The sequence below is a fragment of the Serratia sp. NA_13 genome (assembly GCF_052691735.1).
Map to the genome: position 1 here is coordinate 1 of NZ_JBQZFV010000010.1, position 56,877 is coordinate 56,877.

The 56,877-nt window shown below is 56.4% G+C and carries 53 protein-coding genes, 1 other RNA gene and 2 pseudogenes (1 of these 56 only partly in view); 33 read left to right on the top strand and 23 right to left on the bottom strand.

What is annotated here, in order from left to right:
- Positions 1-73 precede the first annotated feature (73 nt).
- The 13 genes and pseudogenes from ACUTSU_RS14515 to ACUTSU_RS14575 form a co-directional block, all read right to left on the bottom strand.
- Positions 74-1,423 (bottom strand): MFS transporter, encoded by a 1,350-nt coding sequence (locus ACUTSU_RS14515; protein ID WP_445654319.1) that lies wholly within the window; start codon positions 1,421-1,423, stop codon positions 74-76.
- Between the two features lie 41 nt (positions 1,424-1,464).
- On the bottom strand, positions 1,465-2,163 hold the full coding sequence (locus ACUTSU_RS14520; protein WP_445652008.1) for an RluA family pseudouridine synthase: 699 nt from the start codon (positions 2,161-2,163) through the stop codon (positions 1,465-1,467).
- Positions 2,164-2,589: 426 nt separating this feature from the next.
- Positions 2,590-3,291 carry an L-ribulose-5-phosphate 4-epimerase gene (gene araD, locus ACUTSU_RS14525; protein ID WP_445652007.1) on the bottom strand — a complete coding sequence of 234 codons (702 nt, stop codon included), beginning with the start codon at positions 3,289-3,291 and terminating at the stop codon, positions 2,590-2,592.
- On the bottom strand, positions 3,285-4,145 hold the full coding sequence (locus ACUTSU_RS14530) for an L-ribulose-5-phosphate 3-epimerase (protein ID WP_445652006.1): 861 nt from the start codon (positions 4,143-4,145) through the stop codon (positions 3,285-3,287). Before ACUTSU_RS14530 ends, araD begins: the two co-directional genes overlap by 7 nt.
- A 1-nt stretch (position 4,146) precedes the next feature.
- The gene (gene ulaD / locus ACUTSU_RS14535; protein ID WP_445654320.1) at positions 4,147-4,803 is read right to left on the bottom strand and encodes a 3-keto-L-gulonate-6-phosphate decarboxylase UlaD; all 657 of its coding nucleotides are present in this window, start codon (positions 4,801-4,803) and stop codon (positions 4,147-4,149) included.
- Entirely contained in the window at positions 4,800-6,281 is a 1,482-nt protein-coding gene (locus tag ACUTSU_RS14540; RefSeq protein ID WP_445654321.1) for an FGGY-family carbohydrate kinase, read from the bottom strand. Before ACUTSU_RS14540 ends, ulaD begins: the two co-directional genes overlap by 4 nt.
- Before the next feature lie 35 nt (positions 6,282-6,316).
- A pseudogene (locus ACUTSU_RS14545) lies at positions 6,317-6,445 on the bottom strand (MFS transporter); the annotation flags it as partial.
- 138 nt (positions 6,446-6,583) lie between these two features.
- Positions 6,584-7,054 carry a YhcH/YjgK/YiaL family protein gene (locus ACUTSU_RS14550; protein WP_445652003.1) on the bottom strand — a complete coding sequence of 157 codons (471 nt, stop codon included), beginning with the start codon at positions 7,052-7,054 and terminating at the stop codon, positions 6,584-6,586.
- Positions 7,055-7,067: 13 nt separating this feature from the next.
- Positions 7,068-8,066, bottom strand: a complete 999-nt coding sequence (gene yiaK, locus ACUTSU_RS14555) for a 3-dehydro-L-gulonate 2-dehydrogenase (protein ID WP_445654322.1) — start codon at positions 8,064-8,066, stop codon at positions 7,068-7,070.
- A gap of 256 nt (positions 8,067-8,322) precedes the next feature.
- Positions 8,323-9,183, bottom strand: coding sequence for an SMP-30/gluconolactonase/LRE family protein (locus ACUTSU_RS14560; RefSeq protein WP_445652001.1), 861 nt, complete (start codon positions 9,181-9,183; stop codon positions 8,323-8,325).
- Between the two features lie 11 nt (positions 9,184-9,194).
- Complete coding sequence (locus tag ACUTSU_RS14565) at positions 9,195-10,295, bottom strand: ABC transporter substrate-binding protein (RefSeq protein ID WP_445652000.1); 1,101 nt, start codon at positions 10,293-10,295, stop codon at positions 9,195-9,197.
- 15 nt (positions 10,296-10,310) lie between these two features.
- The gene (locus ACUTSU_RS14570) at positions 10,311-11,393 is read right to left on the bottom strand and encodes an ABC transporter permease (protein ID WP_445654323.1); all 1,083 of its coding nucleotides are present in this window, start codon (positions 11,391-11,393) and stop codon (positions 10,311-10,313) included.
- Positions 11,386-12,939, bottom strand: coding sequence for a sugar ABC transporter ATP-binding protein (locus tag ACUTSU_RS14575; RefSeq protein ID WP_445654324.1), 1,554 nt, complete (start codon positions 12,937-12,939; stop codon positions 11,386-11,388). Before ACUTSU_RS14575 ends, ACUTSU_RS14570 begins: the two co-directional genes overlap by 8 nt.
- Positions 12,940-13,301: 362 nt before the next feature.
- Between ACUTSU_RS14575 and ACUTSU_RS14580 the strand changes: the two genes are divergently transcribed.
- From ACUTSU_RS14580 to ACUTSU_RS14590, 3 genes are all read left to right on the top strand, one after another.
- The gene (locus ACUTSU_RS14580) at positions 13,302-14,120 is read left to right on the top strand and encodes an IclR family transcriptional regulator (RefSeq protein ID WP_445651997.1); all 819 of its coding nucleotides are present in this window, start codon (positions 13,302-13,304) and stop codon (positions 14,118-14,120) included.
- A 123-nt stretch (positions 14,121-14,243) separates the two neighbouring features.
- Entirely contained in the window at positions 14,244-14,861 is a 618-nt protein-coding gene (gene argO, locus ACUTSU_RS14585) for an arginine exporter ArgO (RefSeq protein ID WP_445651996.1), read from the top strand.
- Between the two features lie 111 nt (positions 14,862-14,972).
- A complete protein-coding gene (locus ACUTSU_RS14590; protein ID WP_012146628.1) occupies positions 14,973-15,704 on the top strand; it encodes an oxidative stress defense protein in 732 nt (243 codons plus the stop codon).
- Positions 15,705-15,980: 276 nt separating this feature from the next.
- Here ACUTSU_RS14590 and ACUTSU_RS14595 read toward each other — a convergent pair whose 3' ends face one another.
- Positions 15,981-16,874 carry a LysR family transcriptional regulator ArgP gene (locus tag ACUTSU_RS14595; protein WP_012146627.1) on the bottom strand — a complete coding sequence of 298 codons (894 nt, stop codon included), beginning with the start codon at positions 16,872-16,874 and terminating at the stop codon, positions 15,981-15,983.
- A gap of 203 nt (positions 16,875-17,077) precedes the next feature.
- Here ACUTSU_RS14595 and rpiA point away from each other — a divergent pair, with 203 nt between their 5' ends.
- Both rpiA and serA read left to right on the top strand, forming a co-directional pair.
- Positions 17,078-17,734 (top strand): ribose-5-phosphate isomerase RpiA, encoded by a 657-nt coding sequence (rpiA, locus tag ACUTSU_RS14600; RefSeq protein ID WP_445651995.1) that lies wholly within the window; start codon positions 17,078-17,080, stop codon positions 17,732-17,734.
- Positions 17,735-18,035: 301 nt separating this feature from the next.
- Positions 18,036-19,274 carry a phosphoglycerate dehydrogenase gene (gene serA / locus ACUTSU_RS14605; RefSeq protein WP_153859193.1) on the top strand — a complete coding sequence of 413 codons (1,239 nt, stop codon included), beginning with the start codon at positions 18,036-18,038 and terminating at the stop codon, positions 19,272-19,274.
- 205 nt (positions 19,275-19,479) lie between these two features.
- Here serA and ACUTSU_RS14610 read toward each other — a convergent pair whose 3' ends face one another.
- The 3 genes from ACUTSU_RS14610 to zapA form a co-directional block, all read right to left on the bottom strand.
- Positions 19,480-20,088 carry a 5-formyltetrahydrofolate cyclo-ligase gene (locus ACUTSU_RS14610; protein ID WP_445651994.1) on the bottom strand — a complete coding sequence of 203 codons (609 nt, stop codon included), beginning with the start codon at positions 20,086-20,088 and terminating at the stop codon, positions 19,480-19,482.
- A 28-nt stretch (positions 20,089-20,116) separates the two neighbouring features.
- Positions 20,117-20,299, bottom strand: a non-coding RNA gene (ssrS, locus tag ACUTSU_RS14615) — 6S RNA.
- Positions 20,300-20,340: 41 nt separating this feature from the next.
- Positions 20,341-20,670, bottom strand: coding sequence for a cell division protein ZapA (gene zapA / locus ACUTSU_RS14620; protein ID WP_012146623.1), 330 nt, complete (start codon positions 20,668-20,670; stop codon positions 20,341-20,343).
- Between the two features lie 321 nt (positions 20,671-20,991).
- Between zapA and ACUTSU_RS14625 the strand changes: the two genes are divergently transcribed.
- From ACUTSU_RS14625 to ACUTSU_RS14665, 9 genes are all read left to right on the top strand, one after another.
- A complete protein-coding gene (locus ACUTSU_RS14625) occupies positions 20,992-21,570 on the top strand; it encodes a YecA/YgfB family protein (protein WP_445651993.1) in 579 nt (192 codons plus the stop codon).
- 60 nt (positions 21,571-21,630) lie between these two features.
- Positions 21,631-22,944, top strand: a complete 1,314-nt coding sequence (gene pepP, locus ACUTSU_RS14630) for a Xaa-Pro aminopeptidase (RefSeq protein WP_445651992.1) — start codon at positions 21,631-21,633, stop codon at positions 22,942-22,944.
- A 4-nt stretch (positions 22,945-22,948) separates the two neighbouring features.
- A complete protein-coding gene (ubiH, locus tag ACUTSU_RS14635) occupies positions 22,949-24,127 on the top strand; it encodes a 2-octaprenyl-6-methoxyphenyl hydroxylase (RefSeq protein ID WP_445654325.1) in 1,179 nt (392 codons plus the stop codon).
- Between the two features lie 83 nt (positions 24,128-24,210).
- A complete protein-coding gene (gene ubiI, locus ACUTSU_RS14640) occupies positions 24,211-25,413 on the top strand; it encodes an FAD-dependent 2-octaprenylphenol hydroxylase (protein ID WP_445651990.1) in 1,203 nt (400 codons plus the stop codon).
- A 544-nt stretch (positions 25,414-25,957) separates the two neighbouring features.
- Complete coding sequence (gene gcvT / locus ACUTSU_RS14645) at positions 25,958-27,055, top strand: glycine cleavage system aminomethyltransferase GcvT (protein ID WP_445651989.1); 1,098 nt, start codon at positions 25,958-25,960, stop codon at positions 27,053-27,055.
- 45 nt (positions 27,056-27,100) lie between these two features.
- On the top strand, positions 27,101-27,487 hold the full coding sequence (gcvH, locus tag ACUTSU_RS14650) for a glycine cleavage system protein GcvH (RefSeq protein WP_445651988.1): 387 nt from the start codon (positions 27,101-27,103) through the stop codon (positions 27,485-27,487).
- A 92-nt stretch (positions 27,488-27,579) separates the two neighbouring features.
- Complete coding sequence (gcvP, locus tag ACUTSU_RS14655; protein ID WP_445651987.1) at positions 27,580-30,459, top strand: aminomethyl-transferring glycine dehydrogenase; 2,880 nt, start codon at positions 27,580-27,582, stop codon at positions 30,457-30,459.
- Between the two features lie 248 nt (positions 30,460-30,707).
- Entirely contained in the window at positions 30,708-33,971 is a 3,264-nt protein-coding gene (locus ACUTSU_RS14660) for an autotransporter outer membrane beta-barrel domain-containing protein (RefSeq protein ID WP_445654326.1), read from the top strand.
- Between the two features lie 134 nt (positions 33,972-34,105).
- Entirely contained in the window at positions 34,106-35,071 is a 966-nt protein-coding gene (locus ACUTSU_RS14665) for a quinone oxidoreductase family protein (RefSeq protein ID WP_445652029.1), read from the top strand.
- 248 nt (positions 35,072-35,319) lie between these two features.
- On the opposite strand, the pseudogene ACUTSU_RS14670 reads toward ACUTSU_RS14665, so the two are convergent.
- A pseudogene (locus ACUTSU_RS14670) lies at positions 35,320-35,948 on the bottom strand (two-component sensor histidine kinase); the annotation flags it as partial.
- Positions 35,945-36,613 (bottom strand): response regulator, encoded by a 669-nt coding sequence (locus ACUTSU_RS14675; protein ID WP_445651985.1) that lies wholly within the window; start codon positions 36,611-36,613, stop codon positions 35,945-35,947. The gene ACUTSU_RS14675 and the pseudogene ACUTSU_RS14670, both read right to left, overlap by 4 nt.
- A gap of 187 nt (positions 36,614-36,800) precedes the next feature.
- On the opposite strand from ACUTSU_RS14675, the gene ACUTSU_RS14680 reads away from it, so the two are divergent.
- The 3 genes from ACUTSU_RS14680 (at position 36,801) to ACUTSU_RS14690 (ending at position 38,289) form a co-directional block, all read left to right on the top strand.
- Positions 36,801-37,019, top strand: coding sequence for a hypothetical protein (locus ACUTSU_RS14680; protein ID WP_445651984.1), 219 nt, complete (start codon positions 36,801-36,803; stop codon positions 37,017-37,019).
- Between the two features lie 145 nt (positions 37,020-37,164).
- Positions 37,165-37,911, top strand: a complete 747-nt coding sequence (locus tag ACUTSU_RS14685; RefSeq protein ID WP_445651983.1) for an SDR family oxidoreductase — start codon at positions 37,165-37,167, stop codon at positions 37,909-37,911.
- A gap of 60 nt (positions 37,912-37,971) precedes the next feature.
- Positions 37,972-38,289 (top strand): BrnA antitoxin family protein, encoded by a 318-nt coding sequence (locus tag ACUTSU_RS14690; protein ID WP_445651982.1) that lies wholly within the window; start codon positions 37,972-37,974, stop codon positions 38,287-38,289.
- Between the two features lie 89 nt (positions 38,290-38,378).
- Here ACUTSU_RS14690 and ACUTSU_RS14695 read toward each other — a convergent pair whose 3' ends face one another.
- Positions 38,379-39,056, bottom strand: coding sequence for a GntR family transcriptional regulator (locus tag ACUTSU_RS14695; protein ID WP_445654360.1), 678 nt, complete (start codon positions 39,054-39,056; stop codon positions 38,379-38,381).
- 129 nt (positions 39,057-39,185) lie between these two features.
- Between ACUTSU_RS14695 and ACUTSU_RS14700 the strand changes: the two genes are divergently transcribed.
- From ACUTSU_RS14700 to ACUTSU_RS14715, 4 genes are read left to right on the top strand one after another with little or no spacing between them, the layout of a single operon-like run.
- The gene (locus ACUTSU_RS14700; protein WP_445654327.1) at positions 39,186-39,899 is read left to right on the top strand and encodes a DUF2848 domain-containing protein; all 714 of its coding nucleotides are present in this window, start codon (positions 39,186-39,188) and stop codon (positions 39,897-39,899) included.
- Positions 39,899-41,248, top strand: a complete 1,350-nt coding sequence (locus ACUTSU_RS14705; RefSeq protein WP_445654328.1) for an amidase — start codon at positions 39,899-39,901, stop codon at positions 41,246-41,248. The genes ACUTSU_RS14700 and ACUTSU_RS14705 overlap by 1 nt, the downstream gene beginning before the upstream one ends.
- Before the next feature lie 52 nt (positions 41,249-41,300).
- Positions 41,301-41,954 (top strand): antibiotic biosynthesis monooxygenase family protein, encoded by a 654-nt coding sequence (locus ACUTSU_RS14710; protein ID WP_445651979.1) that lies wholly within the window; start codon positions 41,301-41,303, stop codon positions 41,952-41,954.
- Positions 41,951-43,276 (top strand): MFS transporter, encoded by a 1,326-nt coding sequence (locus ACUTSU_RS14715; RefSeq protein WP_445651978.1) that lies wholly within the window; start codon positions 41,951-41,953, stop codon positions 43,274-43,276. The genes ACUTSU_RS14710 and ACUTSU_RS14715 overlap by 4 nt, the downstream gene beginning before the upstream one ends.
- A gap of 50 nt (positions 43,277-43,326) precedes the next feature.
- Here ACUTSU_RS14715 and ACUTSU_RS14720 read toward each other — a convergent pair whose 3' ends face one another.
- On the bottom strand, positions 43,327-43,935 hold the full coding sequence (locus ACUTSU_RS14720; protein ID WP_261110523.1) for an HD domain-containing protein: 609 nt from the start codon (positions 43,933-43,935) through the stop codon (positions 43,327-43,329).
- A gap of 183 nt (positions 43,936-44,118) precedes the next feature.
- Here ACUTSU_RS14720 and trhA point away from each other — a divergent pair, with 183 nt between their 5' ends.
- Both trhA and ACUTSU_RS14730 read left to right on the top strand, forming a co-directional pair.
- Positions 44,119-44,793: a PAQR family membrane homeostasis protein TrhA gene (trhA, locus tag ACUTSU_RS14725; protein ID WP_012146602.1), complete on the top strand. Its 675-nt coding sequence runs from the start codon at positions 44,119-44,121 to the stop codon at positions 44,791-44,793.
- A gap of 162 nt (positions 44,794-44,955) precedes the next feature.
- Positions 44,956-45,453, top strand: coding sequence for a DUF2165 family protein (locus tag ACUTSU_RS14730; RefSeq protein WP_445651977.1), 498 nt, complete (start codon positions 44,956-44,958; stop codon positions 45,451-45,453).
- 37 nt (positions 45,454-45,490) lie between these two features.
- On the opposite strand, the gene ygfZ is transcribed toward ACUTSU_RS14730, so the two are convergent.
- Positions 45,491-46,483 (bottom strand): tRNA-modifying protein YgfZ, encoded by a 993-nt coding sequence (gene ygfZ, locus ACUTSU_RS14735; RefSeq protein ID WP_445654329.1) that lies wholly within the window; start codon positions 46,481-46,483, stop codon positions 45,491-45,493.
- A gap of 323 nt (positions 46,484-46,806) precedes the next feature.
- On the opposite strand from ygfZ, the gene sdhE reads away from it, so the two are divergent.
- The 5 genes from sdhE to creD all read left to right on the top strand — a co-directional run bounded on the left by sdhE (position 46,807) and on the right by creD (position 51,033).
- Positions 46,807-47,073 carry an FAD assembly factor SdhE gene (gene sdhE / locus ACUTSU_RS14740; RefSeq protein ID WP_012146600.1) on the top strand — a complete coding sequence of 89 codons (267 nt, stop codon included), beginning with the start codon at positions 46,807-46,809 and terminating at the stop codon, positions 47,071-47,073.
- The gene (locus tag ACUTSU_RS14745; protein WP_445654330.1) at positions 47,054-47,476 is read left to right on the top strand and encodes a protein YgfX; all 423 of its coding nucleotides are present in this window, start codon (positions 47,054-47,056) and stop codon (positions 47,474-47,476) included. Before sdhE ends, ACUTSU_RS14745 begins: the two co-directional genes overlap by 20 nt.
- Positions 47,476-48,171, top strand: a complete 696-nt coding sequence (gene creB, locus ACUTSU_RS14750; protein WP_445651974.1) for a two-component system response regulator CreB — start codon at positions 47,476-47,478, stop codon at positions 48,169-48,171. Before ACUTSU_RS14745 ends, creB begins: the two co-directional genes overlap by 1 nt.
- Positions 48,168-49,586 carry a two-component system sensor histidine kinase CreC gene (creC, locus tag ACUTSU_RS14755; protein ID WP_445651973.1) on the top strand — a complete coding sequence of 473 codons (1,419 nt, stop codon included), beginning with the start codon at positions 48,168-48,170 and terminating at the stop codon, positions 49,584-49,586. The genes creB and creC overlap by 4 nt, the downstream gene beginning before the upstream one ends.
- A gap of 82 nt (positions 49,587-49,668) precedes the next feature.
- The gene (creD, locus tag ACUTSU_RS14760; RefSeq protein ID WP_445654331.1) at positions 49,669-51,033 is read left to right on the top strand and encodes a cell envelope integrity protein CreD; all 1,365 of its coding nucleotides are present in this window, start codon (positions 49,669-49,671) and stop codon (positions 51,031-51,033) included.
- 39 nt (positions 51,034-51,072) lie between these two features.
- Here the strand turns inward: creD and fldB are convergent, their stop codons facing one another.
- Positions 51,073-51,591 (bottom strand): flavodoxin FldB, encoded by a 519-nt coding sequence (gene fldB, locus ACUTSU_RS14765; protein WP_017893855.1) that lies wholly within the window; start codon positions 51,589-51,591, stop codon positions 51,073-51,075.
- A 107-nt stretch (positions 51,592-51,698) separates the two neighbouring features.
- Here fldB and xerD point away from each other — a divergent pair, with 107 nt between their 5' ends.
- From xerD to lysS, 5 genes are all read left to right on the top strand, one after another.
- Positions 51,699-52,598: a site-specific tyrosine recombinase XerD gene (gene xerD, locus ACUTSU_RS14770; RefSeq protein ID WP_445654332.1), complete on the top strand. Its 900-nt coding sequence runs from the start codon at positions 51,699-51,701 to the stop codon at positions 52,596-52,598.
- 27 nt (positions 52,599-52,625) lie between these two features.
- Positions 52,626-53,342 (top strand): bifunctional protein-disulfide isomerase/oxidoreductase DsbC, encoded by a 717-nt coding sequence (dsbC, locus tag ACUTSU_RS14775; protein WP_445654333.1) that lies wholly within the window; start codon positions 52,626-52,628, stop codon positions 53,340-53,342.
- Positions 53,343-53,348: 6 nt separating this feature from the next.
- Positions 53,349-55,082, top strand: coding sequence for a single-stranded-DNA-specific exonuclease RecJ (gene recJ / locus ACUTSU_RS14780; RefSeq protein ID WP_445654334.1), 1,734 nt, complete (start codon positions 53,349-53,351; stop codon positions 55,080-55,082).
- A 166-nt stretch (positions 55,083-55,248) separates the two neighbouring features.
- Positions 55,249-56,347, top strand: a protein-coding gene (gene prfB / locus ACUTSU_RS14785) for a peptide chain release factor 2 (protein ID WP_445654335.1) whose coding sequence is annotated in 2 segments (ribosomal slippage) — positions 55,249-55,323 and positions 55,325-56,347 — 1,098 coding nt in all. Because the reading frame shifts where the segments join, the coding sequence is not laid out codon by codon here.
- A 9-nt stretch (positions 56,348-56,356) separates the two neighbouring features.
- A protein-coding gene (gene lysS, locus ACUTSU_RS14790; RefSeq protein ID WP_445651967.1) for a lysine--tRNA ligase crosses the window boundary here: on the top strand, positions 56,357-56,877 show its 5' end (the start). The gene runs 997 nt beyond the window's last position; the window shows 521 of its 1,518 coding nt (coding positions 1-521); it begins with the start codon at positions 56,357-56,359; its stop codon lies off the right edge, out of view.

Sequence of the window (56,877 nt, forward strand, 5' to 3'; positions counted from 1 at the left end):
AAGGGGCCTTGGCCCCTTTGTTATTACAGGCCGAGACGAGATCACTAAGATGGGTCTCGGCTTTTTTGTTTGGTCAGTTGGGTAATGCAGATTCAGGCACAGGTGCCCGGCGGTTCAAACTGAGCCGGTAAAGCAGAAAGATGGCGGCTGACCCCACCAACACCGGCAGCGCCAGCCAGATAAAGAACACCTCCGAAGAACCGGCAGCGGCAATCATCCAGGCACCGAGCATCGAACCGACGATGGAACCGAAGCGGCCGCCCGCCATCGCCCAGCTGACCCCGGTGACACGAGCCACAGTGGGGTAGATAGTGGCGGAGACCAGATTCAAGCCGTTCTGTGCGCCTGCCACACCGAAGCCGACAAGGAACACGGCGGCGGCCAGCGTGTAGACCTCCCCCATTAGATAACCGGTAGCGCCGACAACCAGCGCGGCCCCCAGATAGGACAGGGCCAGCACCGGGTAAGGCCCGACGCGATCCATCAGCAACGCCATCAGGATGGCACCGAGAGTCCCGCCCAGTGGCACCATCGCACCAATGCGTGATGCGTGGACGATATCGTAACCGGCATCTTTGAGAATGCTCGGTAGCCAACTGGTGAGCTGGTAAAACACGAACAGCGAGCAGAAGAACGCGGCCCACAGCAGCAGGGTCCGTACTGCACGGCCTTCGGTAAACAGATGGGACATTGGCAACCTGGCCTGCGCTGGGCGCTCGTCATCCAGAATAGTTACGCCCACCCAGCTTTTATCGGTGATACGCTCGACCACCTGATGCAGGCCAGCGGCATATTTCGGGCTGGAGGCCATAAAGCGCACCGATTCTGGCATCTGCCAGATCAGTAACGGCAGCAGCAATAACGGCGCTATGCCACCCAACATCAGCACGCCACGCCAGCCGAACACCGGAATAATCTGCCCGGCCAGCAAACCGCCCAGGGCCAGACCGGCGGTGAAACCGCTCCAACTCAGGGTGACCATGATCATTCGCCGACGTGCCGGAGAATACTCTGAACTGAGGGTGATGCAGGTGGGCATCGCGCCCCCCAAACCAATGCCGGTGATTAACCGCAGCAGGGTCAGCGACTCAATGGAATGGGTATAGGCCGAGGCCAAAGTCCCCGCGCCAAAGATCAGTATCGAAACCAGCAACACGCGTTTGCGGTCAATGGCATCGGCGACTGGACCGAAGATCAGACTGCCGAGCAGTAGACCGAACAACCCGGCGCCAAAGGCGGGGGATAACTGTGCCGGTAGCAGACCCCATTCTTCACGCAGGGCGGGGGCGATATAGCCAATGATGGCGGTATCAAAACCGTCCAGCAGGACGATCAAAAAACACAGGCTGAGGATGATGATCTGGTAAGGCGAGACCTTGGCGTTGTCGATAATTTCACTGATACGAGCGGTGTTTTGGCTCATGGTAGTTCCACTTAATTAGACCATTACAGATACCTTCACATTCAGAATGGGCTGGCGTTATGGGCTTTGATCGGCTCTTCGGTCATGGGATGAACAAAATGCAGTTCACTGGCGTGCAGCATCAGCCGTGGTATCTGTTCGGTGCCGGGCAGCAGAAGACCGCCATACAGGTCACAGCCCAAAATAGGGTGGCCCAATTGCTGACAGTGGATGCGCAGTTGATGAGTTCGCCCGGTTTCCGGGGTTAGCTGTACCCGCGTCAATGGCAGTGACGTTCCGTCTTCCAACTCGTGGTAAAAACGCTCAATGACCCGATAGCCGGAGCGTGCGGGCTTGCCGTGGATGGCGCAAATCGACATCAGCGGGAACAGCGCCGGATCTTTGGCAATCGCGGCGTCTATCACCCCTTCATTGTCGTTCAGATGTCCGCAGAGCAGTGCGCTGTACACTTTGGTTACGCTGCGCTGGCTGAATTGCTGGCAGAGTGCGGCATTGATAGTCTTGTTGCGGGCTATCACCATCAACCCGGAGGTGCCGAAATCCAGGCGATGGATCAGGGTACAGCCGGGGAAAACCTGTACCAGCCGATGATGCACCGAATCCAGATTTTGCGGATTTTTCCCCGACAGGCTGAGCAGCCCGCTGGGCTTGTTGATCAGCACCAGACTTTCGTCCTGATAGAGGAGCGCGATCTGGTCATGGCATGGCGGAGCAATAAAGGTATCGATAATCTTGGGCATCAGGCCAACCGGAGGGAGAGTGGATGCGGATGATAACGAATTTTAAACCGGCTGACGAATTACGACCGTTTTTTGTTTATAGCTGCCTACGGGGTGCCACAGACAGTTTGATATCAGGAGCAGATGTTTCCAACATCATTATGAATTTTATTGAAAATTCTCAATGTCATCACTCCGGAACACCATGGGCAGTTAATTTCGAAGGATGTTTTATTACATGAATAACATTGATAAATCGTCAGAATTTCCCTATTACACCGCACAAATCACCATCCGGTAGATGGCGTTGATTTTTTGCGCCCCTATCAGTATGGAAATTCAGTTTAGACTAAATCGTCATTGGTAACCCAGGCACTTTCTAGCCAGTTTGTCACCAGACGCCTCGCGGCGTCTGGTTATGAGCGTGAGAGTCCCTGCCAACCCAATCTATTGCCCGTAGTAAGCATTCTTGCCATGTTTGCGCAGGTAGTGTTTGTCCAGCAGCGCGGACTGCATGCTGCTGATGCCCGGCGTCAACTGGCGCGAGAAAATCCCCATATAGGCAATTTCTTCCAGCACCACCGCATTGTGTACCGCGCTGTGCGCGTCCTTGCCCCAGGCGAACGGGCCGTGTGAATTGACCAGCACCGCCGGAATGGCGTTTGGGCTGATACCGCGCCGGTGGAAGGTGTCGATAATCACCTTGCCGGTCTCCAGTTCGTAATCATGCGCAATCTCGTCCTCGGTCATCAGCCGGGTGCAGGGAATGGCACCGTAGAAATAATCGGCGTGGGTGGTGCCCCAGGCGGGAATGTCCAGCCCTGCCTGCGCCCAGATAGTAGCGTGGCGTGAATGAGTGTGTACGATGCCGCCGATATCGGCAAATTCACGGTACAGCGCCAGGTGGGTGGCGGTGTCCGAAGAGGGCTTTTTGCTGCCCTCTAGGGGCTGGCCATTGGTGAGGCTGACCACCACCATGTCCTCGGCCACCATGTGTTCATATTCCACGCCGGAAGGTTTGATCACCACCAGCCCGCGTTCGCGATCCACCGCGCTGACGTTGCCCCAGGTGAAGGTCACCAGATTGTGTCGCGGCAGGTCGAGGTTGGCTTCCAGTACCTGTTGTTTCAACTGCGGCAGCGTTAGCATGTCATACCCCCTTGTTGCATTTTTTGTTCGATCCAGCGGCGTGCCTGTACGATTTCGGCCACCGGCTCTTCGGCTTTCTCGGTCCACATCTCGATCAGGAAAGCGCCGCGATAGTTAAGCTGTTTCAGCGTGCGGAATAGCGCGACGAAGTCGACGCAGCCTTCGCCAAAGGGCACGTCGCGGAACTGCCCCTGCGAGCTTTCGGTGACCGGGTAGGTATCTTTCAGATGAATGGCGGCGATGCGGTCAATGCCCAGCGCCAGCTCCAGCGCCACGTCATTGCCCCAGGCGCTGAGATTGCCGACGTCCGGATAGACCGTGAACCACGGCGATGCCAGGCAGGCATCCCAGGCCTTCCACTTGCTGATTGAGTTCATAAATGCGGTATCCATGATCTCTACCGCCAGCATCACCTGGGCGGCGGCGGCGCGTTCGACTGCCCACTGCATGCCTTCGGTGAAGCGGGCCAGGGTGCTTTCGTCCTGCTGTTCGTAATAGACGTCATAACCGGCGAGCTGGATGGTGCGGATACCCACGTCTTTTGCCAGTTGGATCGCCTGTTCCATCACCTCGAAGGCGCGTTGGCGCAGCGTGTCGTCATGACTGCCGAACGGGAAACGGCGGTGGCCGGACAGGCACATCGACGGGATGTTGATGCCGGTTTCCAGCATGGCGCTGACCAGCGACAGCCGCTGTTCCTTGCTCCAGCTCAGGCGTGCCAACCGTTCATCGCTTTCATCCACCGACATTTCGACAAAATCAAAACCGCAGGCTTTGGCCAGCGCCAGACGCTCGGGCCAGGTCAGGTGTTTCGGCAGGGCTTTTTCATAAATTCCCAATGGGTGCTGACGCATATCAACTTCTCCAGATGTCATCAATGACGGTGCGGAACTGACCGGCGGCGGCCAGCGGATCGGCAGCTTCAGCTAACGCCCGGCCGACAATAAAAGCGGTGACGGCGATGTCCTTGAACAGCGGTAAATCGGTCGGGGTGATGCCACCGGTGACCGACAGCTCAATGCCCAGATCCGACAGGGCTTTCATCAGATCCAAATCCTGTCGGCCCCAGGTTTGTCCGTTGGCCTGAGCGTCGCGGCCACGGTGGTAGATCGCCTGGCGGATGCCAAGCCCGCGCCACTGCCGGGCATCATCCAGCGTCCAGCGGCCGAACAACTCAATCTGGATCTCGCCCTGGTACTGTTGAGCCACCTCCAGCGCGCTGGCCATGGTGGCTATCGGGGCGGCGCAGATCACCGTCATCCAGTTGGCGCCGTGGCTGAAGGCTTGCTGCGCCAAAGTGTTACCGGCATCGGCCACTTTCAGGTCGGCCACCAGCGTATGTTGTGGGCAGCGTTCACGCAGCGCGCTCACCGCCTGAATACCGGCGCTGATGCATAAAATGGTGCCAGCCTCGATAATGTCGACGTGCGGCTGCAGGCGTTCTGCCGTTTGCAGCGCGACGTCCAGCCGGGTGTGATCGAGTGCCAGTTGCAGACGTGGTTTATTGCTCATAGTGCCTCCTTCTGGATGAATTGCAGCGTGGCTAACAGCGTCTGATAACGGTGATATTTTTTACCGTAAGCCTCTGCTGCGGTGGTGTCCGGCAGCACCCGTTCGATGCGCGGAGCCAACGCCCGCTGGGCAGCAGTGAAATCGCTGAATGCGCCGCTGCCGACCATCGCCGCCATGGCGGCACCCAGGCAGCCGGTTTCTTCCACCTGCGGCAGTTCCACTGGCAGGCCGCTGACGTCGGCAAACATCTGCATCCAGGGGGCTGATTTGGCCGGGCCGCCGGTGACGCGCAGCGCGGTAGCCGCCGGGAAGCGTTGCCGCATGCGGTTAAGGTGGGTCATATGACAGAACACCACGCCTTCGTAGATCGCCTGTACCAAATGTTCGCGCTGGTGGAAGGCCTGCATGCCGTGAAAGCTGGCGCTCAGGCCCAGCCCGGCGTTGGAGCCGTACAGGAAGGGAACAAACAGCAGGCTGCTGTCAGCCTTCGGCAGCGTTGCCACCCAATCGTTGAGCTGGGCGTAGTCCTGCAGCCCCCATTGACGGCAGAACCACTCCAGGTTGGCGGCAGAGGTTGGGCTGGCTTCGTGCACAATGTATTTGCCGGCTTCGGCGTGGCGACCATAAACAAACGGGTGGTCGAAACCTTCGATTATTTTGTCGGTAATGCCGCTGGTAACCGACCAGGTCCCCATCACTGCGTTGAGCTGTGTCTCGTCGTGTAACCCGGCGCACAGTGCGGTGGACACCACATCGAACAGCCCGCCGACCACTGGCGTACCCGCCAATAGCCCGGTTGCCTTTGCCGCGGCGGTGTTGATCCGTCCGGCGATTTCGGCCGAACCCACAATCGGCGGCAGGGCGGGCATGATGTCGCCGATGCCCAGCAGCTGCGCCAGCGCCGGGTCATAGCGACCGTCTGCCATTTGGTAAAGATTGGATTCGGAGATATTGGTTTCTTCACAGGCCAACTCGCCGGTCAGACAGTAGCGCAGATAATCGTGGGCCATCAGCACGCTGCCTATCTGGCGGTAGCGTTCCGGCTGATGTTGCCGGACCCAGCGCAGCAGTGACACCGGGTGGCCGGTCCACAACGTTTGCCGGGTCTGCGGATACAGCGCCTGCGGCATGCCCTGTTTTTGCCATTCCTGCACCAGCGTCAGTGCGCGTTGATCGGAAGACAGCATGGCGTTGCCCAGTGGCTGCCCTCGCCCGTCCAACAGAAACGCGCCTTTGCCCTGCGCCGAGATGCCGACGGCCTGAATATCACTGACAGCAATGTTGTTGCGGGCCAGCAACTCGCGGATCACCTCGGCAGCGGTGTGCCATAGCGCAGGCATATCTCGCTCTGCCCAACCCGGTTGGGGCGAGATAATTTCCAGGTTGCGGCGAGCGATGCCCAGTTCCGCACCCTGGCGGTCATACAGCCCGGCCTTGATAAAGGTGCCGCCGCAGTCCAGACCCAGCCAATAGTCCATTATCCGGCCCTCGCGCTTTGGTCACATTTGTTCGGCAACATCAACGCCAGCAGGGCGCCTTCCACCAGGAATAGCATGCGCCAGTTCCAGACGGTGATGATCCAGCCGGACAACGGAGCGGTGAGAATACCGGCGATCGGCACGAACTTAGGGATCGCCTGGTTTTGAGTGACAGAAACAGAGGCCGTATTCATATATACACCTGTAGAGTCAGATTTTATTGTTTTGGTTTATTTTGAGCACAGAGGTACCCGTACCGGCCCGCAGACCGGTATTTCCTGTCATTATTCTGTTGCCGTGGATCAGGCGCTAAATAATTCCAGCGGTATTTTCACCACCACTTTACGAATAGCGCTGGGCTGTTGATTAATACAGGCCGGGCGATGAACGTCCTGCGGGAAAAATACCGCAAAATTACCGGGCTGCATGGTTAACCAGGATTCATCCGCGACGTCCTGATAAAAAATAATGTCGCGCTGCGCCAGTAATTCCTGGTGGATCGGGTTATCGCCACGATCCGCCGCCACGCCGATCAATTCGCTGCCGCTGACCAGAAACTGCACGTCGACATTTTTCCGGTGTACTTCGGGCCGCAGGTCGCTCGGCTGTTGGGTATGCAGATCCAGTACCTGTACCACGTAACCGGTGGCGGGATCCTGATAACGTCCGGCGGGCAGGGCACTAAAATCTGTGCCTTGCAAATAGGCGATGGCGCTAGCCACCGGTGCCGGGTAGTGCTCCGGCGAGGTATTGGCGATATGGCCGAAGATCATGGTTTCTCTCCTGTTACAGCGCCTGAATGCGCGCCCAGATGCGCTCATCCACCGGGATGCCGTCACGCATGTTTTCTGCATGAATGTGCGGGAATTTATGGCCCGGCAGGCGGATAACCACCTCCGGGTTATCGCGTTCGGCGCTGGTGATGTAGTCCATGATGCGCTGCAGTTTGGCATCGCGAGTGGCACCGTCGATCAGGCGTTCGATCTCAATGGCGATAAACACCTGCGATACGCCGTACTCGTCGCTGTTGTCCTCGGTGATTTCCGCTACTGAAGATCCGCCGGAAAGCAGGGTGGCGATCATATCCAGCACTACCGACAGCGCCGATCCTTTCCAGTAACCCATTGGCAGAATGCGACGGTTCTCTTCAATAGTGGCCGGATCGCGCGTCAGCTGCCCGTCGTTGTCGAAACCACCGTCCACCGGCAGGGTTTTACCCGCCAGCCGGTTCAGTTCCAGCGCGCCATAGGAAAACATCGACATCGACATATCCACCATGGTGATAGGGTTGCCCGGTACCGCAACAATCAGCGGGTTGGTGCCGATACGGCACTCTTTGCCCCCCCAGGGTGGCATCACTGCTGCCGAGTTGGTCCAGCAAATACCGATATAGCCTCTTTCCGCCGCCTGCCAGCCATAGCCGCCGCCGCGCATCCAGTGGTTGGCGTTACGCAGTGCCACCAGTCCGATACCGTGGTCGTCGGCTAACTGCATGGCGCGATCCATCATCTTGCGGGCGGTGAGGTTGCCTATGCCCTGATGGGCGTCCCACTGCTCGATGGCACCCAGCGATAGCAGTTTGCTGGGTTCGGCATCCGGCAGGATATCGCCGGCATCCAACTGCTGAATAAAACGCGGGAAACGGTTAACGCCGTGGGAGTAAACGCCGTTGGCGGAGGTGTCGGCGAACATTCCGGCACAGTCATCGGCAGTGCCTTCTGCCACGCCCCGCGCCAGGAGCACGCGTTTGAATTGCTGTTTCAGATCGGTGTAACTCACTCTCATGCTGATTCTCCGCCACGGCGTTTTTGTTTGTTTTGTCTTCTTTAAATTTCATTATGCGAAATCACATTTCAAATAAATGCTATACCGGTGGTTAAATGAAGTCAAAGCAGGGAGGGGGAAATTTATTTATATAAAACAGTGTGTTAAATTAAATTGGTGAATTTGTGATCGACGACACATTTTGGGGTATTGACGTGCTTCAAACATGGCAAAGCAGAGCGGAACGGGCCCGCTCTGCGAACATCATTTTTCTCCGTTATCCGCGAGTATTCAGCACCATGCGGTATAACGAGCTGGTGGCGGTAATGTACAACTCATTGCCGTCCGGCCCGCCGAAGGTGCAGTTAGAGACGCGTTCCGGCACTTCAATCTTACCGAGCTGTTTTCCCTGGCTGTCGAAGATCAGTACCCCGTCGGCACAGCTGCAAAAAATGTTACCTATCCCATCAACACAAAAGCCGTCCGGGAAGCCGGGTGCCACGCCGGTGAAACGCCTTCCGGCGTCCAGTTCACGCCCATTGACCTGATACACCCGCAATTCACTGCGCCCTAGGGTCGGGAAATCGACGATCGACATGTCCGCCACGTATAACCGTGATTCATCCGGTGAAAACGCCAGGCCGTTAGGCCGCTGCAGGTCACTGGCGGCAATGTTCAGCGAGCCGTCGCGCGGATCAAAACAGTAGAGATAGCAGCCGATGATCTGACTTTCCGATTTGTAACCCTCTTCATCCCCGGTGATGCCATAGGGGGGGTCGGTAAACCAGAGGGTGCCGTCGGAGCGAACCACCAGGTCATTGGGGGAGTTGAACCGCTTGCCGTCTACCCGATCGACCAGCATTTGCACTTCGCCGTTGCTTTCGGTGCGGCTGATACCGCGCCGCCCGTGTTCGCAACTGATCACCCGTCCTTCGGCGTCGCGCGCATTGCCGTTGGCGTAGTGTGACGGGGTGCGCCACAGGCTTAGTTCCCCCCGTCGCGACCAGCGGAACATGCGGTTGCCCTTCACGTCGCTGAACACTACCGCATCCTGCTGTGGCAGCCACACCGGCCCTTCGGCCCAAATGGCCGGTGAGCACAGGCGTTCAAGCGGGAGACATGTCATCAGTGGGTTCATGCTGCCTCCGCTTACTTCACACCCCAAATGGTTTTGTAGTGGCCCTGATAATCATTCTGTGGGTCATACAGGTTGCTGCTGCCACCGTCGGCAGTGATATTGTCGCGGGTCACCAGGTGCGCCGGAGTGACATAGCCGGAAGGCGGCTGTTTGGCGAAGGCGCGGTTGAACTCATCCAGCAGTTGCCAGCCGTGTAGTTTAAGCGGTTCCGGTACCGTAGCCGACTGACTACCGCCGGAGCGGATGCGCTGGTTGGCAGAAATAGAGCCGTCGCCGGCCGAGATGTTGTAGGGCGCATTGTTGCCGCCTTTGCCGGCAGTTTTCAGCGCCGGGGCCATAAAATCAAAATACAGATCGTTAATGGCCAGTGCGTACTGGAACTGGTCGCCGTATTTTTGCAACAGGCTAAAGGTCATGGCTGGCATGCGGTTGGCGGTGTCCGCCAGCGGGGTGTCGATGAACTCGACCACCTTGCAGCCGCTGCATTTACCGATTTCCTCTTTCATCACGTTGGCCTTGTCGAGCGCGATTTGGTACAGCGAATCGGTAAAGATCAACACGCTGGCCTTGCCGCCGGACTGTACCACCGCATACTGAGCGGCGATGCGTGCCACTTCATTGGAGTCGGAGGTGACATTGTAAAATACGTTGTACCTGGCGATTGGCCCCGGCTCAGGCACTGCATGCCAGGCGGTCAGCACAATGCCTTGCTGAATGGCTTTTTTCAGCGGGATCTTGGCCACGTTTGGGTTCCAGCCGCCGATCACGATACCGTCCGGTTTCTGGGCAATCGCCTGGTTCAGTGAAGCCAGCTGATCTTTCACCGAGCCGCCGCCGTCCAGGGTTTCCAATTTCCATCCTGCCGCTTTCGCCGCTTCACTCAGCCCTTCCTGCACTCCCTGCACGCCGCCGTTTTTCATGTCCGAAGCGATAAAGATGATTTTCTTGTTGGCCTGTAACTTTGGCCCGCTGGTGGGGCCATCCCACTGGGTCACGATGGCGGTGGCCTTGGCGACCGCCGCCGTGGCCTGGTCGAGGTAGGCATCGGCCCAGGCGGATGAGGCGGTGCTGGCCAGCAGCAGGGTCGTGGACAATATCCAAAGACGTTTCATTCGGTGAACTCCTGGTTAAGGATTGATCGCTTTATGGTTATTTTTATCAGCCGAAGTGGCTGGGCTGCTTTGAACCGCTTTTTGATTAAGTAACCGACGGCGTTGGGCGTAGCCTGCCAGGGTGATTGACAGCAACAGCGTCGCACCGTTAAACAGCGGTTCGACCCAGAACTCGCCGCCGAACTGCTGGATACCGGCGATGCCGATAGCCAGAATGGCGATGCCGACCACGGTGCCCCAGACGTTAACCCGACCGGGACGAATGGTGGTACTGCCGAGGAAGGCGCCGACCAGCGCGGGCAATAGATAGTCCATGCCAACGCTGGCCTGGCCCACCCCCTGCTCGGCGGCGATCAGCACCCCGCTAAAGCCGGTCAGCACGCTGGAGGCGATAAAGGCACCGATGGTAAAGCGATTGACCGAAATACCGTTCAGCCGCGCCGCCGCCGGGTTTCCGCCAACGGCGTACATGCAACGGCCAAGTGGAGTGTGTTCGGTGATCAACCACAGCACCACTGCGGCGATCAACACGTAGAGCGCCACGATCGGGATCCCGCCGATCTCGGTGTGGTGCAGGGCGGTAAAGGCATCCGGCAGATCGCCGACGATCTGTCGTCCGCCGGAGTGCCACAGCGCAATGGCATACAGCGCGGTGCCGGATCCGAGGGTGGCGACGAAACTGTCGATATCCGCCAGCGCCACCAAAATACCGTTCAACAGGCCATACAGCGCGGAGAATGCCAGCACTACCAGCACCGCCATCTGCCACGAAAAGCCGTATTCCACCTGTAAGGTAATGGCCAGGATATGCCACAGCACGATGCCGAAGCCGACGTTAAGGTCAATTTTGCCGACGATCATCGGGATGGTCGCCGCCAGTGCCAACAGGGCGATCTTGGCTTTGCTGGAGAGGATAGCCTGCAGCGTCAGCATTGAGGCAAACGTGGGGGATATCAGTGAAAACAGGATCACCAGCGCAAAGCACAACAGCAACAGGCCGTAGCGGGTAAGTAGCTGCATCAGCCACGGGCCGGTGCCGTCCTGCGACAGGCTGACTCTTTGTTCAAGAGCCGTTGATTTAACAGATGTTTTAGACATGACCCACCTCAGATTCTAACCTTGTCTCGAGAATTTCCCCGGCGCTGGCAGAGGCCAGTTCCAATAAATTGGCGAATGACACCTGCTGATTTTTCAGCTCGCCGACGACTTTTCCCCGGTTAAACACCAGTGCGCGATTGCAGATATGGGCGATCTCCTCAAAGTCGTTGGAGATAACCAATACCGCCACGCCTTCCTCCAGGGATTTATTTAACAGATGGTAGATTTCCGCTCGCGCACCGACGTCTACGCCGGCGGTGGGATCTTCCAGGATCAGCAGTGGGGCGCCTAAATGCATCCAGCGTGCCATTACTACCTTTTGCTGGTTACCGCCGGACAGGGCGCTGATATCGATATTGACGTCCTTGGGGCGTACGTCGAACAACTGCACTTTCCACCAACTGGCACCGATCTCGGCTCGGCGGCTGTAGCGTGACAGTAGTTTGTGGCCGCTGGCCACAGGGTTGATAAACAGGTTTTCACGCACGCTCATCGACATCACCAGGCTTTCGCCGGTGCGGTCGCCCGCCACCAGGGAGACGCCGCAGGCCATGGCTTGCTGTGGGCTGCCGGCGGTGTAAGGCTGGTCGCGAAAGCGGATTTGGCCTTCATCAGCGTGACGCAGGCCAAACAGCAACCGGCCAATCTCTTCCTGTCCGGCACCGCGCAGACCGGCTAGCGCCAGCATTTCCCCAGGCTGCAAAGTGAAGCTGACCGGACCGATATCACCGACCACCACGTTACTGAGCTGCAGCACGGGTGGCCGATGTTCGGGCAGAGGTTCACGCTGGTCGTCCGCCATAGCTTCACCGACGATCATCTGCACCAGATCGCGCAGCGAATAGTCGGCGGTATTGCCACCCGCCACATAACGGCCGTCGCGCATAACGCACACCCGATCGGCAATTTCGATCACTTCATCGAGCCGGTGGGTGACGTAAATCATGCCGACCTTTTTGGCACGTAGCCGGTTAATCACCGCAAACAGGTGGCGCACATCGTTGGCTGGCAGCGAGGCGGTGGGTTCATCCAGCACCAGCAGTTCAGCATTCACCGCGACTGCTCGGGCTATCGCCAGTAGCGATTTTTCGGTACGCGACAGTTCGAAGACTCTGGCGTCGGGATCCAACTCGATGCCGACATCCTGCAGTGCCTGAACGGCGCGGCGGTGGTTGGCGCGCCAGTCGATCAGGCCGAAACGACGCGGGAAACCCATCACCAGCGCCATATTTTCCGCCACCGTCATCCACTCGATCAGCCCGAGATCCTGATGAATAAAAGCAATAGGCTGGCGGCTGTCACTTTTTATCGCCGCGGCGGAGGCTATGCTGGCCCCTTGAAACTGAATATCGCCGCCGTCGCGCGGGTAAACCCCGGCCAGTACTTTGATCAGCGTCGATTTGCCCGCGCCATTTTCACCCAGCAAGGCCAGGACTTCGCCCGGCATCACCTGCAGGCTGACGTCATTCACTGCGACATTGCCGCCAAAGCGTTTGACGATATGGCTGAGGGTGAGAATGGGTTGTTCCGCATTTTCTGGTGTCATGTGATGCGCCCCTGGTCTCTGCATCCGCGAACGGCGTGATGCTTTATGGTGGTTAAATCGCCTTTATATTTCAATATATGAAATTCAATTTCAAAAATAATATGCCGATTGCCGATCTAAAGCAAAGCCGGAGGAGTTTTAATTATCCTTTTAAAACAATTTGTTATTTACCTCTTTGCAGAATTGTGACGCACAACTCACTTCGGAAGTTAGCGGAGTGTTGCGGGTTTTTAACCCGCTGACGACAATGAAACGGCGTTCCGTCTTCACCTGATGCGGGCCTTGGGGTAACATTCCCGGCAAAGGGCCCGTTTACCACGCCGTGGCGTTGGCTGGCGGCTCGACACTGGAGAAATTGCGCTATGAGCCTGAAAGCTGTCGACGAGAAAGATGACAAGAAAGACAAACCCTTGGGTAGCCAAAGCCTGTTCCGCGGTTTGCAACTGATTGAGATCCTGAGCAACTTCCCTAACGGCTGCCCACTGGCGCACCTGTCTGAGTTGGCCGGCATGAACAAAAGTACCGTCCATCGCCTGCTGCAAGGGCTACATACGAGCGGCTATGTCACTCAGGCACCGTCGCCCGGCAGCTATCGCCTGACCACCAAGTTTATTTCTATCGGTCAGAAGGCGCTTTCTTCGCTGAATATTATCCATGTCGCTGCACCGCACCTGGAACGGCTCAATCTGGAAGTGGGGGAGACGGTCAACTTCTCCAGCCGCGAAGATGACCATGTCATTTTGATCTACAAGCTGGAACCGACCACCGGCATGATGCGTACCCGTGCCTATATCGGCCAGCATATGCCGCTGTACTGCTCGGCGATGGGCAAGATTTTTATGGCCTACGGCAACAGCGAATACCCCGATCGTTACTGGCAAACCCATCAGCATGAAATTCAGACCTTGACGCGTAATACCATCACTGAGTTGCCAAAGATGTATGAGGAGCTGGCCGATATTCGCAAGCAGGGCATGGCGATGGATCGCGAAGAGAATGAGCTGGGGGTGTCCTGCGTGGCGGCGCCGGTATTTGATATTCAACAACGGGTGCCCTATGCGGTGTCGGTCTCATTGCCGACTGCGAAACTGCAACAGATTGGTGTCAAGGCCCTGATTAAGCCGGTGCTGGCGACCGCACAGCGTATTTCTCAGGAGCTGGGATTTGTTATTCCCGCCTGATTATTAGCATTGCTGATAGTTGATTAGAAATATCAATTTCACCTAATAATTTTTTCCTCCTATGATGCGCGTATTGCCCGATACGCGCCGCTTAACGGCGCTTTTTTCTCTGTGAGGAATACCATGTTAGCTGTCTTTTTGCAGGGCTTCGCTCTGAGCGCCGCGATGATCTTGCCGCTTGGCCCACAAAACGTTTTTGTCATGAATCAGGGGATTCGCCGACAGTATCATCTGATGGTTGCGTCGCTGTGTGCGCTGAGCGATATCGTGCTGATCTGCGGCGGGATTTTCGGTGGTAGCGCCTTACTGAGCCGCTCGCCTCTGCTGCTGGCGCTGGTCACCTGGGGTGGGGTAGCTTTTTTGCTGTGGTATGGCTGGGGGGCGTTTCGTACCGCATTTAGCAGGCAACTGGCACTGGCGACGGCGGAGGAGCTGAAACAAAGCCGCTGGCGGCTGGTGGTGACCATGCTGGCGGTGACCTGGTTGAATCCGCATGTCTATCTCGACACCTTTGTGGTACTGGGAAGTTTGGGGGGCCAACTGACGCCGGACGTACGTTCCTGGTTTGCGCTGGGGGCGGTCAGCGCTTCCGTCGTTTGGTTCTTCGCCCTGGCGCTGTTGGCCTCTTGGCTGGCACCGTGGCTGAAAACCCAAATGGCGCAGCGTATCATTAATACATTGGTTGGGGGGGTGATGTGGGGTATCGCCTTGCAGTTGGCCTGGCAAGGGGCAAGTTTATAAGAATTTGTCACTAATCCGAATTCAAAACCCCGTGCGATATGCTAGCTTTGATGCCAAGGAACTGGCCTTTCAGGCTGGTAATCAGTTAAAGCCTGTCATCAAGGAGACACCGTGAAGCTTAAAGCATTGGCTATGGCCGCAATGATTGGATTAGGGACGTTACCTCTGGCGCTGCAGGCGGCAGAAGTGCCGGAAGGGCCGCACGTAGTGACCTCGGGTACCTCCAGCGTTGACGCGACACCCGATATTGCCACTCTGGCGATAGAGGTCAGCGTTTCATCCAAAGACGCCGCCCAGGCGAAGAAGCAGGTTGATGAGCGCGTCGCGCAATATTTTGATTTCCTGCAGAAAAACAATATTGAGAAGAAAGACATCAGCGCCGCCAACCTGCGTACTCAACCGGAATATGATTACCTGAAAACCGGTGAGTCGGTGTTGAAAGGTTACCGTGCCGTTCGTCAGGTACAGGTTACATTGCGCCAGTTGGACAAGTTGAACGAGCTGCTGGACGGGGCGTTGAAATCCGGTCTCAATGAGATCCGTTCCGTTGAGCTGGGCGTGGCAAAACCGGACGTCTACCGTGAGCAGGCGCGCCAGAAGGCCATCGAGAACGCGACTCAGCAAGCCGCTTCTCTGGCGAAAGGATTTAACGCCAAGCTGGGGCCGGTATACAGCATTCGTTACCATGTCGCCAACTACCAGCCGATGCCGGTAGCGCGCATGTATAAATCGGCGGGTGCGGCAGCAGAAAGTGATGCGGCGCAAACCTACGAACAGCAAAGCATTCACTTTGACGATCAGGTGGATGTAGTATTTGAGTTGCAGCGCAACGCCGCTCAGTAATATACCCGTCATACTTGAAGCTGCATCTGTGTTGGCTGCAGGCAGTCACCCCAGTTACTTACTTGAGTAAGCTCCTGGGGATTCCTGCCTTGGCCGCCTTGATGCAACTCCAATTATTTAGGGTATAAGATTGGTCTTTCAGACTACTGATCAAGCCCGTTATTAGGGAGAGCGTGCCGATGGGGTCGTAGCAGCTTTAGCTGCCGGAGTGCCCCTCGGTGCGCTAGGCCCGGGTATCTCGGGCTTAAAAACAACCTGAACAGCAACCTTTTCTATTTAATCCTGGCGCAGAACCTGGCGGCCATGCTCCAGCAGGGCATCTGTCACTTTACGCATCATGCGGCTCTCCGGCGCGAAGCGGTGCCAGAACAGCATGCGGCGCTGGAACAGGCCCGGCGTCAGATCGATCAGTTCACCCGAAGCCAACTCTTTCTCAATCTGCAGATGCGGGATCATACAGCAGGTGGTGCCCTGGCGTGCCAACTGCACGAAGGCTTCCGACGAGTTCACAATATGGCAGGGCACGCTGCCCGGCGACAGATCAAAGTTCTGCTGTAGGAAAGCCTGGTGCATGTCGTCGAGATGATCGAACGCCACTGCCGGCGCTTTGAGCAGCGCGGAGCGTGTAACCCCGTTAGGGAAATAGCGCTCGGCAAAACCCTTCGAGGCGACGAACAAATAATCCAGCGCGCCCAGTTGATCCACCAGGCAGCTTGGCAGCGGCTGCGGCTGGATACTCACCGCGCCCACCACTTCACCACGGCGCAGGCGTTCCTGAGTGCGTGTTTCGTCTTCTACCTGCAAGTTCAGGCGGATAGGGGAGTCGGTCAGTACCGGTTTCAATGCCGGTAGCAGCCAGGTCGCCAGGCTGTCGGCGTTAACCGCCAGCGACAGCAGCAACGGCGTATCAATGCCGGTATCGTTACCCAGCCACTCTTCTTCCAGTAATTCCACCTGGTGCAGCAGCGCCAGCAGTTTTTGGCCCTGCTCGGTCGGACGTGGCGGCACGGTACGCACCAACAGCGGTTGGCCAAACAGGTTTTCCAACTGCTTGATGCGCTGGGATACTGCCGATTGTGTGATGCAAAGTTTTTGCGCGGCGCGCTCAAAGCCACGCTCACGGATCACCGCGTCCAGCGCTTGCAGCGTTCGATAGTCTGGGCGTTTCATCGGAAAGATATCCCTTAAAGTAAATTGATACAGGCACTATGCCACATCTCTGGTGTATTACAGGTAGAAAATCACCGGGTCATCTTGTCGCACCGCGCCTAAAAATGCGGCCTGGCGTGAAGAAGTGTGATCCTGCCTGAGTGAAAAATAGCGATTTACCCTATAATACGCACACGTTTTCGTACAGAGGCAATGGACATATTATGACGCAGGATGAACTGAAAAAAGCGGTTGGCTGGGCAGCACTGGATTACGTTACCCCAGGCACCATCGTTGGGGTCGGCACTGGCTCGACCGCCGCCCATTTTATTGACGCGCTCGGCTCGATCAAGCACCAGATCGAAGGGGCGGTGTCCAGCTCTGACGCCTCCACCGCCAAGCTGAAAAGCCTTGGTATCCACGTTTTCGACAGCAATGAAGTGGATTCACTGGATATTTATGTCGACGGCGCGGATGAAATCAACCGTCATATGCAGATGATCAAAGGCGGTGGCGCTGCACTGACGCGTGAAAAAATCATTGCTGCTATCGCGCGCAAATTTATCTGTATTGTTGATTCCAGCAAACAGGTTGAAGTATTGGGTAAATTCCCGCTGCCGGTAGAAGTGATCCCGATGGCTCGCTCTTACGTAGCGCGTGAGCTGGTGAAGCTGGGCGGGCTGCCGGAGTATCGTCAGAATGTCCTGACCGATAACGGCAACGTGATCCTCGATGTGCATAACCTGAACATCATGGACGCCATCGCGCTGGAAAACAAAATCAACGGCATCGCCGGTGTGGTGACCGTGGGTCTGTTCGCTAATCGGGGGGCCGATGTCGCGCTGGTGGGTACGCCTGGCGGCGTGAAGGTTGTCGAATAATGTAGTACCCCAGCAGGTATGCGGTCTTGGATCCCACCGGGCCGCATAATTCACTGGTTAAAATATCTTTTATTAAAAGCGCCAAATTTGGTGACATATGTCACATTGCGAGCGATAGCTCCACGAAGCTTCTGCCTATTTCTTTCCCTATGGCATTTTCTGCCAGAAACCGCCAACAACGCTGAGCCTTGTACTGACGGGCGGGCAATCGTTTGTATTGCCGCCTGCGTTATTTTTGTTATGTTGGATGCGTGCTGTTTCACAACAGCCGCTTCTGAAGTCTGAACATAGGGTCGGGTAAATGGCAAAAGTATCATTGGAGAAAGACAGGATTAAATTCCTGTTGGTGGAAGGGGTTCATCAGAGCACGGTAGATAATCTGCTGGCTGCCGGATATACCAACATTGAATATCACAAAGGTGCGTTAGACACCGAATCGCTTAAGGCATCGATCCGCGATGCTCACTTCGTCGGTATCCGATCGCGCACGCATCTGACCGAAGAAGTTTTCGCTGCCGCAGAGAAGCTGGTGGCGGTAGGTTGTTTCTGTATCGGTACTAACCAGGTTGATCTGAAGGCGGCGACCAAACGCGGCGTTCCGGTGTTTAACGCACCTTTCTCTAATACCCGATCCGTGGCAGAAATGGTGCTGGGCGAACTGCTGCTGATGTTGCGCGGCATTCCGTCCGCCAACGCCAAAGCGCACCGTGGCGAATGGCAGAAACTGGCCGTCGGCTCGTTTGAAGCGCGCGGTAAGAAGCTGGGGATTATTGGCTACGGCCATATCGGCACCCAGTTGGGGATCCTGGCTGAAGGTCTGGGTATGAAAGTGTTCTTCTACGATATCGAGAACAAGCTGCCGTTGGGCAATGCCCAACAGGTGCGCCACCTGTCCGATCTGCTCAATATGAGCGACGTAGTGACGCTGCACGTACCGGAAACCCTGTCGACCAAGAATATGATGGGCGCAGAAGAGCTGGCGTTGATGAAGCCAGGTTCGATTCTGATCAACGCCTCGCGCGGTACCGTGGTGGATATTCCTGAACTGTGCAAAGTATTGGCCAGCAAGCATTTGGCCGGTGCGGCGATCGATGTCTTCCCGGAAGAACCGGCTACCAACAGCGAGCCGTTCAACTCACCGTTGTGCGAGTTCGACAACGTGATCCTGACCCCGCACATTGGTGGTTCTACTCAGGAAGCACAGGAAAATATCGGTGATGAAGTGGCCGGCAAGCTGGCGAAATACTCCGACAACGGTTCGACCCTGTCGGCGGTAAACTTCCCGGAGGTATCACTGCCCGCGCATGGCCCTAACGCCAGCCGACTGCTGCACATCCATGAAAACCGCCCTGGCGTACTGACGCAGATTAACCAGATCTTTGCTGAAGAAGGGGTGAACATCGCCGCGCAGTACCTGCAAACTGGTCCGGAAATCGGCTATGTGGTTATCGATATCGAAGCGGAAACCGAACGTGCCGATGCTGCACTGCAACGGATGAAGGCGATTGATGGCACTATCCGTGCTCGCCTGCTGCTCTGATTGAAAACGCGGTGACAAAAAAGGCCGGATTTATCCGGCCTCAGACTGATGACAAACCTCATTCCTGCCCAGAGCGAGTAGAGGCTGATAAATAAAAATCAGGAAAATCAATTGATTGATTTTCGGCTGTTCACCACAAAGCAGGAAAAACCACGCTTTTTCCTGCTTTGTCAGCAACCTAAGGCCGGATTTATCCGGCCTTTTGCTATTCGGCTATCCGCCATGTCCAATTTTTCGTTGGGGTAACGATTTCCGGCAGCGGGATATCCCAATGTTCCACCGGCAGTTGTTCCACCTGCTGGCAGTCATGCGCCAACCCGATCGGGTAGGGGCCGGCATTTTGCCAGTTTTGCAGGGTGCGATCGTAAAAACCGCCGCCCATCCCCAAACGCTGGCCCGAGCTGTCAAACGCCACCAGCGGCGTCAGCACCACGTCGAGTGACCCGACCGGCAGGACGTTGCGCACATCGAGCTGTGGCTCAAGGATATTGAAACGGTTGTTAACCAGCGGCGTTTCCGGGGTGTAACGCAGGAACAGCAGGTTACTGGGGCTAAACGGGTGTAACACCGGCAGGTAGACTTGCTTGGCCTGTTGCCATAACCGTTCAATCAGCGGACGGGTATCCAACTCGCCGTCAAACGACAAAAATACTGCAATGCTGTGTGCCGCCTGGATGCGTGGATGCGCAGCGATGCGTTCGGCAGTTTGCAGGGCAAAGTTATTTTGTTGTTCAGAGGTTAGGGCGCGTCGACGCTGACGAATTTGGTTACGGATATTTTGCCGCTGCTGGGCATACTGGGCTTGAAAAAACATAGTCAGCACACTTACCGCTGAGGAAGGGGGAATCTCCGAGATGCCGTCGCAGGCTGTAACCCTTGAACCCATGGTTCAAGGTGAACGTGCTGTCGCAATCTTAAGGCTTCTCGGCGGGCCGAGCATGCACACCGATCGCGGATCATCACATTCTGTTGGTACTAAATATCGGCTCAGGGGACTGGCCCGCTGGCGAACATCTCAGAGAAATTTTTTACTCATTGCCAAAATCTTGGATATCAGCAACTTAAGTTATTCGAATTGTGCATCCTGACGTTCAGAGATGCGACCCTGTTCAAGCAATGCCTGTTCAATGGTCTGTTGTAGCATGCGAATGCGTTGTTCCATATTGGACGCATAATCACGGGTTTTCAACCGTTCTTGAGCAAGTTCGTGACAAACATTCAATGCCGCGATGAAAACGAGCTGCTCAGTATTTGTGACTCTAGTGCGAACTTTAAGATCTTGCAACCGTTCGTTAAGATCGACCGCTGCCATGTTCAACGCATCTTGTTGTTCTGGCGGGCAATTGACTCTTAAAGAGCGACCAAAAATTTGAATATCTACTGGTTGTGCAGACATGCCACCTTCCTGCCTAAATTTCGCGCCAGCCTCAATCAACCCCTACCGGGTCGTCTAAAGCGGGCGCCACTATATATACCTCGGTACCAAGATACAACCCCTTTTTCAGTACCTGGTTGTAATCTACTGCGACAGACATTACCAGTCAAAAAAGGGTTTCAAAATGCGTATTTAGCTTCATTTTGTTCCCTGCCGGCAGTGTGTGAGATCTGACACATCACGATTATAACTAGCCACTGAGGTGTCGTGCTTATCTGGTACAGCGACGGACCTTGGTGGTAGCATAACACGAACTTATCCTGCCAACGATGACGAATACGCATGTCTATACAGAATACATTTCCAAGTTACCAATCTTTGACCCTTGCCCTCAACCAGCAAGCGGTGGCGTTGACCGCAGCAGAAATGCACGGCCTGATCAGCGGCCTGCTGTGCGGTGGCAGCCGCGACGCCGGCTGGCAGTCGCTGGTGTACGATCTGACTAACGAAGGCGTGGCCTTCCCGCAGGCATTGAGCCAACCTCTCCAGCAACTTCATGAAATCACACGTGAAACGCTGGAAGACGACGATTTCATGTTCCAGCTGATGATGCCGGAAGGCGAGACGGTCAGCGTATTCGATCGCGCCGACGCGTTGAGCGGTTGGGTGAACCATTTCCTGCTCGGGCTCGGCATGATGCAGCCGAAACTGGCTCAGGTGAAAGACGAGGTGGGTGAGGCGATCGACGATCTGCGCAACATAGCCCAACTCGGTTATGAAGAAGACGAAGACCAGGAAGAGCTTGATCACTCTCTGGAGGAAGTGGTGGAGTATGTGCGGATGGCGGCCATTTTGTGCCACACCGAATTTACCCGCCGCAAGCCGACGGCACCGGAAAATGCCAAACCGACCTTGCACTAAATACCCGATTTCACGACATTAAGGCCGTGAGCACAGGCAGATTGATTTCAGGAGAAGGTGATGACTCAGCAGGAATTCAACAGCCGCCGTCAGGCGCTGTTGGCGAAAATGGCTCCGGCCAGTGCGGCGATTATTTTCTCTGCGCCGGAAGCAACGCGCAGTGCCGATACTGAATATCCTTACCGCCAGAACAGCGATTTCTGGTACCTGACCGGCTTCAATGAGCCGGAAGCGGTGCTGATTCTGGTGAAGAGTGACGAGACGCATAACCACAGCGTGCTGTTCAATCGGGTACGCGATCTGGCGGCTGAAACCTGGTTTGGTCGCCGTCTGGGCCAGGATGCCGCTCCGGCGAAGCTGGGGATAGACCGCGCTCTGCCGTTCAATGAAATCAACGATCAATTGCCCCTGTTGCTCAATGGCCTGGACGTGGTTTACCACGCACAGGGCCAGTACGCCTATGCCGATAAAATTCTGTTCGACGCGCTGGACAAGCTACGCAAAGGCTTCCGTCAGAACCTTCAGGCACCGGCGACTCTGACCGACTGGCGTCCGTGGCTGCATGAAATGCGCCTGTTCAAGTCGTCCGAAGAGATGGTCATCATGCGCCGTGCCGGTGAAATCAGTGCATTGGCCCATACCCGCGCGATGGAAAAATGCCGTCCCGGGATGTTCGAATATCAGCTTGAGGCGGAAATTCATCATGAGTTTACTCGCCTTGGTGCGCGTTCCCCGTCCTACAACACCATTGTCGGTGGTGGGGATAACGCCTGCATCCTGCATTACACCGAGAACGAAAGCGAATTGCGCGATGGCGATCTGGTGTTGATCGACGCAGGCTGTGAGTTTAAAGGCTATGCCGGTGATATCACACGAACCTTCCCGGTCAACGGCAAATTCAGCCGACCGCAGCGCGCGGTGTATGACATCGTGCTGGCGTCACTGACGCGGGCGCTGGAGATGTTCAAGCCGGGTATCAGCATCCGTGTAGTGAATGATGAAGTCGTGCGCATTATGATCACCGGGATGGTAGAGCTGGGTATCCTGAAAGGTGAAGTAGAACAGTTGATTGCCGAACAGGCCCATCGTCCGTTCTATATGCACGGCCTTGGTCATTGGTTGGGGCTGGATGTACACGATGTCGGCCATTACGGCACGCCGGATCGCGACCGTACGCTGGAGCCGGGCATGGTGCTGACCGTTGAACCGGGGCTGTACATTGCGCCGGATGCCGACGTGCCGGAGCAATATCGCGGTATGGGCATTCGTATTGAAGACGACATCCTGATCACCGCGACTGGCATTGAGAACCTGACGGCCAGCGTAGTGAAAGATGCTGATGCCATCGAAGCACTGATGGCGGCGGCAAGGTAATAGCATGGGTGTAATCATCGTTGGCGGCGGTATGGCGGGCGCGACTTTGGCGTTGGCCATTTCATCGCTTACTCAGGGACGATTGGCGGTTGATCTGGTTGAAGCGACCCGACCGGACGACCGCAGCCATCCGGGATTTGATGCCCGTGCCATTGCCCTGGCGCAGGGCACCTGCCTGCAGTTGACGCGCATCGGCGTTTGGCCGGCGCTGTGTGACTGTGCGACGGCCATTACTCAGGTGCACGTTAGCGATCGCGGCCACGCCGGGTTCGTTAATTTGCACGCGCAGGACTATCAGGTCGACGCGTTGGGGCAGGTGATTGAGCTGCACGACGCCGGTCAACGGCTGTTTGCTCTGCTGGCCAAGGCACCAGGCGTCACGCTGCATTGTCCGGCCCGGGTGGTCGATGTAGTGCGCACGGCGGAGCAGGCCGAAGTGCTGCTGGATAACGGCCGGCGTATCAGCGGGAAACTGCTGGTGGCTGCAGACGGCTCGCGTTCGGCGCTGGCACAGGCCTGTAATGTGCAGTGGCAGCAAAATGACTATCCGCAGTTTGCTACCATCGCCAATGTCACCACCGCCGAGCATCCGCAGGGGCGCGCTTTTGAACGCTTCACCCGATACGGGCCGCTGGCATTATTGCCGATGTCTCAGGGGCGAAGCTCACTGGTGTGGTGCCATGCGCGTGAAGATCGCCAGCAGGTTGGCGGCTGGGACGACGAACGTTTTATCAGTGAATTGCAGCAGGCGTTTGGCTGGCGTCTGGGACGTATCCTTCGCGCCGGGAAACGTCACAGCTATCCGCTCAGCCTGCTGACCGCCACTCAGCATGTCAGCCATCGTCTGGCACTGGTGGGCAATGCCGCGCAGACGCTGCATCCGATTGCCGGGCAGGGGTTCAACTTAGGCCTGCGTGACGTGATATCGCTGGCGGAAACCCTGGCCGAGGCGCAGCAGGCTGGAGAGGATCCCGGCGGCTATGTGCTGTTGGGGCGTTATCAACAACGGCGGCAACAAGATCAGCAGGCGACCATCGGCGTGACAGACGGTTTGATCCGGCTGTTCGCCAATAGCTACGGTCCCCTGGTGGTCGGTCGCAATCTGGGCCTGATGGCGATGGCCCGGTTACCGGCGGTGCGAGACGCCTTTGCCAAGCGCACTTTGGGCTGGGTAGATCGCTAATCGATGTATTAGCAGGGGCGTAGCGTGCTGCGCCCAAAGCGCTGGGCAATGGCACAGCGAGTCATTTAAGGAAATTAAGCAGCATGCAATCATTTGACGTGGTTATCGCCGGCGGCGGTATGGTGGGGCTGGCTCTGGCCTGTGGTTTGCAGGGCAGTGGTCTGCGCGTTGCGGTGCTGGAACAGCAGCAACCGGATATGATGCCGCCGCAACCACAGCCGGAACTGCGCGTTTCCGCTATCAATGCCGCCAGCGAGCGCCTGCTGCAGCACATTGGCGTGTGGGACGAGATCCTCAACCTGCGTGCTAGCGCCTATAACGCAATGGAAGTCTGGGATCGCGATAGCTTCGGCAAAATAGCCTTCCGTGGTGATGAGTGCGGCTTCAGTCATCTCGGTCATATCATCGAGAACTCGGTGATCCAGCAGGCGTTGTGGAAACGGGCGGAAAGCCTGAGCGACGTCACGCTGATCACCCCGGCGGCGCTCAAGCAGGTAGCCTGGGGCGAAAACGACGCTTTTATCACCCTGGAAGATGGCCGCATGCTGACCGCCCGCTTGGTGATCGGTGCCGACGGTGCCCATTCCTGGCTGCGCCAGCATGCCGATATCCCGCTAACCTTCTGGGATTACCGCCACCATGCGCTGGTGGCCACTATCCGCACTGAAGAACCGCATTTGGCGACGGCGCGACAGGTGTTCCACGGCGATGGCATTCTGGCGTTTCTGCCGTTCAGCGATCCGCATTTAAGCTCGATCGTCTGGTCGGTGGCACCGGAGGAGGCGGAGCGGCTCAAGCAACTGGAGCCGGAGCAGTTTAACCGCGAGCTGGCGATGGCTTTTGACCTGCGTCTTGGTGCCTGCACGGTGGAAAGTGAACGCCAGACTTTCCCATTGACCGGGCGTTACGCCCGTAGCTTTGCCGCGCACCGGCTGGCGCTGGTTGGCGATGCAGCACATACCGTGCACCCGCTGGCGGGGCAAGGGGTGAATCTGGGCTTTATGGACGCCGCCGAGTTGATCGCCGAACTGCGCCGTTTGCAACGCCAGGGCAAGGATATTGGCCAACATCTGTATCTGCGCCGCTACGAGCGCCGCCGCAAACACGGCGCAGCGGTGATGCTGGCCAGCATGCAGGGGTTCCGCGAACTGTTTGACGGCCACCATCCGGCGAAGAAGCTACTGCGCGATGTCGGGTTGCGGCTGGCCGATAGCCTGCCGGGCGTGAAGCCCAGGTTGGTGCGTCAGGCAATGGGCCTCAATGACCTGCCGGAGTGGTTGGCCTGACTGCTGTCTGAGAGAGGTTGCCAGACCTCTCTGCCTTATTTTCCCCGAATTAACATCTATCCCAAAGGCGCAGTCCTGCGTCTGATACCCATAGCTTTTCCTTATAAAACCCTTCATTTGAAAAAATCTAATTTCAGGCTGGTTTTATCATTACTTTTTCTAATTCCATGTTCGGTTATCAAAAGTCGAAATTCCGCATCCGGCCGTGGGTTTGTTATATAACTTCGGATTTTTGGTGCTTTAATTGTTGGTTTTGTGCCTTAAAGCGCATTTTTCCAGTCAAAAACTCTGCACACTAGCCCGGCATTTTACTGGCTCTGAACGACGCCAAGCCTATTTTAACTTATGGTTAATGGGGGCGTTCGGTGATAACGTCAGGACAAAGGTATCGTTTGCGTCGCGGCGGTTAGCCGCAGTTTTTGCACGTTCGGCGCAGCGTTTCTGTTGGGCAGTCAGTGCGCCACGCAATCCGGCCGCGAGCCATTATCTGATGTATTGCGTAGCAGCACCCTATCTTCAGCTTCTGAGTGAAATGAGGGAAAAGATGGCAAAGCAAACCCCACTGTACGACCAGCACGTGGCGTGCGGTGCGCGCATGGTAGATTTTCATGGCTGGATGATGCCCCTGCATTATGGCTCCCAGATCGATGAGCACCACGCCGTGCGTCAGGATGCCGGTATGTTCGACGTCTCCCATATGACCATTGTGGATCTGCGCGGTGCTCGTACCCGCGAGTTCCTGCGTTACCTGCTGGCGAACGACGTCGCCAAGCTCACTCAACCTGGCAAAGCGCTGTACACCGGTATGCTGAATGCGTCCGGCGGCGTGATTGACGACCTGATTGTTTACTTCCTTACCGAAGACTATTTCCGCCTGGTGGTGAACTCCGCCACGCGAGATAAAGACCTGGCCTGGATCGAAGAACACGCAGCCCCTTACGGCGTAGCCCTGACGGTGCGTGACGATCTGGCGCTGGTTGCGGTGCAGGGCCCACAGGCCAAAGAACGTGCCGCCACCTTATTTACCCCAGAGCAAAAAAGCGCGGTTGAAGGCATGAAGCCATTCTTCGGCGTGCAGGCCGGGGATCTGTTTATCGCCACCACCGGTTATACCGGTGAAGCAGGCTACGAAATCGCCCTGCCAAAAGAGCTGGTGGTTGATTTTTGGCAGAAACTGCTGGCAGCAGGCGTTAAGCCAGCCGGTCTGGGCGCACGTGACACCCTGCGTCTGGAAGCGGGCATGAACCTGTATGGGCAAGAAATGGACGAAGGTATTTCGCCACTGGCCGCCAATATGGGCTGGACCATTGCCTGGCTGCCGGAAGACCGTCAGTTTATCGGCCGCGAAGCGCTGGAAAAACAACGTGAAGTGGGCACCGAACAACTGGTCGGCTTGATCATGACGGAAAAAGGCGTATTACGTAATGAGCTGCCGGTGCGATTCACCGATGAAGCAGGTCAGACGCATGAGGGGATTATCACCAGCGGTTCATTCTCACCGACCCTGGGCTTCAGTATTGCCCTGGCCCGTGTGCCCGCCGGTATCGGTGAGCAGGCCATCGTACAGATCCGTAACCGCGAAATGCAGGTCTTGGTCACCAAACCCGGATTTGTGCGAGCCGGTAAGCCACTGACCAATTAATTTTTTGTTTATTGATTCTTTATTTCTTCGAAGGAGTAGCTGGCGATGAGCAATGTGCCAACAGAATTGAAATACGCATCTTCCCATGAGTGGGTGCGCGATGCAGGTAATGGCGAATACGTGGTAGGTATTACCGAACATGCGCAGGAACTGCTGGGCGACATGGTGTTTGTCGACCTGCCGGAAACGGGCCGTGAAGTTGCCGCTGGCGAAGATTGTGCAGTAGCGGAGTCGGTGAAAGCCGCTTCCGATATCTATGCGCCAATCAGCGGCGAAATCATCGCCGCCAACGAGGCGCTGGAAAGCTCCCCGGAGCTGGTCAACAGCGATCCGTACGGTGAAGGCTGGCTGTTCCGCATCAAGGCTTCCGACAGTGCCGAACTGGGCAATCTGCTGGATGCCGGTGCGTATCAGGCTTCTATCGACGAGTAAGCGTTGCAACGCCCCGGGCCGATTGGCCGGGGCGTTTTAGTTATAGATCAGGCTATATCCCGTACCCCGTAAGCATTCAGGAATTTGTAGCAATGACTCAGACACTCAGCCAACTTGAACACAGCGAAGCGTTCATTGAACGCCATATCGGCTCTTCTGCGCAGCAACAGCAGCAGTTGCTGGAAGCGGTGGGCGCACGCTCACTCAGCGCGCTGATCCAACAGATTGTGCCGGCAGACATCCAACTGCCTGCGCCGCCGCCGGTGGGCGATGCGGCCACTGAACATCAGGCGCTGGCCGAACTGAAGGCGATTGCCTCGCAGAATCAGCGCTACAAATCCTATATCGGTATGGGCTACAGCGCGGTGCTGACGCCGCCGGTGATCCTGCGCAACATGCTGGAAAACCCGGGCTGGTACACTGCTTATACCCCTTATCAGCCAGAAGTGTCGCAGGGCCGTCTTGAGGCGCTGTTGAACTTCCAGACCCTGACTCTCGATCTGACTGGTCTGGATCTGGCCTCCGCTTCATTGTTGGACGAAGCCACCGCGGCAGCCGAAGCGATGGCGTTGGCCAAACGCGCCAGCAAGCTGAAAGACGCCAACCGTTTCTTCGTGGCTGACGACGTACATCCACAGACGCTGGACGTAGTACGTACCCGCGCCGGCACCTTCGGTTTTGAAGTGATTGTAGATAAAGCCGAGAAGGTGCTGGAACTGCAGGGCGTGTTTGGTGTGCTGCTGCAACAGGTGGGTACTACCGGCGAATTGCACGATTACAGCGCACTGCTGGCCGAACTGAAAAACCGTAAAATCGGTACCAGCGTGGCTGCCGACATTATGGCACTGGTGCTGTTGACCGCACCGGGCAAACAGGGCGCCGACGTGGTATTCGGCTCTGCGCAGCGCTTTGGCGTGCCGATGGGCTACGGTGGTCCACACGCCGCCTTCTTCGCCTGCCGTGACGAATTCAAGCGTTCGATGCCGGGTCGCATCATCGGCGTATCCCGCGATGCCGCCGGTAACACTGCGCTGCGCATGGCGATGCAAACCCGTGAGCAACATATCCGTCGCGAAAAAGCCAACTCTAATATCTGTACCTCGCAGGTACTGCTTGCCAACATCGCCAGCCTGTATGCGGTGTACCATGGTCCGCAGGGTCTGCAGCGTATTGCCGGGCGTATCCATCGCCTGACCGACATTCTGGCTGCCGGGCTGCAACAGGCCGGCCTGCAATTGCGCCACAAAACCTGGTTCGACACCCTGACGGTGGAAGTGAAAGACAAGGCAGCGGTGCTGGAGCGTGCGCTGAGCTTTGGCATCAACCTGCGTACCGACATTCATGGTGCAGTGGGCATCACGCTGGACGAAGCCACCTCACGTGAAGACGTGCAGACCTTGTTCGCTTTGCTGGTGGGCGACGATCATGGTTTGGACATCGACGCACTGGACGCGGCGGTAAGCAAGAATAGCCAATCGATCCCGGCGGGCATGCTGCGTCAGGATCCGATCCTGACCCACCCGGTATTCAACAGCTATCACAGCGAAACCGAGATGATGCGTTATATGCACCGTCTGGAACGCAAGGATCTGGCGCTCAACCAGGCGATGATCCCGCTCGGTTCCTGCACCATGAAGTTGAACGCCGCGGCGGAAATGATCCCGATTACCTGGCCTGAGTTCTCCGAGCTGCACCCGTTCTGCCCGCCAGAGCAGGCTGCAGGTTATCAGCAGATGATCGGCCAGTTGTCACAGTGGCTGGTGCAATTGACCGGTTATGACGCGGTTTGCATGCAGCCGAACTCCGGCGCGCAGGGCGAATACGCCGGGTTGTTGGCAATCCGTCATTACCATGAAAGCCGTAATGAAGCCGGCCGTCATATCTGCCTGATCCCAAGCTCCGCTCACGGTACCAACCCGGCTTCTGCCCAAATGGCAGGGATGAGCGTGGTGGTGGTGGCCTGCGACAAGAACGGCAACATCGATCTGCATGATCTGCGCGTCAAGGCAGAGCAGGCGGGTGAAGAGCTGTCTTGCATCATGGTGACTTACCCGTCGACCCACGGCGTGTATGAAGAAACTATCCGTGAAGTGTGCCAAATCGTTCATCAGTTCGGCGGTCAGGTGTACCTCGACGGCGCCAACATGAATGCTCAGGTGGGCATCACCACTCCAGGCTATATCGGTGCGGATGTCTCACACCTTAACCTGCATAAAACCTTCTGTATCCCGCACGGCGGCGGAGGTCCTGGCATGGGGCCAATCGGCGTAAAAGCGCATTTGGCACCTTTCGTTCCAGGCCACAGCGTAGTGCAGATCGACGGGGTGCTCACGGAGCAAGGCGCGGTTTCCGCTGCACCGTTCGGCAGCGCTTCAATTTTGCCAATCAGTTGGATGTATATCCGCATGATGGGCGCAGAAGGGCTGAAGCAGGCGAGCCAGGTGGCAATTCTTAATGCCAACTACATTGCGACCCGTCTGAAAGACGCTTACCCGGTGCTGTATACCGGTCGTGATCACCGTGTGGCGCATGAATGTATTCTCGACATTCGTCCGCTGAAAGAAGAGACCGGCATCAGTGAAATGGATATTGCCAAGCGTCTGATTGACTACGGTTTCCATGCGCCTACCATGTCGTTCCCGGTAGCGGGTACGCTGATGGTTGAGCCTACCGAATCAGAAAGCAAGGTAGAACTGGATCGCTTTATCGACGCGATGCTGGCTATTCGCGGTGAGATTGATCGGGTGGCGAAAGGTGAATGGCCGTTGGAAGATAACCCGCTGGTGAACGCGCCGCATATTCAGGCGGAGCTGGTCAGTGACTGGCAGCATGCTTACAGCCGCGAACTGGCAGTCTTCCCTATTGCCGGTGTACGCGAGAACAAATACTGGCCGAGCGTCAAGCGTCTGGATGACGTGTACGGCGACCGTAACCTGTTCTGTTCCTGCGTACCGATGAGCGAATACGAGTAAGCCTTTCGGCAGTCAGATGTTCAATAAGCAGCGCATTATGCGCTGCTTTTTTTTGCCCGCCACGCTATATGCTTTTCTTGCCTATATATTTGATATGTTGCTAATTATCTTATTTTTTGCACCTCTCTGCAGTTTGTTTCCAATCGGGTTCAAGACGCTTTCCGGTATACATTCCGTTTAAACTCGCATGGTTAAATTGACCTCAGCAAAATATTTTGTAGGGAAGATTGGCTCACAAGGGGTGTTCTATGAAAAGGTTGGCTATCGCAATCATTGCGGTTTTACCCTTCTGCTCCGCGCAGGCGGTTGAAAGTTATGAAGTGCGAAATAACAGCGGGCAAACGGTATTTAAACTGAACTTCTATAGCCCCAGCGATGACGGCTATTTTACTGACGAAGGCGTCCCTCAGCGCTCATCTTGGGTATTGGACGAGGCGCAAAAGGCGCAGGTTATCAGCGCCGCACAGCGCTGGGCCGATATTATCAACCCCAAGCCAGGCCAATTGCCGGGGGTGATCAATATCGGTACTTTTGACGAAAAAAATGCCGGTGCGATGAGCCAAAACGTCAGTGACGACACCTTTAGTCTGACCCAACTTCAGGCCGTGTTGCAGGGGCAAGAAGCGGGCGAGTTGGACAGTGGTGCTCACGCCATCGTCCGCATTGGCAAGCTGGATTTTACTCCTTCACAGGCTTCACCAGCGCAGATCCCGACCGAGCACCGTACCGATCTGGAAGTCACGATATTTCATGAAATTGCCCATGCGTTGGGAATAAGTAACGAGGCTGCGGTAGTTGATGGTGTGACTCAGTTCGGCCCGACGCAGGGGAGCTGGACATCGCATCTGTTTGACGACAACGGCAACCCTGCTCAGCCGGGGCAGGCTATTGTGTGCAAAGCTTGCGAGGGGCCGGACGATCCTTCCGCTTTTGACGTGCGCAAGGATCAAGGTTATTTCGCCGGCAGCCATGTCAAAGAGGTGCTGGAAGGTGCGATGCCAGGGGTTCCGGTGCGTATCCTCGATGTAGTTGGCGATTTGGATGACGATTACATGTCCCATATCGAGCTGGATCGCAGCCTGATGAGCCACCAAAATTACCGCAATTACACCTCAATGATGGAAGCCGAATTGGCATTGTTGCAGGACATGGGGTACGACATCGACCGGCGTAACTTTTTTGGCCGCTCGGTTTATGGAAGTGGTCTGGATGTGGTTAACCAGCAAGGGTATTTCGCGCGTAACGCCGCAGGCACTGCGTATATCGATGGTGAAGCCAATACCGCCGCCCGGGGCGTCGGGTTGCATATCTACGGCAGTAACAATCGGATAGAGCAACGTGGCGATTTGCTGGCCGATGGCGTGGCCGCCGCCGGTATTCGCATCGACGGTGCGGGTAATACGCTCAGCATAGCGCCGGGTACCCGGGTGCAGGCCAACGGTGACTACGGCACTGGCTTGATGGTGGCATACGGCGATCGGCACAATATTATTCAACGTGGCAGCCTGGAGGCGATCGGCAAAGAAGGGGTCGCTGCGCGTCTGGATTTTGGCAACAACCTGTTGGGCAATGATGCCGAATATCGCGGCTCCTATATCTGGCAGTGGGGCGGGTTCGACCTGTGGGCAGCACCGCTGGTGTCCAATTTCGATATCACCGGCTCGCTGAGGGGCAGCAAAGCAGCCATCTACCAGTCCGAGAATGCATTGGCCGGCGCAATCAACGTGATGCGCGGTGCCGATATTCAGGGCGATATCATTTCTGACTATGCCCAATGGGACGAAAATAATCAGGCACGACTCACCCGTTTAACCTTCGGTCTGCAGCCGGATGCGTTGGGGCAAGTGACCGCTGTGGCGGATAGCGGTTTTGATTTCACCTATAACGGCAATATTCGCGGTAAGGATAATTTGGCGCTGGTGGCCGAGGGCGGGAAAACCACTTTAAACGGCGAGCATCTGGTGTATAGCGTGGACATTGAGCCGGGTGCCCAGTTGGCGGGCAATAGCCGTTATGAGCTGTCGGATGCCGGACGGTTCACCAATAACGGATTGCTGACTACCGGTTCGCCTTTTGGCCTGGTTTCTATCATTGGTGATTACCTGCAGGGGTCACAGGGGCGTTTGCAACTGATGTTCGACAATCTCGGGCGTGGAGACAGGGTGCAAATCAGCGGAACGTCCAGTTTGGGCGGGGCCCTGACGCTGATGCCGGTAAAAGGCTGGTATGCATCCGACTGGAAACTGAACAGCGCTTCTCTGCTACAAATGGGGCAGAGAAGCGGTGAGTTCAGTCAAATCAGCGTGCAGACGCAGTCCCCGACGTTGAGCTTCAGTACAGCGTCGTTAGCTGCCGGGGAATATCAAATCAGTGCGACCCGTGGGGCATCTGCCTACAGCCAGTATGCACAGAGCGCGAATGAGCGAAATGTCGGGCTGGCGTTGGCCCGTGCGGCGGCGACAGCGGGTAATGAAATGCGTCTGTTACTGACTGCGCTTGATTTCTCTGCCCCTGATGGCAAACAGGTTAACGACGCTTTGGCGCAACTGGAGCCGTCGGCCTACAACAGCCTGATCCAGGCCTCTTTTGATCGTGAGCGTCAGTTAACCCGTGCGTTGACGGCGCCGGAACGTAATTTGACCTTGTCCCCGGTCGACGACGAACAAGACTGGATAAGCTTTGCTCTGCCTTATGGGGGCGGCAACTGGCAGCGCAATACAGGCAATATCACCGGTTACAACGCATCGCGTTATGGCGTGTTGTTCGGCGCGGAGAAACGTAACGTACTGGTGCCAGGGCTGACTACCGGTTTCCACGCGGCGGTTGGTGGACAAACGGTCAATGCCAAAAGTGCCGATCGGGCGCGGACGCACAGTACGTCATTTGATGTTGGTCTGCAGTTCAGCTTCGCGCAGGATCCCATGGATGGGCCGTTTGCCTATGGTCTGGGGCGTGTAGGGGCCGAGGATAATCATATGAAGCGTCAGTTTGATGTTGCCGGTATAAGCGGAACCAGCAAGAGTGACTGGACTGCCTGGAACGGTTCATTAACCCTGGGCGGCGGCTATCATTTGGCGTTAACCGAATCGTTTAGCTTCGGCCCAGTGGTGGCTTTGGATTATAACGCCACCAAGCATCGTACAATTAAAGAGTCCGGGTCTGGTACTTTGCCGATGCAGATTAAGGGCCGTTATGCCGATTCACTGCAAAGCACGCTGGGCGTGGAGGTGCTGTATCAGGGGCCACAGGCTTTGTCCGCCACCCTGCGCCTTGGCTGGCAGCATGAGCTGCTGAGCAACAATGTGACTCAGCGTGCTCAATTTGCCGGTTATGACACCTCTGCTTTTGATAGCAAAAGCACTTTGGCCGGGCGTGATGGGTTGGCAGCGCAGGCTGGGGTGCAGTATCAGCTTACTAAAGATGTTTCTGTGGGGGCCGGGCTTTCCAGCGAGCTGTTCCGTCAGGGCAGCAATTCGTTAGAAGGTAATCTGTCCGTGAACTGGCGCTTCTGATTTCTTCAGCAAGTTGCCGTTGAGTAAAACCCTATAACACATTCGGCAAAGCGTGTTATCAAGGGACACCGCATGATGCGGTGTCCCTTTTTTATTGTCGCTGCACAGCAACCCACACGGAATAAGGAGCAATGATGAGAGCTGCAATGGTAAATGCGTTAGGTCAGCCACCGGTAGTCGGTCATGTGGATGAACCGCAAGCAAGAGAGGGGGAAACCCTGATCGAGGTGATTGTCGCCGGTATCAAACAGTTGGATCGTGCCATGGTAGCGGGAACCCATTACTCCAGTCCGAAGGTGTTGCCGATCGTGCCCGGTACCGATGGCGTTGGTTATGCGCCGGACGGCCAACGGGTTTATTTTGCCTCATTCCGGCAGCCGCACGGTGCACTGGCGGAGCGCACCGTCGCTTCCTGGACCGTGCCGGTACCGGCGGGTGTGGATGATGCTACCGCCGCAGCATTGATTAACCCTGCCTTCGCCGCCTGGCTGCCGCTGCACTGGCGTGCCGAGCTTCAGGCTGGTGAAACGGTACTGATTATTGGCGCGACCGGCACCTCGGGCAAGCTGGCGGTGGCGGCTGCTCATCAGGCGGGCGCAGGGCGAATTGTTGCAGCAGGCCGTCGCCAGAGCGTGCTGGATGCGTTGGATGTCGATGCCACAGTGGATCTCAGCCTAGAAGGGGAGGCATTGGTGCAGGCTTTTGCTGCTGCCGCAGGGCCGAACGGATATCAGGTGATAGTCGATTACATCTGGGGTACGGCGACCGAAGCGCTGCTGGCCACGCTGAACAACCACGACCTGTCTTCCTACGCCGGAGGGCGTGGTATTCGCCTGGTCAATGTTGGGTCGATGGCCGGGCCAGACATTCGCTTACCGGCGGCAGTATTGCGCAGTAACCAACTGCAGATTATGGGCAGTGGCACCGGCAACTTCCCACCGGCGGCTGAGATGCAGAGATATGCCAGGGAGATCCTTGCGTTGGCGGCCACCGGGCAGATTTCGGTCGAAACTCAGGAGCATGGCTTATCCGAGATCGCCGAAGTGTGGGATCTGAACAAGAAAAGCGACGTCCGCTCGGTGATCCGCATTGCCGGATAGCTATTTTTATATTTATGGGCAAACAGCAGTTTGCCCATTTGTTTGCTACTGCAAATCAAGCGGATGCCGTTGCAGTAAATTGGGTGGGCGATGTTGCCTTAACTCTCCGATGACGCCAGATAGTTCTCGGGTAGATCAATAACAAACCCGACGCCGCGTTCATCAAGCCCTTCGGCTACCCGTAGTTGCGCACCGATTTTATCCGCCAGATTTTTGGCAATCGCCAGCCCCAGACCGCTGCCGACTTGCAGAGTACCGGGCTTGCGGTCAGAGATCATTCTGGCAATTTGTCGCAGTGGCCTCAGGCTGATATAGGCGGTGAACAGCAAAGTGACAATGATGGCTGCCAGAGTGACCAACAACGGGATCGCGGTGCTTTCCGCCGGATTGCCGAAAATAGTGGTGCGGTTGTCAAAGAATTCGCCGACGATCACCCTAAATTGCTTTTTATCACTCCAACTGCCGGCAATATGCCATTTCACATTGGCGTAGCTGATGGTGCCTGATAGCACCGACGGTGGCAGGAACAGCGGTTTTTCCTGTGACGGTGAGGCGTAAAGCATCTGGTTGTTGCTATCGTAAACCACAAATAGTGGCCGATAGTCTATTTCGTCCTGCATGCCACTTTTGATCGAGTCGATATACATGACTTCGATATCTTTAATCATCTCAAGATAACTGCGGTTGGTAACATCCGTCTTATCAAGAATATTGGCTATCCCGCGTGCGACAATGCGTTGCTGATTATCTAAATACTTTTCCGCGTCCGCGGGTAGTATGAATATGTCACCCAGCCAATCAATGCGCCCCAGAGCAATAATATGGCTAAAGCCTGGAAAATAATGGTGCGCATAGAAAAGGATTTAAAAATTATCATCCCAGAGTCTCTTTTTTTAATAAATAACCGATGCCACGCACGGTGATAATTTTTTCCTTGCCAATCTTGCGCCGCAAGTTATGCATATGCACCTCCAGAGAATTACTTTCCACGCTGTCGCCATGGCCAAACAGACTCTGCTCCAGCGAGGTTTTACGCACTACGGTGCCGGCGCAGCGCATCAGCTCATGCAGCAGCCGATACTCCTTTTTCGATAACAGCAGCAGTTCGTCAGCCAGCGTTACCTGATGATTGATGGGGTCCAGATACAGATTGCCCAGGCTCCAGGTTTGGGAGGCAAACCCGGCCATGCGGCGGTTCACCGCCTTCACGCGTGATATTAACTCAGGCAAGGCGAAAGGTTTGGCCAGAAAGTCGTCCGCGCCGGAGTCCAGGCTATTGACCAGGTTTTCGATACAGTCGCGGGCGGTCAGAATAATGATTGGGATATTTTGTCCGGCGGCCCGCCACTCGACCAGTTTCTCTAATCCATCCCCGTCTGGCAGGGTCAGGTCCAACAACATTAAATCGAAACTGCCCTGAGAGAGTCTGGTTTGAGCATCATGCACCAGCCGCACCCAGCATAGCTCAAAGCCCGCCAGCTCTAATGCCCGGCACAGGGCCTTGCCAAATTGCAGATCGTCTTCCACTAACAATATGTTCACGGGGTATCCGGTTTATGTCACGGTACTGGCGGTTATATAACTACAACCACCGGGGGAAGACAACGTCGACATCCTTTTTGCCCATCGTTCTTAAGCAAACCTTAATCTGGGATTAATATGACGTTAAGGGAGCATCGATATATTTCGAGTACGCTGACTCCTGCAAAAGTCATCAGGGTAGGGAAAAATGCGTATCGACAAATTTTCAACGGCGGTTACCTGTACAGATGCGATTTTATTGTTGGTTTTGGTCATGCTACCTTCTAACGTTGGCGCGCAAGGGAGTAATTATCCCACCAAGGTTTCCTCTCCCCCGTCGCATATTCAGCATGTGGAGCCACGGAGTTTTTCTAAAAACTTAAAGCCACGGATTAAAAAGCAGCTGCGTCGTTTGGCACTGTTATAAGGTTTATTTTAATAAGGAGGAAAATAGAAAATACCCTTGGATATTCTGCAGCATGGATATCTATACTCTGTTGAAGAAGGTGGCTGAGGTAGCTTGCTGAGCGCCAGTTACCGGTTATGACTTCCCAATCAGAGAAAGGAACAACATGACTAAAGTTGCACTGGTCACCGGCGCCAGCCGGGGTATTGGCCGCGCCACTGCGTTGTTGCTGGCCCGTCAGGGTTATGCGGTGGGCGTTAACTATCTGCAGAATGAAGCAGCGGCGCAACAGGTGGTCGCGGAGATAGAATCACTGGGCGGTCGGGCGCTGGCGCTGCGGGCTGATATTGGCGATGAAAGCCAGGTAGTGGCGATGTTTAGCCAATTGGATGCCAGCCTCGGCCCGATTGACGCGCTGATCAACAATGCCGGTATTCTGTTTCAGCAGTCGAGCATTGAGCAACTGACCGCCGACCGCATTAACAAGGTCTTGACCACCAACGTCACCGGTTATTTTCTCTGCTGCCGCGAGGCGGTGAAGCGTATGGCGCATCGTCATGGTGGACTGGGCGGAGCCATCGTCAACGTTTCCTCTGCCGCCGCTCGTTTAGGGGCTCCGTGGGAGTATATCGACTATGCCGCATCAAAGGGGGCGGTCGATACTCTGACAACCGGACTGGCGCTGGAAGTGGCGGCTCAAGGTATTCGCGTTAACTCGGTGCGGCCGGGGTGTATTTACACTGAGATGCATGCCAGTGGCGGTGAGCCGGGGCGTGTTGATCGGGTGAAAGGCAACTTGCCGATGCAGCGCGGCGGCACCCCGGAAGAGGTGGCAGAAGCCATCGCCTGGCTGTTGTCCGATGCTGCTTCTTATGTCACCGGCAGCTTTATCGAGGCCGCCGGCGGCCGTTGACAACTGGTTACTCCCCTTTAATTTCGGCCCGCAAAGCGGATGCACGAGAAAGGGGGATGTATGAAACGCAAAAATTCGGTTAGGAATGTGCAGCACAGCATCCTGCCTCCCCTGACGGAGGAGCAAAAAGCGCAGATAGCCTCCTTGAGGGTTATGCCGGATGATGATATTGGCTATGGTGACGTCCCTGCGCTTAGCGATGAGCAATGGGGAACGGCATTAAAGGGGCGGTTCTACAAACCGATGAAGGTATCAAAAACGGTCAGGATTGATGCTGACATTTTGGAATGGCTCCAGAGGCCGGGCAAGGGTTACCAGAAGCGTTTGAACGCGGTCCTGCGTGCCGCTATGTTGAAAGGCCAAGAGCTCGAAGAGTAAAATTATTTATCCGCAGGTGCTTATCCTGCAGTTTAAAACCCGGTAGCTTTAGAGACGCCGGGTTTCTATTCAGTATTCTCAATACTCAATCAGCCCTCATGCAGCAGCGCACTGCGGAACGACATAATGTGCGCCTCTGCTGCATTGGCAGCTGCGTCGTCATCCTGTGCGGCCAGTGCAGAGATAATGGCTCGATGTTCTTCGATCACCTCTCGCATATGACCTTCGCGTGACAGCGTACTGGCCCAAAAACGCTGCGCCCTGGCGTGCAGCACGCTCAGGATGTCCGCCAACATATTATTCCCGGCGATCTGCGCCAGCTGCTGGTGGAACTGATGATCCAGCGTCATCATCTGCACCCGATCGCGGCGCTGACTGGCGACTTCGATTTGTTGATTGAGGGCTGTCAGTGCGGCGACCTGTGGTTCGGTAATTCGCTTGCTTGCCAGCCGCATACAAAGCATTTCATTGGCCAGTCGGACTTCAATCAGTTCCAGTGCGTCATCCATCGACAGTGGTGAGACCATCACCCCCTTACGCGGGATCACCTGTAACAACCCTTCATTAGCAAGCCGGTGGATCGCCTGATTTATCGGCGTTCTGCCCATATCCAGCTCACTCATTACCTGTGCGGTATTGAGATATTCACCAGGTTTATAGCTTAACGTCACCAGTGCCTGCTTAAAGCGCCGGTAGGCCAGTTCATTCAGTGACATTCCGGCTTCCTCTGCCGTCGGGAGTTCCTGGCTCTCTGCGTCAAGGCTCATCACGTTCTGCTCCTGCAAGAAGAAAGTTTTTAGACATAGTACACAAAAACATGGCATGGAAATCGCTTATTTGGTAACTAAAGATATAGTGAAATTTCACAGTATTTTAACCAAAGAGGCACAAAAGCCATGAGACTGACCTTCACTTTACCTGAATCCAGCGGTGCCGGGGTGCTGGATGTCGAGATCGACCATCTGGTGATTGCTGGCTGGACCGGCCGCGATCGTGAGGCCATCCTGCACCATATTAGGGAGTTGGCTGAACTGGGCGTGCCCCAACCCAGTGCAGTTCCGCTGTTCTATCGGGTGGCCGTTAATCAGCTCAGTCAGAGCGATTGCATTGAAGTGATCGGCAATGCCAGCTCCGGCGAGGCGGAACCGCTGATCTTTACTCATCAGGGGGAACTGTTTGTTTCGCTGGCCTCAGATCATACCGATCGTCAGCTTGAGGCGCACAGCGTCGCGCTATCCAAACAAATCTGCGTCAAACCGGTAGCTCGCGCTGCCTGGCCGCTACGGGAAGTGATTGCTCACTGGGATTCACTAATCCTGCGATCCTGGATCAAAGAGAACGGTGAGTTCCGGCTTTATCAGCAGGGTTATCTTGCCAGTCTGCGTACTCCCGACGATCTGCTGGATCGCTATTTGAGTGGCCAGCAGGTGCCGGAGGGCGGGCTGACGGTACCCCAGCCGCGCAATGGTTTAGCGATGGCCTGTGGCACGGTGGCGGCGATTGGCGGTATACGTCCGGCGACCGAGTTTCGTATGGAACTGGTGGACGAAGTGCTGGGACGTACCATCTGCCACGGCTATCGCAGCATAGAACTGCCGGTGGTGGCGTGATGAAAAAGCTGACTTTAACGCAGGCTGTTGCCGGATTGGCCAGTGGTGAATTCACTGCTGTGCAACTGACCGCCACCGCGCTGGCGCAAATCGCCGACCCACAGGGGGAGGGCGCACGCACTTTTACTCATGTTTATAGCGACTGGGCACAAAAGCAGGCATTGGCTGCCGATCGGCGGCGTGCGGCGGGAACCCCTTTGTCGGTGCTGGACGGTGTGCCGGTATCGGTCAAAGACCTGTTTGATGTCGCCGGGGAAGCGACTGCCGCAGGTTCGTTGGTGTTGACCGATGCGCAGGTAGCTAACACCCATGCCGCCGTGGTGGCGCAGTTGTTGCAGGCTGGCGCGGTGGTGATCGGCAAAACCAACATGACCGAATTTGCTTATTCAGGGCTTGGGATCAATCCCCACTACGGCACACCCGCCAACCCGTGGGATCGCCCGGCATGTCGTATTCCCGGCGGTTCGTCTTCCGGTGCGGCGGTTGCGGTGGCCGACGGCATGTGCTTTGGCGCGATAGGCAGCGATACCGGTGGCTCGGTGCGTATTCCGGCGGCCTTCTGCGGTCTGACCGGCTATAAGCCCACCGCCCGGCGCATCAACAGTCGTGGTTTGCTGCCTTTGTCACCCTCACTGGATTCGATTGGCGTGATCGCCCATGACGTTGCCGGTTGCATCGCGCTGGATGCGGTGATTGCCGAACAGCCGCTGCACCCGCAGCAGAAAACGTTGAGCCAGGCGCGTTTTGCCGTGCCACAAACGCTGGTGCTGGATGGTCTGGATGATGAAGTCACCTCCGCCTTTCATCTCAGCGTCCAGCGGCTGGTGCAGGCCGGGGCACAGATTGAATCTATTCCCTGCCATGAGTTCGCTGAGCTGGCTGCGATCAACGCCGCCGGGGGGTTTACCGCGCTGGAGTCCTGGCGCTGGCATCAGCCGCTGATTGCCGAACATGCCGAAGACTATGACCCACGGGTGCTGTCGCGTATTCGTCGCGGTCAGTTGCTCGATGAGTGGGATCTGCAGCAATTGCAGATGCAGCGTACCGATTGGCAGCGGCGGGTGACCGCAGCAGTGGACAAGTTTGACGCGTTGTTGATGCCAACCGTGCCCTTCGTTGCGCCGACCATTGCCGAACTGCAGAAGGATGACGACACCTATTTCCGTATCAACGGTGCCGCGTTGCGTAACCCTTCGGTGATCAACTTCCTCGATGGTTGTGCGCTATCGCTGCCTTGCCAGCGGCCCGATACGGCACCTGTGGGGCTGATGGTGGCCGGGCTACCGCTGCAGGACGAGGCGTTGCTGGGTTGGGCGCTGGCGATCGAACGCTGCCTCGCCGAGGCGTGATTTTCCGGTGGGGGGCGACCCCGCCTTACTTTGAGCTAACAGGAGAGTACCCATGACCGGTTCCCCAAACGGAATGCTGTTTGTCGCAACAGATGTCGCCGCTCAGGACGAGGCGGATTTCAATAAGTGGTACGACCGCGAACACGTGGAAGAGCGAGTACGGGTGCCTGGTTTCTTGTCGGGCACGCGTTATCAGGCGCTACAGGATGGGCGCAAATATCTCGGACTGTATAAAACCGAATCCCTGGCCAGCTTTACTTCGGCGGCCTACCGCGCCGCGTTTACCGAACAGACCCCATGGTCGGTAGCGAGTCTCGATAAAATGCGCGATCCGATGCGCCGTGTCTGCGCGGTGGAGGCGGTGACCGGCCAGGGGTGCGGCAGCCATCTGGCTATCCTTACCCTCGAACCGGCCGAGCCGCATGTGCTGAAGGCCTGCATCAATCATTTGGGCAGCCTCCTGGCGGAACAGCCCGGTTTTGTGCGCAGCAGCCTGCTGTCGCCGGACGCGGACCTCAGCTCGCCGCTGCCGAAAGAGTCGCGGGAAAACCGCAGGTTACTGCCGATGATGCTGATCGAAAGCAGCAGCGCCGAAGCCGGCCAGCGGCTGGGTGAGTTGGCCTGCAGCCAACTGAAAATCCCTGCCACCGGTGCCCTGCATTATGCCCTTGGTTGGCAACTGACCACACAGGAGCTTTCATCATGAGTACTTCAACCACTCAACCGTCAATCGCGGACGCGTCCACTGCCGATGTTCCCGCCCATCCGCCGAACACCGGCAAACTGGCGGCGGCCAGTTCGATTGGCACTGCGCTGGAATGGTATGACTTCACCGTTTACAACATCATGGCGGCGCTGATTTTCAACCACGTATTTTTCCCCTCTTTCGATCCGCTGGTGGGCACTATTTTGGCATTTTCCACCTACGCGGTTGGCTATGTTTCGCGGCCGATTGGCGGTATCGTCTTTGGTCATCTTGGTGACGTGCTGGGGCGGCGTTTTGTATTGGTGACCACGCTGGTGATCATGGGCGTGACTACCGCGCTGATGGGGCTGCTACCCGGTTATGCCAGTTGGGGGATTTGGAGTCCGCTGCTGTTGGTGACACTGCGCTTTATTCAGGGGATTGCGCTGGGGGGCGAATGGGCGGGGGCGGTATTGCTGTCGATGGAACACGGTAAATCTCATCAACGCGGGCGCAACGCCTCCTTTGCTCAGGTTGGCCCTTCTTGTGGAACGCTGATCGGCACCGGCCTTATCACGCTGGTGACGGTGGCGATGACGGCGGAGGACTTCCAGCAATGGGGTTGGCGTATTCCTTTCCTGCTTAGCCTGGTACTGGTGGTGTTTGGCCTATGGCTACGCCGTGGCGTGGGAGAAACGCCCGCGTTTCTGAAACTGGAGGCATCGAAGGACGTTACCCATTCACCGATCCGCGAAGTTTTCACCCAGTATCGGCGCCCACTGCTGATCGCCGGCGGTTCGCGTATTGGTTCCGACGTGCTGTATGCGCTGGTAGTGGTTTTTACCCTGACTTACGTCACCACGGTATTGAACCTGCCGCGCCCGCTGGCGTTGGCCGCCACCATGTTGGGGGCGATCGGTAACGCGATTACCGTGCCGATGTTCGGCGCACTGTCCGATCGTTTTGGTCGTCGGCCGGTGTATATCGGTGGGGCATTGGCGGCGATGGCTTGGGCGTTTGTGTTCTTTATGCTGCTCGACAGCAGCCAGCCGGTACTGATCTGTCTGGCGGTGGTGGTGGGGCTGTTGATCCATGCGGCAATGTATGGCCCACAGGCGGCTTTTATTACCGAACAGTTTCCAACCCGAGTGCGCTATGCGGGGTCGTCATTGGCTTATACGTTGGCAGGGATTATCGGCGGTGGCTTTGCGCCGCTGATCATCGCCTCGTTGTTTAAGTCTTACGACAGCACGCTGGCGATCTCGGCCTATGTGGTGCTGGCTTTGTTAATCACGCTGTGGGCGGTGATTGCCGCCAAGGAAACGGCACACAAGCCGTTATGAATGGCGTGCCGGGTGAAGGGAGCACCCGGCGTGTCACAAGAGCAACGGCGTTATTTCAGCCAACCCTTGCGTTGTGCGTCCTGCAGGTGTTGCAGAAGGTACTTCCACAATTCCGGCTGAACATCGGCGATGGTGGTGTTACGTGCCAGTACCTGTTCCAGGCTAATGCCGTTCTCGACCCAGCTTTGGCCCTGGTTGTGCAGGTTCATCAGCATCGGCATGGTGCGATCCAGCACCAGCGCAAAGCGCGCGTCGGCGCTCTCGCCATCTTCATATTCCTGCCATAAAGCGGTGAAATACTCGCGCTGAGTGTCCGGCAGCATCCCGAACAACCGGCGCGCCGCCGCCACTTCCACATCATGGATCGCTGCGCGGGCCGCCAGATCGTAGACCAGTACGTCACCGGCATCGATCTCAACGATGTCATGCAGCAGCGCCATCTGGATCACTCGCTGGATATCCACACCTTCACCGGCGTAGGGGGCCAGGCTCATGGCAGCAATAGCAAAGTGCCAGCTATGTTCGGCGGAGTTTTCCTGGCGTTGGGTGCCCAGCACTTTGGTGCGGCGTTGCACGCTTTTCAACTTGTCGATTTCCATCAGGAACTGGATGACCTGGGTCATGGAGCCGAAATCTAACGCGGGTACAGCAGATGACATGGTGTAAACCTCAAGGTAGATGGGGTGAAGCCGAACGATTGTAGACCAGCAGGCGAGGGATTTCGATGGTTACACGCGCACACAGTTTTATTTTGGCGTACACGTGTACACTGAAATTATTCTCAGCTAAGCTTCCTTGCGGTAATTTCGAACAATGTTGGCTGTTTTGAGGGGTTGTGTGTAATGGGTAAAACGGGCGTAGTGAAAGCCGGTACTGAAAAAATGGCCGCCACGGCCTATCCGTGGGCGGAAGAAATCGCTAACAGCATCAGTCACGGCATAGGGTTGGTTTTTGGGATTGTCGGCCTGGTACTGTTGTTGGTTCAGGCGGTAGACACCGGCGCTGACGTGACGGCTATCGCCAGCTACAGTCTTTATGGCGGCAGCATGATCCTGCTGTTCCTGGCCTCAACGCTGTACCATGCCATTCCCCACCAAAAAGCCAAGCACTGGCTGAAAAAATTTGACCACTGCGCCATTTATCTTTTGATTGCCGGTACCTACACGCCGTTTCTGTTGGTGGGGCTGAACTCACCGTTGGCCAAGGGATTGATGGCGGTAATTTGGGGGTTGGCGCTGCTGGGCGTGTTGTTCAAACTGGCGTTCGCGCACCGTTTTGAAGCGCTCTCGCTGGTGACCTATCTGACCATGGGCTGGTTGTCGCTGATCGTGATTTATCAGTTGGCGACTCGTCTGGCGCTGGGCGGTGTGACGCTGCTGGCGGTCGGTGGCGTGGTTTATACCCTGGGTGTGATCTTCTATGCATCGAAGCGTTTCCGCTTCGGCCACGCCATTTGGCATGGTTTCGTGCTCGGCGGCAGCCTGTGCCACTTTATGGCGATTTATCTGTACGTCTGATATCCGTTCGGCAGGCGTTAATATCATGTTGATTAAGCGTTTCTTTTCAGTTAGAAAAGAGGCGCTTGTTTCTTTCGGGTATCCAGCAAGCCCATTTTTTCATTCCTGAGCCCGCGAACTACACCTTCGGTGTTTACGTTAACCTTTTCAGGACTCATCAATATGATCGTTCGCTTATCTAAAGCGTTGCTGGTGTGCGCGATGGCGCTGTTCGCCACACTGGTGGCATTTGGCAATATTACGGACTACGGCTCCAATTTCGCCTTTGTACGTCATGTCTTTATGATGGACACCATTTTCCCTGACGCCACCATCACTTACCGTTCAATACAGACTCCATGGCTGCATCACGCCGGTTACATTGGCATCATTACGCTGGAAAGCCTGACCGCGTTGTTGTGTTGGATGGGGGGCCTGCGCCTGCTGCGCGGCCTGAAACTGTCCGCAGTGGCCTTCAATAGAAAGAAAACGCTGGCAGTGGCCGGTTTGACGCTCGGTTTTTTGACCTGGCAGGTGGGTTTTATGTCGGTGGGCGGTGAGTGGTTCGGTATGTGGATGTCTAAACAATGGAACGGGGTGCCTGACGCTTTCCGCTTCTTTGTCACCCTAATTTTGGTGCTGATCTATCTGGTGCAGCGCGATGGCGAACTGGACGAGTAAGGAATCAGGCAGCGGGCGTGAGCCTGCTGCCGGGGGATTATTTTTCTTCCGCCAGTGAATATGGCAGTGGTTTGATGGCCAGTTGGCTGGTGGCATCATCGCGAACCCGCAGTTTGCTGTCGGCGTCGAGATCGTTATTCAGCACCACTTGAACCCACAGCGTGCCGTCGGCCAGTTTGGCGGCGCTCAGCACCGTACCGGTACGGCGCCAGTTTTCACCCAACTGCAATTCCATGTCCTCAGCGGCCTGCGGCACTCGCCCGGCCTTGCCTTCCAGCCAGTACAGTGCCCGTTTGTTGGCCCCGCGGAACTTGGCGCGCGCCACCATTTCCTGACCGGTGTAGCAGCCCTTGCTGAAGCTGATGCCATCCAGCGCCTGCAGGTTGGTGGCCTGGGGGATCAACTGCCCGCTGTTGGCGACGTCAATCACTGGGTAGCCGGCTTCGATATCCAGCGTCAGCCACTGCTGGCTGTCGTTCAGTTCGGCCTGCTCGTGCAGTTTGCCAACCAACTGTTCGGCAACGGCGGCGGTGGTGACCAGCAGAAAACGTTCCGCCGGTAGCGAGAAGTGCAACAGGGTCGTTTCACCGTCCTGCACTACCTGATGGTCAGCATCCGGCAGGCTGTTGAAAACCCCCGTCAGCGCTGCGCGTGCCTGAAAACCGGCCACGCCCAGCAACACCGCTTCGTTGTCGGCGGCAATGGTGAGTTTGGAAAATACCGCGTACTTCTTGATTTCAGCCAGTTGGCTGTCCAGCACGCTGCGGCGTTCCAGATAGGCAAAGCCTTCACCGCGATGGAATAAACGCAGATTGCTCCACATTTTGCCCTTGGCGTCACAGTGGCCGCACAACATGTGGCTATCGGTAGGCAGCGCTTCGATATCGGCGGTGACCTGGCCCTGAAGGTATTTCACCCGGTCCGGCCCGTTCAATGTCACCAGCGCCCAATCTTCCAGTGAGATCAGGGTCAGGGGCAGATGGGAGGAAGCGGAGGGCTGACGGGGTGGAAATGGAATTTTATACGCCATAGTAAGATCCTGCTTAACGTTTAGCTTACCTGAAGGTGTGTTGGCCCCATGGTAAAAGAGGCGACGGCCTTTGCAAACTGTTATTCACGCTTGCCTCCCCGACAGCGCTTTTTTTGACATTTAGCGCTTAATTACGTTTTACACCGAGAACGTCCTTCCCGGCGAGTATGTCAAATTGTTACTCTATAGGCTTGCGGCCAAGGGTAACCCATGCAGACAGATCTTTGGCTGATGGAATTATATCGCGCCGGTGTTGCCATACAGTGTGTCAGTTGAACCCTGCGATGGCGTTGCCATGCTGAAAAGAGGTTAGTCATAACAACATGGATATTAATAACAAAGCACGTATCCACTGGGCCTGTCGCCGCGGCATGCGTGAGCTGGACATCTCTATCATGCCCTTCTTCGAGTATGAGTATGACCTGCTGAACGATACAGACAAAGCGCTGTTTATCCGCCTGCTGGAGTCTGACGATCCCGATCTCTTCAATTGGCTGATGAATCATGGCGCTCCGCAGGACAGTGAACTGCAGAGAATGGTGACACTGATCCAGACGCGAAATAAAGACCGTGGCCCAGTGGCGATGTGACGTCCGTATTTCCTGGCGCACCCAGTTATTTTCTCTGCTGACACATGGTGCTCTTATCCTGCTGATCCTGATTTCACCCTGGCCGGAAGGCTATGGCCCGATCTGGCTGGTGTTGCTGACGCTGGTGGTGTTTGAGTGCATTCGCAGCCAAAAGCGTATTGCGTCGCGGCAGGGCGAACTACGCCTGCTGGAAAACCAGCGCCTGGGTTGGCATGGGCAGGAGTGGCAATTGGTGAAGCAGCCCTGGATGCCGCGTTACGGTATTCTGTTGACGTTACAGCCGGTGGGGGGCAAAAAGCGCCGTCGGCTGTGGCTGGCTTCCGACTGCATGGCTAAAGCCGACTGGCGGCATTTGCGCCAACGCTTGCTGTATCCGGCCGCCAGCGATGACGAGGAGTTCTGATGAAGCCGACGCTCTGGCTGGTGGAAGATGAACCCAGCATTGCCGACACGCTGATTTATACCCTGGAGAGCGAAGGCTTCCAGGTGCGCTGGTTCGAACGCGGTGAACCGGCATTGCAGGCGTTGGCGCAAGGGGCACCTGCGCTGGCGATCCTCGATGTTGGTCTGCCGGACATCAATGGTTTTGAACTCTGCCGCCGGTTGTTATCGCAGTCGGCGGATTTGCCTGTTTTGTTCCTCACCGCCCGCAGCGATGAGCTTGATCGCCTGATTGGGTTGGAAATCGGTGCCGACGATTACGTCGCCAAACCCTTTTCCCCGCGAGAAGTCAGCGCTCGGGTGCGCACTATTCTGCGCCGTTTGCAAAAACAGCAGCGTCTGCAGCAACCGCCACTGTACCACTTCGGCCCTTTTAGTTTGGATGAACAGGCCGCGGCCATCCATTACCATCAGCAGCCGTTGTTGCTGACCCGTTACGAATTTTTATTGTTGAAAACGCTGTTGCTGGCACCCGGCAGGGTATTCTCACGCCAGCAACTGATGGAAAGCGTCTGGGCGCTGGCCGAAGAAAGCCTGGATCGCACCGTTGATACCCATATCAAAACGCTGCGTGCCAAGCTGCGCGCCATCAATCCCGCTGAACCCCCGATCCACACTCATCGCGGCCTCGGCTACAGCGTGAGCCGCCAGCCATGAGAATAGGCCTGCGCCTGCTGTTGGGGTATTTCCTGATTGTGGCGGTGGCGGGTTATTTCGTACTGAGCATTTTCGTACAGGAAGTGAAACCCGGCGTGCGGCGCGCGACCGAAGGCACACTGGTGGATACCGCCAATCTGCTGGCGCAGATTGCGCGTCTGGATATGCAACGTGCTGACGCGGCGCACGGGCAACTGGCTCAAGCTTTCTCTCAACTCAATCGACGCCCCATAGGTGCCAATATTGGCGGTATCCGTAAGGATCGCAGCGAATATCACGTTTATCTTACCGATCAAAACGGCAAGGTCATTTTTGATTCCAGCGGCAAGGCGCTCGGCCAGGACTACTCACGCTGGAATGACGTTTATCTGACGCTGCTTGGTCAGTACGGCGCGCGCAGCACGCGCAGCGATCCGCAGGATGAAAACAGCTCGGTGATGTACGTTGCCGCACCCGTAATGGAGCAGGGGAAAATCATCGGCGTGCTTAGCGTTGGTAAACCCAACAGCACCATGACACCGGTGATCAAGCGCAGCGAACGTCGTATTCTTTGGGCCGGCGCGCTGCTGCTGGGCATTGCCTTGCTGATCGGTCTGGGCTTTGTCTGGTGGATCAACCGCTCGATTGGGCGGCTGGTGCACTACGCAGACGGCGTGGCGCAGGGTGAAAGCCTGCCGTTGCCGATAATGGGCGGCCACGAATTAACCCAGTTGGCACAGGCGCTGGACAGCATGCGGGTGAAGCTGGAGGGCAAGGCCTACATTGAGCAGTATGTACATACCCTGACCCACGAACTGAAAAGCCCGCTGGCGGCGATCCGCGGCGCGGCTGAGCTGTTGCAGGAACAACCTCCGGCGGCCACTGCCCAGCGTTTTTTGACCAATATCGAACAGCAGAGTGCGCGCATTCAGCAACTGGTGGATAAACTGCTGGTGCAGGCGCGGCTGGAGAGCCGGCCGGTCCTGGAACGGGGGCCACTGGCAATGGCGGCGCTGGTGCGTCAGGCTGTGGCAGGCAAAGAGGCGCAGGCAGTGCGGCGTGGCGTTTTGCTACAGGTTGAAGGGGTGGCAGATATCACCCTGAGCGGCGATGGATTGCTGATTAGCCAGGCGCTGACCAATCTGCTGGACAACGCACTGGACTTCACCCCGGAAGGTGGCACCATCAAGGTGCGCGGTGAGCACCATGAGGGCCACTACCGGGTCACTGTCTGTGACGACGGCAGTGGCATTCCGGATTATGCACTGGATAAAGTATTCGAGCGTTTCTATTCTCTGGCCCGATCGGATAAGCCGAAAAGCAGCGGTCTGGGGCTGAATTTTGTGCAGGAAGTGGCGCGCTTGCACCGAGGCAGCATCCAGTTGAGCAACCGTCAGCCGCACGGTGTGACCGCTATTTTCACCTTATCGCTCTGACTTCACCGTCCCTTCACATAACCACATTCTGCTTTCACCTGAGGGCATTATCGTAACTTCATTACCTACATGGAGCGCGGCGATGATGAAATCGGTACTGTTTTGGAAAATAACCACTCTGCTGGGATTAATGATTTTAATGATCATCCCGGTAACGATGTTAATGAATGTGATTGATGAGCGCAGCGGCTACCGCCAGAACGTGGTCGGGCAGGTCAGCGAAAGCACCAGCCGGGCGCAGCGCATTTTGGGGCCGTTGATCGTCATCCCTTACAGCGAGCGGGAAGAGAAGACGGATGACAAGGGGCAGAAGGTGGTGCAAATGGTTCGCCATCATCGCTATCTGTTGCCCGAAACTTTGCAGGTTAGCGGCAAGCCGAACGTAGAGGTACGCAAGCTGGGTATTTACCAGACTCAGGTCTATCAGGGACCGTTAAAGTTTCAGGTGAAGTTCGGCCAGCCGGATGTGACAGACTTGCAGCGCAGCAACGTGACTATTGGTCAGCCTTTCCTGCTGGTTTCGCTGAGTGATTCACGCGGCATCAAGAGCATCTCGCCGCTTACCAGCGCAGAGTCTCAAACGGTATTTGAACCTGGTACTCAGGTCAATGTGTTACCTCAAGGCATTCATGCGCCGCTGACGCTGACCACATTGCAAAAAGCGGGGCTGGATGCTGAGTTCACCCTGATGCTGGCCGGCACCAGCAGCCTGTCACTGGTCCCGCTCGGTCGCAGCAGCGAATTGATGCTGCAAAGCAATTGGCCACACCCGAATTTCCTCGGTAACTTCTTGCCGGACGAACGCAAGGTGACGGAAAAAGGCTTCAGTGCCCGCTGGCGCAGCACTTGGTTTGCCAACAACATCAACAGTGCTTTCCATTACGACGACGAAATTCTTGGCGAAGACAAGTTGCCAACCTTCAGCACCAGTTTGATTGAACCGGTCGATCACTATCAACTGACCGAACGCGCGGTGAAGTATGCGGTGCTGTTTATCGGCCTGACATTTATGACGTTCTTCCTGTTCGAAACCCTGACCGGTTTGCGGGTACACCCGATTCAGTACCTGCTAGTCGGCGCGGCACTGGTGCTGTTCTACCTGATCCTGCTGGCATTCTCCGAGCATTTTGGCTTCGCCACCGCTTATCTGCTGGCCAGCATCGCCTGCAGTGGGCTGATCGCCTTTTACCTCAGTGCAGTACTGCGCGGCAGGCTACGGGCGGCGCTGTTCGCGGCCAGTCTGTTGATGTTGTATGGCGTGCTGTATCTGCTGCTGCAGTCGGAAGATAACGCCTTGGTACTGGGGGCCGGGCTGTTGTTCGCTATTTTGGCGGGAATTATGCTGCTGACGCGTAAGTTGGACTGGTATCAGGTGGCCGATCCGGCGCGCTTGAACGGCGAAACGCCAACCGGCGAAGGAGAGAAACGCTTCCGGTTGTGGAAATAAGCATCGGACTGGGCGCGGTAATAACCGCGCCCATGGGCATTACAGCAGGGGTTCCATCTCCAGCAGGATCTGTTCGCACCATTGTTGCAGCCGCTCTTCGCTCATGTCGTATTGGTTCACATCATCCAGCGCCAGGCCAACAAAGTGTTTGCCGTCGGCGCTTAGTGGTTTCGGACTGGTGAATTCGAAGCCGTCGATCGGCCAGAAGCCAATAAACTGTACGCCCAGTGGGGCAATGTGATCGTGCAGCATGCCAAGTGCATCGAGGAACCATTCGCCGTAACCGAGTTGATCGCCCATGCCATACATGGCGACAATTTTCCCCTGGAGATCCAGCGTGGTCAGCTGTGGCCAAATCGCTTCCCAGTCTTCCTGAAGCTCACCGAAATCCCAGGTTGGCATGCCGAGGATCAGGATGGAGTACTCTTCCATCAGCTTGGGGGAAACGTCTTTCAGGTTGTGCAGGTCGACCAGGTCTTCACCTAAAATCTCACGGATTTTTTCTGCCGCCATCTCGGTGTAGCAGGTGCTGGAGCCGTAAAACAGACCAATCTTCATGTGTAAACCGTTTATATCGCCGTAGGTAGAATTGCAGCGAGTATACCCGATTTGTCCCGGCTTAAGGCATAATGCCTGTGGCATAAACGTAACAAAGAGAGGACCGCGTGCAACAGCAAGAGACTGCGTTGATTGAGCAATTCCTGGATGCGCTGTGGCTTGAACGTAATCTGGCAGAAAATACGCTGGCCTCTTACCGATTGGATTTGCAGGCGCTGGGCGCCTGGCTGAATCAGAAAAATAGCTCGCTGTTACAGGCACAGGCGCTGGATTTACAGGCGTTTCTCGCCGATCGGGTGGAGGGGGGCTATAAAGCGACCAGCTCCGCACGTTTGCTGAGTGCCATGCGCCGTCTGTTCCAATACCTGTATCGCGAAAATATGCGAGCCGACGATCCCACTGCACTGCTGGCTTCGCCGAAGCTGCCGCAGCGCCTGCCGAAAGACTTGAGCGAAGCGCAGGTCGATGCGCTGCTGAAGGCACCCTGCGTCGATCAGCCGCTGGAGCTGCGTGACAAGGCGATGCTGGAAGTGCTGTACGCTACCGGGCTGCGGGTCTCCGAATTAGTCGGGCTGACTATCAGCGATGTCAGTCTGCGTCAGGGCGTGGTGCGGGTGATAGGCAAAGGCAACAAGGAGCGACTGGTGCCGCTGGGTGAAGAGGCGGTGTACTGGATAGAAAACTACCTGGAGCACGGCCGCCCGTGGATGGTCAACGGTCAGGCGCTGGACGTCTTGTTCCCCAGCAACCGCAGCCAGCAAATGACCCGACAGACATTCTGGCATCGCATCAAACACTATGCGATCCTAGCGGGTATTGACAGCGAGAGGCTGTCGCCGCACGTGTTGCGCCACGCGTTTGCCACCCATTTGCTGAACCATGGGGCCGATCTCCGTGTCGTACAGATGTTATTGGGGCATAGCGACCTCTCAACCACACAAATTTACACGCATGTAGCGACCGAAAGGCTTAAACAGCTACATCAACAGCACCACCCGCGTGCCTGACACGCTGGGTTCAAAAGGATTGGAAGAATGAAGAAAGGTTTAATGCTGCTCTCTATGCTGGTGGCTTCAGCAACCGGCGCGGCCCATGCCGACGACGCGGCAATCCAAAAAGCACTGGGTAGCCTGGGCATTCAACAGGCGGACGTGCAGCCTTCACCGGTGAACGGCTTGAAAACCGTGCTGACCGATAACGGCGTGCTGTACGTGACCGAAGACGGCAAACACATTCTGCAAGGCCCGTTGTACGACGTCAGTGGCAAAGAGCCGGTTAACGTCACCAACCAACTGCTGACTGGCAAGCTGGAAGCGCTGAAAGATCAGATGATCGTCTACAAGGCGCCAAAGCAGAAACACGTGATCACCGTGTTCACCGACATCACCTGTGGTTATTGCCACAAGTTGCATCAGCAAATGAAAGAATATAACGATCTGGGCATTACCGTCCGCTATCTGGCGTTCCCGCGTCAGGGGCTAAATTCCCAGACAGAGAAAGACATGCAGTCAATCTGGTGTACCGCCGACAAGGCCAAGGCCTTCGATACCGCCATAAAAGGCGACGCAGTTTCACCTGCCACCTGTAAGACTGACATCAGTAAACACTATGCGCTCGGCGTGCAGTTCGGTATTCAGGGCACCCCGGCGATTATTCTGGAAAACGGCATGATGATCCCTGGGTATCAGGGGCCAAAAGAGATGGCCGCCATGCTGGACGCGCATCAGACCGCAACCAAAACCGGTGGTTAATCGCCGGTGAGCATCAAAACACAACTACGCCGCCGTGCGGCGGCGGACGACAGCCATCTGCCGGCCAACCTGCACCCGCTGTTGCGCCGTTTATATGCGCTGCGTGGCGTTCAGGCTGAGCAGGAATTGGAACGCAGCGTCAAAGGCATGCTGCCGTGGCAGCAACTGGATGGCATTGACGATGCCGTTGGCATTCTGCAACAGGCGCTGGCCGAACATCGTCGCATCATGGTGGTGGGGGACTTCGACGCCGATGGTGCCACCAGTACCGCGTTGACGGTGCTGGCGCTGCGCAGTATGGGCGGCAGTGCGGTCGATTATCTGGTACCGAATCGTTTTGAAGATGGCTACGGCCTGAGCCCCGAAGTGGTCGAGCAGGCAGCAACGCGCGGTGCGGAATTGATCCTGACGGTGGATAACGGCATCTCTTCCCACGCGGGAGTGGCCGTGGCCCACGCCAAAGGCATGCAGGTGCTGGTGACCGACCACCACCTACCGGGGGAAACCCTGCCGGCGGCGGAGGCGATCGTCAACCCGAACCTGCGTGGTTGTGAGTTCCCTTCTAAATCCCTGGCTGGTGTCGGCGTGGCTTTCTATCTGATGCTGGCGTTGCGTGCCCGGCTGCGGGACAGTGGCTGGTTCGAACAACGAGCGTTGGCGATGCCGAATCTGGCAGAACTGCTGGATCTGGTCGCGCTAGGTACGGTGGCTGACGTAGTACCGCTCGATGCCAACAACCGTATTCTGGTGTATCAGGGCCTGAACCGCATCCGGGCCGGCAAATGTCGGCCGGGTATCCGGGCGTTGCTGGAAGTGGCCAATCGTGATGCACGTCAGTTGGCAGCCAACGATCTTGGCTTTGCGCTGGGGCCACGGCTCAATGCCGCCGGACGACTGGATGATATGTCGATTGGCGTGGCGTTGTTGTTAAGTGATGACATCGCGCAGGCGCGTATGTTGGCAAACGATCTTGATGCGCTCAATCTGACCCGGCGTGAGATTGAACAGGGCATGCAGGTTGAAGCTCTGCAGCTGTGCGACGAACTCGAGCGCAGCTGCACCGCCTTGCCATACGGGCTGGCGATGTATCATCCGGAGTGGCATCAGGGCGTGGTGGGGATTTTGGCTTCGCGCATCAAGGAGCGCTTTCATCGCCCGGTGATCGCCTTTGCCCCGGCAGGTGAGGGCATTCTTAAAGGTTCCGGGCGTTCGATAGCCGGTCTGCACATGCGCGATGCGCTGGAACGGTTGGATACGCTGAATCCGGGGTTGATGATGAAATTCGGTGGCCATGCCATGGCAGCCGGGCTGTCGCTGGAAGATAGCAAATTCGACGAGTTCCGCCAGCGCTTTGGCGACCTGGTGGGCGAATGGCTCGATCCGGCGATGCTGGAAGGGGTGATTTGGTCTGACGGCGAACTGGCGATGCAGGAACTTTCGCTGGAAACGGCGGAGCTGTTGCGCGAAGGCGGCCCCTGGGGCCAGGCGTTCCCGGAACCGACCTTCGACGGCACCTTCCGTATCTTGCAGCAGCGGCTGGTGGGCGAGAAACACCTGAAACTGATGGTGGAACCGCTTGGCGGCGGCCCACTGCTGGACGGTATCGCTTTCAATGTCGACACCACCCTGTGGCCCGACAGTAGCGTGCGCGAGGTGGAGCTGGCCTACAAGCTCGACGTCAACGAGTTCCGTGGCAACCGCAATGTACAGTTACTGATCCAGCACCTTTGGCCGCGTTGATTTGTAACTGCTTTATCCCGGGGTTTGCTCAGCCAAACCCCGGCATGTTTTCTTCCCCCACAAAAACTAACCAACCGGCTATAAACTGACGCCTGGATCCGCTAGAATTACCGGTTCCAATGGCATTTCGCCATCGACGACATCAACGTAAAAGAACGCAAAAAACATGTTTGAAATTAACCCGGTAAAAAACCGAATTCAGGACCTGTCCGTGCGGACTGCCGTTCTTAGGGGGTATCTTTGACTATGATGCCAAGAAAGAACGCCTAGAAGAAGTTAACGCAGAGCTGGAACAACCTGACGTTTGGAACGAACCCGAGCGCGCACAGGCGCTGGGTAAAGAGCGCGCGGCGCTCGAAGCCATCGTTGAAACCATCGATCAGCTGGAACAGGGGGGCGAAGACGTCTCTGGCCTGCTGGAATTGGCAATTGAAGCCGACGATGAAGAAACCTTTAACGAAGCCCTCGTTGAGCTTGATCAACTGTCTGCCAAGCTGGAACAATTAGAATTCCGTCGTATGTTCTCTGGTGAATACGACAGTGCTGATTGCTACCTGGATATCCAGGCCGGCTCCGGCGGCACTGAAGCGCAGGACTGGGCCAGCATGCTGTTGCGCATGTACCTGCGCTGGGCTGAATCCAAGGGCTTCAAAACAGAAGTGATCGAAGAGTCCGACGGCGACGTCGCAGGGCTGAAATCCGCCACCATCAAGATTATCGGCGACTACGCGTTCGGCTGGTTGCGTACTGAAACCGGCGTACATCGCCTGGTGCGCAAGAGCCCGTTCGACTCCGGCGGCCGCCGTCATACCTCGTTTAGCTCGGTGTTTATCTATCCGGAAGTGGATGACGATATCGATATCGACATCAACCCGGCGGACCTGCGAATCGACGTTTACCGCGCCTCGGGTGCGGGTGGTCAGCACGTGAACAAAACTGAGTCGGCGGTGCGTATTACCCACTTGCCGACCAACATCGTAGTGCAGTGTCAGAACGACCGTTCTCAGCATAAGAACAAGGATCAAGCGTTTAAACAGCTGCGAGCCAAGCTGTACGAGTTTGAGATGCAAAAGAAAAATGCTGATAAACAGATGATGGAAGACAACAAGTCCGATATCGGGTGGGGCAGCCAAATTCGCTCTTACGTGCTGGATGACGCCCGAATCAAGGATTTGCGCACTAACGTTGAAACGCGCAACACGCAGGCCGTATTAGATGGCGACCTGGATAAATTCATTGAGGCAAGTTTGAAAGCCGGGTTATAAGGAACAGAAATGTCTGAGCAACAACCACAAGGCGCTGAACAGGCGCTGGATCTCAATAACGAGTTGCAGTCACGCCGTGAAAAACTGGCTGCGCTGCGCGAGAACGGCATTGCGTTCCCGAATGATTTCCGTCGCGACACCACATCCGACAAGCTGCACGCTGCGTACGGCGATAAAGACAACGAAGAGCTGGAAGCACTGGGTGTAGAAGTCACCGTTGCCGGCCGTATGATGACCCGCCGTATCATGGGCAAGGCATCCTTTGTCACGCTGCAAGACGTTGGTGGCCGCATCCAGTTGTACGTCGCACGCGACGATCTGGCGGAAGGCGTTTACAACGAAGCATTCAAGAAGTGGGACCTGGGTGACATCCTTGGCGCACGCGGCAAGCTGTTCAAAACCAAGACCGGTGAGCTGTCTATCCACTGTACCGAACTACGCCTGCTGACCAAGGCACTGCGCCCGTTGCCGGACAAGTTCCACGGCCTGGCCGATCAGGAAACCCGCTATCGTCAGCGTTACCTGGATCT

Excerpts from the sequence above, each read along its gene's own strand:
- ACUTSU_RS14515 (WP_445654319.1), bottom strand. The coding sequence starts at position 1,423 with ATGAGCCAAAACACCGCTCGTATCAGTGAAATTATCGACAACGCCAAG.
- ACUTSU_RS14520 (WP_445652008.1), bottom strand. The coding sequence starts at position 2,163 with ATGCCCAAGATTATCGATACCTTTATTGCTCCGCCATGCCATGACCAG.
- araD (WP_445652007.1), bottom strand. The coding sequence starts at position 3,291 with ATGCTAACGCTGCCGCAGTTGAAACAACAGGTACTGGAAGCCAACCTC.
- ACUTSU_RS14530 (WP_445652006.1), bottom strand. The coding sequence starts at position 4,145 with ATGCGTCAGCACCCATTGGGAATTTATGAAAAAGCCCTGCCGAAACAC.
- ulaD (WP_445654320.1), bottom strand. The coding sequence starts at position 4,803 with ATGAGCAATAAACCACGTCTGCAACTGGCACTCGATCACACCCGGCTG.
- ACUTSU_RS14540 (WP_445654321.1), bottom strand. The coding sequence starts at position 6,281 with ATGGACTATTGGCTGGGTCTGGACTGCGGCGGCACCTTTATCAAGGCC.
- ACUTSU_RS14550 (WP_445652003.1), bottom strand. The coding sequence starts at position 7,054 with ATGATCTTCGGCCATATCGCCAATACCTCGCCGGAGCACTACCCGGCA.
- yiaK (WP_445654322.1), bottom strand. The coding sequence starts at position 8,066 with ATGAGAGTGAGTTACACCGATCTGAAACAGCAATTCAAACGCGTGCTC.
- ACUTSU_RS14560 (WP_445652001.1), bottom strand. The coding sequence starts at position 9,183 with ATGAACCCACTGATGACATGTCTCCCGCTTGAACGCCTGTGCTCACCG.
- ACUTSU_RS14565 (WP_445652000.1), bottom strand. The coding sequence starts at position 10,295 with ATGAAACGTCTTTGGATATTGTCCACGACCCTGCTGCTGGCCAGCACC.
- ACUTSU_RS14570 (WP_445654323.1), bottom strand. The coding sequence starts at position 11,393 with ATGTCTAAAACATCTGTTAAATCAACGGCTCTTGAACAAAGAGTCAGC.
- ACUTSU_RS14575 (WP_445654324.1), bottom strand. The coding sequence starts at position 12,939 with ATGACACCAGAAAATGCGGAACAACCCATTCTCACCCTCAGCCATATC.
- ACUTSU_RS14580 (WP_445651997.1), top strand. The coding sequence starts at position 13,302 with ATGAGCCTGAAAGCTGTCGACGAGAAAGATGACAAGAAAGACAAACCC.
- argO (WP_445651996.1), top strand. The coding sequence starts at position 14,244 with ATGTTAGCTGTCTTTTTGCAGGGCTTCGCTCTGAGCGCCGCGATGATC.
- ACUTSU_RS14595 (WP_012146627.1), bottom strand. The coding sequence starts at position 16,874 with ATGAAACGCCCAGACTATCGAACGCTGCAAGCGCTGGACGCGGTGATC.
- rpiA (WP_445651995.1), top strand. The coding sequence starts at position 17,078 with ATGACGCAGGATGAACTGAAAAAAGCGGTTGGCTGGGCAGCACTGGAT.
- serA (WP_153859193.1), top strand. The coding sequence starts at position 18,036 with ATGGCAAAAGTATCATTGGAGAAAGACAGGATTAAATTCCTGTTGGTG.
- ACUTSU_RS14610 (WP_445651994.1), bottom strand. The coding sequence starts at position 20,088 with ATGTTTTTTCAAGCCCAGTATGCCCAGCAGCGGCAAAATATCCGTAAC.
- zapA (WP_012146623.1), bottom strand. The coding sequence starts at position 20,670 with ATGTCTGCACAACCAGTAGATATTCAAATTTTTGGTCGCTCTTTAAGA.
- ACUTSU_RS14625 (WP_445651993.1), top strand. The coding sequence starts at position 20,992 with ATGTCTATACAGAATACATTTCCAAGTTACCAATCTTTGACCCTTGCC.
- pepP (WP_445651992.1), top strand. The coding sequence starts at position 21,631 with ATGACTCAGCAGGAATTCAACAGCCGCCGTCAGGCGCTGTTGGCGAAA.
- ubiH (WP_445654325.1), top strand. The coding sequence starts at position 22,949 with ATGGGTGTAATCATCGTTGGCGGCGGTATGGCGGGCGCGACTTTGGCG.
- ubiI (WP_445651990.1), top strand. The coding sequence starts at position 24,211 with ATGCAATCATTTGACGTGGTTATCGCCGGCGGCGGTATGGTGGGGCTG.
- gcvT (WP_445651989.1), top strand. The coding sequence starts at position 25,958 with ATGGCAAAGCAAACCCCACTGTACGACCAGCACGTGGCGTGCGGTGCG.
- gcvH (WP_445651988.1), top strand. The coding sequence starts at position 27,101 with ATGAGCAATGTGCCAACAGAATTGAAATACGCATCTTCCCATGAGTGG.
- gcvP (WP_445651987.1), top strand. The coding sequence starts at position 27,580 with ATGACTCAGACACTCAGCCAACTTGAACACAGCGAAGCGTTCATTGAA.
- ACUTSU_RS14660 (WP_445654326.1), top strand. The coding sequence starts at position 30,708 with ATGAAAAGGTTGGCTATCGCAATCATTGCGGTTTTACCCTTCTGCTCC.
- ACUTSU_RS14665 (WP_445652029.1), top strand. The coding sequence starts at position 34,106 with ATGAGAGCTGCAATGGTAAATGCGTTAGGTCAGCCACCGGTAGTCGGT.
- ACUTSU_RS14680 (WP_445651984.1), top strand. The coding sequence starts at position 36,801 with ATGCGTATCGACAAATTTTCAACGGCGGTTACCTGTACAGATGCGATT.
- ACUTSU_RS14685 (WP_445651983.1), top strand. The coding sequence starts at position 37,165 with ATGACTAAAGTTGCACTGGTCACCGGCGCCAGCCGGGGTATTGGCCGC.
- ACUTSU_RS14690 (WP_445651982.1), top strand. The coding sequence starts at position 37,972 with ATGAAACGCAAAAATTCGGTTAGGAATGTGCAGCACAGCATCCTGCCT.
- ACUTSU_RS14695 (WP_445654360.1), bottom strand. The coding sequence starts at position 39,056 with ATGAGCCTTGACGCAGAGAGCCAGGAACTCCCGACGGCAGAGGAAGCC.
- ACUTSU_RS14700 (WP_445654327.1), top strand. The coding sequence starts at position 39,186 with ATGAGACTGACCTTCACTTTACCTGAATCCAGCGGTGCCGGGGTGCTG.
- ACUTSU_RS14705 (WP_445654328.1), top strand. The coding sequence starts at position 39,899 with ATGAAAAAGCTGACTTTAACGCAGGCTGTTGCCGGATTGGCCAGTGGT.
- ACUTSU_RS14710 (WP_445651979.1), top strand. The coding sequence starts at position 41,301 with ATGACCGGTTCCCCAAACGGAATGCTGTTTGTCGCAACAGATGTCGCC.
- ACUTSU_RS14715 (WP_445651978.1), top strand. The coding sequence starts at position 41,951 with ATGAGTACTTCAACCACTCAACCGTCAATCGCGGACGCGTCCACTGCC.
- ACUTSU_RS14720 (WP_261110523.1), bottom strand. The coding sequence starts at position 43,935 with ATGTCATCTGCTGTACCCGCGTTAGATTTCGGCTCCATGACCCAGGTC.
- trhA (WP_012146602.1), top strand. The coding sequence starts at position 44,119 with ATGGGTAAAACGGGCGTAGTGAAAGCCGGTACTGAAAAAATGGCCGCC.
- ACUTSU_RS14730 (WP_445651977.1), top strand. The coding sequence starts at position 44,956 with ATGATCGTTCGCTTATCTAAAGCGTTGCTGGTGTGCGCGATGGCGCTG.
- ygfZ (WP_445654329.1), bottom strand. The coding sequence starts at position 46,483 with ATGGCGTATAAAATTCCATTTCCACCCCGTCAGCCCTCCGCTTCCTCC.
- sdhE (WP_012146600.1), top strand. The coding sequence starts at position 46,807 with ATGGATATTAATAACAAAGCACGTATCCACTGGGCCTGTCGCCGCGGC.
- creB (WP_445651974.1), top strand. The coding sequence starts at position 47,476 with ATGAAGCCGACGCTCTGGCTGGTGGAAGATGAACCCAGCATTGCCGAC.
- creC (WP_445651973.1), top strand. The coding sequence starts at position 48,168 with ATGAGAATAGGCCTGCGCCTGCTGTTGGGGTATTTCCTGATTGTGGCG.
- creD (WP_445654331.1), top strand. The coding sequence starts at position 49,669 with ATGATGAAATCGGTACTGTTTTGGAAAATAACCACTCTGCTGGGATTA.
- fldB (WP_017893855.1), bottom strand. The coding sequence starts at position 51,591 with ATGAAGATTGGTCTGTTTTACGGCTCCAGCACCTGCTACACCGAGATG.
- dsbC (WP_445654333.1), top strand. The coding sequence starts at position 52,626 with ATGAAGAAAGGTTTAATGCTGCTCTCTATGCTGGTGGCTTCAGCAACC.